The sequence below is a fragment of the Bradyrhizobium sp. 132 genome (assembly GCF_023074185.1).
Classification (GTDB): Bacteria; Pseudomonadota; Alphaproteobacteria; order Rhizobiales; family Xanthobacteraceae; genus Bradyrhizobium.
The window spans coordinates 1-55,309 of the sequence record NZ_JADPKY010000157.1 but is presented as its reverse complement, the minus strand read 5'-3'; the positions used below and the strand labels follow the sequence as shown (position 1 = coordinate 55,309).

59 protein-coding genes, 1 tRNA gene and 1 pseudogene (1 of these 61 cut by a window edge) are annotated in these 55,309 nt (G+C 64.1%); 37 read left to right on the top strand and 24 right to left on the bottom strand.

What is annotated here, in order from left to right; genetic code table 11:
• On the top strand, positions 1-306 hold the 3' portion of the coding sequence (locus tag IVA74_RS33230) for a hypothetical protein (protein WP_247351307.1). It extends 204 nt beyond the left edge of the window; only the last 306 of its 510 coding nucleotides appear in the window; its start codon lies off the left edge, out of view; its stop codon occupies positions 304-306.
• A gap of 19 nt (positions 307-325) precedes the next feature.
• The gene (locus IVA74_RS33225) at positions 326-1,150 is read left to right on the top strand and encodes an alpha/beta hydrolase (RefSeq protein ID WP_247351305.1); all 825 of its coding nucleotides are present in this window, start codon (positions 326-328) and stop codon (positions 1,148-1,150) included.
• 6 nt (positions 1,151-1,156) lie between these two features.
• Here IVA74_RS33225 and IVA74_RS33220 read toward each other — a convergent pair whose 3' ends face one another.
• Positions 1,157-1,810 carry a TetR/AcrR family transcriptional regulator gene (locus IVA74_RS33220; RefSeq protein ID WP_247351304.1) on the bottom strand — a complete coding sequence of 218 codons (654 nt, stop codon included), beginning with the start codon at positions 1,808-1,810 and terminating at the stop codon, positions 1,157-1,159.
• Positions 1,811-1,893: 83 nt separating this feature from the next.
• On the opposite strand from IVA74_RS33220, the gene IVA74_RS33215 reads away from it, so the two are divergent.
• The 13 genes from IVA74_RS33215 to IVA74_RS33155 all read left to right on the top strand — a co-directional run bounded on the left by IVA74_RS33215 (position 1,894) and on the right by IVA74_RS33155 (position 11,803).
• Positions 1,894-2,832, top strand: coding sequence for an SDR family oxidoreductase (locus IVA74_RS33215; RefSeq protein WP_247351303.1), 939 nt, complete (start codon positions 1,894-1,896; stop codon positions 2,830-2,832).
• 26 nt (positions 2,833-2,858) lie between these two features.
• Positions 2,859-3,518 carry an NAD(P)H-binding protein gene (locus IVA74_RS33210; protein ID WP_247351302.1) on the top strand — a complete coding sequence of 220 codons (660 nt, stop codon included), beginning with the start codon at positions 2,859-2,861 and terminating at the stop codon, positions 3,516-3,518.
• An 81-nt stretch (positions 3,519-3,599) separates the two neighbouring features.
• Positions 3,600-4,037, top strand: a complete 438-nt coding sequence (locus tag IVA74_RS33205) for a DUF2948 family protein (protein WP_247351301.1) — start codon at positions 3,600-3,602, stop codon at positions 4,035-4,037.
• 153 nt (positions 4,038-4,190) lie between these two features.
• Complete coding sequence (gene hisD / locus IVA74_RS33200) at positions 4,191-5,486, top strand: histidinol dehydrogenase (protein ID WP_247351300.1); 1,296 nt, start codon at positions 4,191-4,193, stop codon at positions 5,484-5,486.
• Positions 5,483-5,980 (top strand): UPF0262 family protein, encoded by a 498-nt coding sequence (locus tag IVA74_RS33195; RefSeq protein ID WP_247351299.1) that lies wholly within the window; start codon positions 5,483-5,485, stop codon positions 5,978-5,980. The genes hisD and IVA74_RS33195 overlap by 4 nt, the downstream gene beginning before the upstream one ends.
• Positions 5,981-5,985: 5 nt before the next feature.
• Entirely contained in the window at positions 5,986-6,453 is a 468-nt protein-coding gene (locus IVA74_RS33190) for an arsenate reductase ArsC (RefSeq protein ID WP_247351297.1), read from the top strand.
• Between the two features lie 155 nt (positions 6,454-6,608).
• Positions 6,609-7,238 (top strand): Maf-like protein, encoded by a 630-nt coding sequence (locus IVA74_RS33185; protein ID WP_247351296.1) that lies wholly within the window; start codon positions 6,609-6,611, stop codon positions 7,236-7,238.
• A 93-nt stretch (positions 7,239-7,331) separates the two neighbouring features.
• Positions 7,332-7,514, top strand: coding sequence for a DNA gyrase inhibitor YacG (yacG, locus tag IVA74_RS33180; RefSeq protein WP_247351295.1), 183 nt, complete (start codon positions 7,332-7,334; stop codon positions 7,512-7,514).
• A 186-nt stretch (positions 7,515-7,700) separates the two neighbouring features.
• Positions 7,701-7,776: transfer RNA gene (locus IVA74_RS33175), tRNA-Phe, on the top strand.
• Positions 7,777-8,065: 289 nt separating this feature from the next.
• Complete coding sequence (locus IVA74_RS33170; protein WP_247351293.1) at positions 8,066-8,320, top strand: type II toxin-antitoxin system Phd/YefM family antitoxin; 255 nt, start codon at positions 8,066-8,068, stop codon at positions 8,318-8,320.
• Positions 8,308-8,733 carry a PIN domain-containing protein gene (locus IVA74_RS33165; RefSeq protein WP_247351291.1) on the top strand — a complete coding sequence of 142 codons (426 nt, stop codon included), beginning with the start codon at positions 8,308-8,310 and terminating at the stop codon, positions 8,731-8,733. The genes IVA74_RS33170 and IVA74_RS33165 overlap by 13 nt, the downstream gene beginning before the upstream one ends.
• Before the next feature lie 62 nt (positions 8,734-8,795).
• Positions 8,796-11,063 carry a 2OG-Fe(II) oxygenase gene (locus tag IVA74_RS33160; RefSeq protein ID WP_247351289.1) on the top strand — a complete coding sequence of 756 codons (2,268 nt, stop codon included), beginning with the start codon at positions 8,796-8,798 and terminating at the stop codon, positions 11,061-11,063.
• Between the two features lie 41 nt (positions 11,064-11,104).
• On the top strand, positions 11,105-11,803 hold the full coding sequence (locus IVA74_RS33155) for a hypothetical protein (RefSeq protein ID WP_247351287.1): 699 nt from the start codon (positions 11,105-11,107) through the stop codon (positions 11,801-11,803).
• 124 nt (positions 11,804-11,927) lie between these two features.
• On the opposite strand, the gene IVA74_RS33150 is transcribed toward IVA74_RS33155, so the two are convergent.
• The 3 genes from IVA74_RS33150 to IVA74_RS33140 form a co-directional block, all read right to left on the bottom strand.
• Positions 11,928-13,304 (bottom strand): SagB family peptide dehydrogenase, encoded by a 1,377-nt coding sequence (locus tag IVA74_RS33150; RefSeq protein ID WP_247351481.1) that lies wholly within the window; start codon positions 13,302-13,304, stop codon positions 11,928-11,930.
• 93 nt (positions 13,305-13,397) lie between these two features.
• Positions 13,398-15,644 (bottom strand): TOMM precursor leader peptide-binding protein, encoded by a 2,247-nt coding sequence (locus tag IVA74_RS33145; RefSeq protein WP_247351286.1) that lies wholly within the window; start codon positions 15,642-15,644, stop codon positions 13,398-13,400.
• A complete protein-coding gene (locus IVA74_RS33140; RefSeq protein WP_247351285.1) occupies positions 15,641-15,859 on the bottom strand; it encodes a hypothetical protein in 219 nt (72 codons plus the stop codon). The genes IVA74_RS33145 and IVA74_RS33140 overlap by 4 nt, the downstream gene beginning before the upstream one ends.
• 717 nt (positions 15,860-16,576) lie before the next feature.
• Between IVA74_RS33140 and IVA74_RS33135 the strand changes: the two genes are divergently transcribed.
• Both IVA74_RS33135 and IVA74_RS33130 read left to right on the top strand, forming a co-directional pair.
• Positions 16,577-17,446 carry a VOC family protein gene (locus IVA74_RS33135; protein ID WP_247351283.1) on the top strand — a complete coding sequence of 290 codons (870 nt, stop codon included), beginning with the start codon at positions 16,577-16,579 and terminating at the stop codon, positions 17,444-17,446.
• A gap of 201 nt (positions 17,447-17,647) precedes the next feature.
• A complete protein-coding gene (locus IVA74_RS33130) occupies positions 17,648-17,896 on the top strand; it encodes a hypothetical protein (RefSeq protein ID WP_247351282.1) in 249 nt (82 codons plus the stop codon).
• A gap of 7 nt (positions 17,897-17,903) precedes the next feature.
• On the opposite strand, the gene IVA74_RS33125 is transcribed toward IVA74_RS33130, so the two are convergent.
• Positions 17,904-18,044 carry a hypothetical protein gene (locus IVA74_RS33125; RefSeq protein ID WP_247351281.1) on the bottom strand — a complete coding sequence of 47 codons (141 nt, stop codon included), beginning with the start codon at positions 18,042-18,044 and terminating at the stop codon, positions 17,904-17,906.
• Positions 18,045-18,213: 169 nt separating this feature from the next.
• Here IVA74_RS33125 and IVA74_RS33120 point away from each other — a divergent pair.
• The 3 genes and pseudogenes from IVA74_RS33120 to IVA74_RS33110 all read left to right on the top strand — a co-directional run bounded on the left by IVA74_RS33120 (position 18,214) and on the right by IVA74_RS33110 (position 20,888).
• A pseudogene (locus tag IVA74_RS33120) lies at positions 18,214-18,877 on the top strand (heme-binding beta-barrel domain-containing protein).
• Between the two features lie 19 nt (positions 18,878-18,896).
• Positions 18,897-19,607 (top strand): dihydrofolate reductase family protein, encoded by a 711-nt coding sequence (locus IVA74_RS33115; RefSeq protein ID WP_247351280.1) that lies wholly within the window; start codon positions 18,897-18,899, stop codon positions 19,605-19,607.
• Between the two features lie 9 nt (positions 19,608-19,616).
• A complete protein-coding gene (locus IVA74_RS33110; RefSeq protein WP_247351279.1) occupies positions 19,617-20,888 on the top strand; it encodes an NAD(P)/FAD-dependent oxidoreductase in 1,272 nt (423 codons plus the stop codon).
• Positions 20,889-20,946: 58 nt separating this feature from the next.
• Here IVA74_RS33110 and IVA74_RS33105 read toward each other — a convergent pair whose 3' ends face one another.
• From IVA74_RS33105 to IVA74_RS33075, 7 genes are all read right to left on the bottom strand, one after another.
• Positions 20,947-21,261 (bottom strand): hypothetical protein, encoded by a 315-nt coding sequence (locus IVA74_RS33105; RefSeq protein WP_247351278.1) that lies wholly within the window; start codon positions 21,259-21,261, stop codon positions 20,947-20,949.
• 177 nt (positions 21,262-21,438) lie between these two features.
• Positions 21,439-22,008 (bottom strand): cysteine hydrolase family protein, encoded by a 570-nt coding sequence (locus IVA74_RS33100; protein ID WP_247351276.1) that lies wholly within the window; start codon positions 22,006-22,008, stop codon positions 21,439-21,441.
• 144 nt (positions 22,009-22,152) lie between these two features.
• A complete protein-coding gene (locus tag IVA74_RS33095; RefSeq protein ID WP_247351274.1) occupies positions 22,153-22,500 on the bottom strand; it encodes a DUF3088 domain-containing protein in 348 nt (115 codons plus the stop codon).
• A gap of 86 nt (positions 22,501-22,586) precedes the next feature.
• Positions 22,587-23,165 carry a hypothetical protein gene (locus IVA74_RS33090; RefSeq protein ID WP_247351271.1) on the bottom strand — a complete coding sequence of 193 codons (579 nt, stop codon included), beginning with the start codon at positions 23,163-23,165 and terminating at the stop codon, positions 22,587-22,589.
• A 195-nt stretch (positions 23,166-23,360) separates the two neighbouring features.
• Positions 23,361-24,674 carry a tetratricopeptide repeat protein gene (locus IVA74_RS33085; protein ID WP_247351269.1) on the bottom strand — a complete coding sequence of 438 codons (1,314 nt, stop codon included), beginning with the start codon at positions 24,672-24,674 and terminating at the stop codon, positions 23,361-23,363.
• Between the two features lie 15 nt (positions 24,675-24,689).
• The gene (locus tag IVA74_RS33080; protein WP_247351266.1) at positions 24,690-25,700 is read right to left on the bottom strand and encodes an aldo/keto reductase; all 1,011 of its coding nucleotides are present in this window, start codon (positions 25,698-25,700) and stop codon (positions 24,690-24,692) included.
• Between the two features lie 164 nt (positions 25,701-25,864).
• Positions 25,865-26,290 carry a PaaI family thioesterase gene (locus tag IVA74_RS33075; RefSeq protein WP_247351264.1) on the bottom strand — a complete coding sequence of 142 codons (426 nt, stop codon included), beginning with the start codon at positions 26,288-26,290 and terminating at the stop codon, positions 25,865-25,867.
• Positions 26,291-26,361: 71 nt separating this feature from the next.
• On the opposite strand from IVA74_RS33075, the gene IVA74_RS33070 reads away from it, so the two are divergent.
• Complete coding sequence (locus tag IVA74_RS33070) at positions 26,362-26,988, top strand: CoA pyrophosphatase (protein WP_247351261.1); 627 nt, start codon at positions 26,362-26,364, stop codon at positions 26,986-26,988.
• Between the two features lie 71 nt (positions 26,989-27,059).
• Positions 27,060-28,274, top strand: coding sequence for a hypothetical protein (locus IVA74_RS33065; RefSeq protein ID WP_247351259.1), 1,215 nt, complete (start codon positions 27,060-27,062; stop codon positions 28,272-28,274).
• Positions 28,275-28,418: 144 nt separating this feature from the next.
• On the opposite strand, the gene IVA74_RS33060 is transcribed toward IVA74_RS33065, so the two are convergent.
• Positions 28,419-28,736: a hypothetical protein gene (locus IVA74_RS33060; RefSeq protein WP_247351480.1), complete on the bottom strand. Its 318-nt coding sequence runs from the start codon at positions 28,734-28,736 to the stop codon at positions 28,419-28,421.
• 194 nt (positions 28,737-28,930) lie between these two features.
• Between IVA74_RS33060 and IVA74_RS33055 the strand changes: the two genes are divergently transcribed.
• The 5 genes from IVA74_RS33055 to IVA74_RS33035 all read left to right on the top strand — a co-directional run bounded on the left by IVA74_RS33055 (position 28,931) and on the right by IVA74_RS33035 (position 34,221).
• Positions 28,931-29,410, top strand: a complete 480-nt coding sequence (locus tag IVA74_RS33055) for a hypothetical protein (protein WP_247351257.1) — start codon at positions 28,931-28,933, stop codon at positions 29,408-29,410.
• A gap of 361 nt (positions 29,411-29,771) precedes the next feature.
• On the top strand, positions 29,772-30,719 hold the full coding sequence (locus IVA74_RS33050; RefSeq protein ID WP_247351256.1) for a TAXI family TRAP transporter solute-binding subunit: 948 nt from the start codon (positions 29,772-29,774) through the stop codon (positions 30,717-30,719).
• Positions 30,720-30,913: 194 nt separating this feature from the next.
• Positions 30,914-33,022 (top strand): TRAP transporter permease, encoded by a 2,109-nt coding sequence (locus IVA74_RS33045; RefSeq protein WP_247351254.1) that lies wholly within the window; start codon positions 30,914-30,916, stop codon positions 33,020-33,022.
• Positions 32,983-33,402 (top strand): DUF1850 domain-containing protein, encoded by a 420-nt coding sequence (locus tag IVA74_RS33040; protein WP_247351252.1) that lies wholly within the window; start codon positions 32,983-32,985, stop codon positions 33,400-33,402. Before IVA74_RS33045 ends, IVA74_RS33040 begins: the two co-directional genes overlap by 40 nt.
• A gap of 12 nt (positions 33,403-33,414) precedes the next feature.
• Positions 33,415-34,221, top strand: coding sequence for a glucose 1-dehydrogenase (locus tag IVA74_RS33035; protein ID WP_247351250.1), 807 nt, complete (start codon positions 33,415-33,417; stop codon positions 34,219-34,221).
• 48 nt (positions 34,222-34,269) lie between these two features.
• Here IVA74_RS33035 and IVA74_RS33030 read toward each other — a convergent pair whose 3' ends face one another.
• Positions 34,270-35,040 (bottom strand): hypothetical protein, encoded by a 771-nt coding sequence (locus IVA74_RS33030; protein WP_247351248.1) that lies wholly within the window; start codon positions 35,038-35,040, stop codon positions 34,270-34,272.
• An 83-nt stretch (positions 35,041-35,123) separates the two neighbouring features.
• Positions 35,124-36,668 carry a sodium:proton antiporter gene (locus IVA74_RS33025; protein ID WP_247351246.1) on the bottom strand — a complete coding sequence of 515 codons (1,545 nt, stop codon included), beginning with the start codon at positions 36,666-36,668 and terminating at the stop codon, positions 35,124-35,126.
• A 127-nt stretch (positions 36,669-36,795) separates the two neighbouring features.
• Here IVA74_RS33025 and IVA74_RS33020 point away from each other — a divergent pair, with 127 nt between their 5' ends.
• The 4 genes from IVA74_RS33020 to IVA74_RS33005 all read left to right on the top strand — a co-directional run bounded on the left by IVA74_RS33020 (position 36,796) and on the right by IVA74_RS33005 (position 41,506).
• Positions 36,796-37,554 carry a tetratricopeptide repeat protein gene (locus IVA74_RS33020; RefSeq protein WP_247351242.1) on the top strand — a complete coding sequence of 253 codons (759 nt, stop codon included), beginning with the start codon at positions 36,796-36,798 and terminating at the stop codon, positions 37,552-37,554.
• A gap of 132 nt (positions 37,555-37,686) precedes the next feature.
• Positions 37,687-39,072 carry a tetratricopeptide repeat protein gene (locus IVA74_RS33015; RefSeq protein WP_247351240.1) on the top strand — a complete coding sequence of 462 codons (1,386 nt, stop codon included), beginning with the start codon at positions 37,687-37,689 and terminating at the stop codon, positions 39,070-39,072.
• Between the two features lie 142 nt (positions 39,073-39,214).
• Complete coding sequence (locus tag IVA74_RS33010; RefSeq protein WP_247351237.1) at positions 39,215-41,125, top strand: propionyl-CoA synthetase; 1,911 nt, start codon at positions 39,215-39,217, stop codon at positions 41,123-41,125.
• Positions 41,126-41,236: 111 nt separating this feature from the next.
• Entirely contained in the window at positions 41,237-41,506 is a 270-nt protein-coding gene (locus tag IVA74_RS33005; RefSeq protein WP_247351234.1) for a hypothetical protein, read from the top strand.
• Positions 41,507-41,600: 94 nt separating this feature from the next.
• On the opposite strand, the gene IVA74_RS33000 is transcribed toward IVA74_RS33005, so the two are convergent.
• Positions 41,601-42,296 carry a cell cycle transcriptional regulator TrcR gene (locus IVA74_RS33000; protein WP_247351232.1) on the bottom strand — a complete coding sequence of 232 codons (696 nt, stop codon included), beginning with the start codon at positions 42,294-42,296 and terminating at the stop codon, positions 41,601-41,603.
• Between the two features lie 254 nt (positions 42,297-42,550).
• Here IVA74_RS33000 and ispH point away from each other — a divergent pair, with 254 nt between their 5' ends.
• Genes ispH through rnhA form a run of 3 tightly spaced genes read left to right on the top strand, consistent with a single transcriptional unit; the run spans position 42,551 to position 44,970 of the window.
• Complete coding sequence (gene ispH / locus IVA74_RS32995; protein WP_247351230.1) at positions 42,551-43,519, top strand: 4-hydroxy-3-methylbut-2-enyl diphosphate reductase; 969 nt, start codon at positions 42,551-42,553, stop codon at positions 43,517-43,519.
• A gap of 6 nt (positions 43,520-43,525) precedes the next feature.
• Entirely contained in the window at positions 43,526-44,509 is a 984-nt protein-coding gene (locus IVA74_RS32990; protein WP_247351228.1) for a homoserine kinase, read from the top strand.
• A complete protein-coding gene (gene rnhA / locus IVA74_RS32985; RefSeq protein WP_247351227.1) occupies positions 44,506-44,970 on the top strand; it encodes a ribonuclease HI in 465 nt (154 codons plus the stop codon). Before IVA74_RS32990 ends, rnhA begins: the two co-directional genes overlap by 4 nt.
• Before the next feature lie 164 nt (positions 44,971-45,134).
• On the opposite strand, the gene IVA74_RS32980 is transcribed toward rnhA, so the two are convergent.
• From IVA74_RS32980 to IVA74_RS32945, 8 genes are all read right to left on the bottom strand, one after another.
• Positions 45,135-45,620 (bottom strand): peroxiredoxin, encoded by a 486-nt coding sequence (locus IVA74_RS32980; protein WP_247351225.1) that lies wholly within the window; start codon positions 45,618-45,620, stop codon positions 45,135-45,137.
• A gap of 108 nt (positions 45,621-45,728) precedes the next feature.
• The gene (locus IVA74_RS32975) at positions 45,729-46,283 is read right to left on the bottom strand and encodes a DUF924 family protein (protein ID WP_247351221.1); all 555 of its coding nucleotides are present in this window, start codon (positions 46,281-46,283) and stop codon (positions 45,729-45,731) included.
• A 15-nt stretch (positions 46,284-46,298) separates the two neighbouring features.
• The gene (locus tag IVA74_RS32970) at positions 46,299-47,984 is read right to left on the bottom strand and encodes a long-chain fatty acid--CoA ligase (protein ID WP_247351218.1); all 1,686 of its coding nucleotides are present in this window, start codon (positions 47,982-47,984) and stop codon (positions 46,299-46,301) included.
• Positions 47,985-48,172: 188 nt separating this feature from the next.
• Positions 48,173-49,645: a D-alanyl-D-alanine carboxypeptidase family protein gene (locus IVA74_RS32965; RefSeq protein ID WP_247351216.1), complete on the bottom strand. Its 1,473-nt coding sequence runs from the start codon at positions 49,643-49,645 to the stop codon at positions 48,173-48,175.
• 188 nt (positions 49,646-49,833) lie between these two features.
• Positions 49,834-51,630, bottom strand: a complete 1,797-nt coding sequence (locus IVA74_RS32960; RefSeq protein ID WP_247351215.1) for a glucan ABC transporter ATP-binding protein/ permease — start codon at positions 51,628-51,630, stop codon at positions 49,834-49,836.
• Between the two features lie 74 nt (positions 51,631-51,704).
• Positions 51,705-52,016, bottom strand: a complete 312-nt coding sequence (locus IVA74_RS32955) for a HigA family addiction module antitoxin (RefSeq protein WP_247351214.1) — start codon at positions 52,014-52,016, stop codon at positions 51,705-51,707.
• A 34-nt stretch (positions 52,017-52,050) separates the two neighbouring features.
• A complete protein-coding gene (locus IVA74_RS32950) occupies positions 52,051-52,326 on the bottom strand; it encodes a type II toxin-antitoxin system RelE/ParE family toxin (RefSeq protein WP_247351479.1) in 276 nt (91 codons plus the stop codon).
• A gap of 66 nt (positions 52,327-52,392) precedes the next feature.
• Positions 52,393-53,442: an ABC transporter substrate-binding protein gene (locus tag IVA74_RS32945; RefSeq protein WP_247351213.1), complete on the bottom strand. Its 1,050-nt coding sequence runs from the start codon at positions 53,440-53,442 to the stop codon at positions 52,393-52,395.
• 228 nt (positions 53,443-53,670) lie between these two features.
• Here IVA74_RS32945 and IVA74_RS32940 point away from each other — a divergent pair, with 228 nt between their 5' ends.
• The 3 genes from IVA74_RS32940 to IVA74_RS32930 all read left to right on the top strand — a co-directional run bounded on the left by IVA74_RS32940 (position 53,671) and on the right by IVA74_RS32930 (position 55,200).
• Positions 53,671-54,039: a hypothetical protein gene (locus IVA74_RS32940; protein WP_247351212.1), complete on the top strand. Its 369-nt coding sequence runs from the start codon at positions 53,671-53,673 to the stop codon at positions 54,037-54,039.
• A gap of 117 nt (positions 54,040-54,156) precedes the next feature.
• Positions 54,157-54,561: a phosphoribosyl-ATP diphosphatase gene (gene hisE, locus IVA74_RS32935; protein ID WP_247351211.1), complete on the top strand. Its 405-nt coding sequence runs from the start codon at positions 54,157-54,159 to the stop codon at positions 54,559-54,561.
• Positions 54,562-54,597: 36 nt separating this feature from the next.
• Complete coding sequence (locus IVA74_RS32930) at positions 54,598-55,200, top strand: YqaA family protein (RefSeq protein WP_247351210.1); 603 nt, start codon at positions 54,598-54,600, stop codon at positions 55,198-55,200.
• The last annotated feature ends 109 nt before the right edge of the window (positions 55,201-55,309 follow it).

Below are 55,309 nucleotides of genomic sequence, written 5' to 3'. Positions count from 1 at the left end.
ATCATCGGCATCATTTCGCTGGTGCTGCTCGCGATCGCCTGCATCGCGCTGTACGGCATGAAGCTCGCGGGCGTCTGGCGTCCGGTCTACATCGTGACCGCGATGATCTCGCTGTATTTCAACGTCTTCGTGCTGGTGATCCAGTCGTTCCTCAAGGTGCCGGCGCTCGCCGCGCTCGCGCCCGCAGTGCCGCCGGCGCCGCCGGGAGGCCCCGTGTTCGCCGTGGTGCAGGGCATCGTGCTGGTGTTCTTCGTGGTGCTCACCGTCGGCGCCTGGCGCCGCTACAAGCCGATGGCGTTCGTCTGATCATTCAAGGAGCCTAGCAATGCCTACTATCACCACCAAGGACGGCGTCGATATCTTCTACAAGGATTGGGGAAGTGGCCAGCCGATCGTGTTCAGCCATGGCTGGCCGCTATCGGCCGACGATTGGGACACGCAGATGTTGTTCTTCGTCGCGCGCGGCTACCGCGTCATCGCCCATGACCGCCGCGGCCACGGCCGTTCATCGCAGGTCTCCGACGGCCACGACATGGATCATTATGCCGACGATCTCGCGGCGGTGACGGCGCATCTCGACCTGAAGAATGCGATCCACGTCGGCCACTCCACCGGCGGCGGCGAAGTCGTGCACTACATCGCGCGCCACGGCGAGAGCCGGGTGGCGAAGGCCGCGATCCTCTCGGCCGTGCCGCCGTTGATGGTGCAGACCGTGGCCAATCCCGGCGGCCTGCCGAAGAGCGTGTTCGACGGTCTCCAGGCGCAACTCGCCGCCAGCCGCACGCAATTCTATCGCGATCTCCCCGCCGGCCCATTCTACGGCTACAATCGTCCCGGCGCAAAACCGTCGGACGCGGTGATCCATAACTGGTGGCGCCAGGGCATGATGGGCGGCGCGAAGGCGCATTACGACGGCATCGTCGCGTTCTCGCAGACCGACTTCACCGAGGATCTGAAGAAGATCAACGTGCCGGTGCTGGTGATGCACGGCGACGACGACCAGATCGTGCCTTACGCCGATTCCGCGCCGCTGTCGGCCAAGCTTTTGAAGAACGGCACGCTGAAGACCTACAAGGGTTTTCCGCACGGCATGCCGACCACGCACGCCGAGACCATCAACGCGGACCTGCTGGCGTTCTTCAAGGGGTGAGCGGCCTCACTCCAATATCGCCCTGATCGCGTCGAACGTGCGCTTGACGAAAGCTTCCGGCTTCTCCCGCGCACCTTCGCCGATCCAGCTCTCGCCGCCGACGCGCATCGCGCCGGTGGCGATCATGGCGACGAGCCGCGCGTTCAGCTTATCCGATTTGGTTCTGGCGAGCTGTGAAAGCCCCTCGGCCAGGGCGTGCTCGAGCTTCTCGTATTTGAGCTGGTCGCGTGCCCGAAGCGCGGGGTTGTCGCGCTTGAGCCGCGACATTGCCGCCGCTTCGGCCGGGTCGATCCGCTTGAGCGCCGCCGCGATCGCGTTCTCCGCCGCGGTCAGCATGGATTCGCCCGCAGGCCGCGCGACGACCTCCGCGACCAGCGCGGCGGCTGCGCCCTCCTGCCAGGCGGTCACCACGTCCTCCTTCGAGGCGAAATAATGGAAGAAGCTGCGTCGCGACACGTCCGCCGCGGCCGCGATGTCGTCGATGGTCGTGGCCTCGAAGCCGCGCTCCAGGAACAGCGCCATGGCCGCGCGGGCCAGTCGCTCGCGAGTCGCCTGCAGCTTGCGCTCGCGCAGGCCGGGGCCATCGGGGGATTTTACCCCTGCCGGCAACGGCTTGGCGCGCTTGTCGGCTGATTTCCTGGCGACCTTCGAAATCTTCAAATCATTTCACCTCTTGCAAACTTGCACCCAGTGCACATTTAGACCCGTCGCGGGCCTTTTCCCAGCCCCGACGGAGCTATGGCATGACCGACTGGACCACGGCAGACATCCCCTCTCTCAGCGGCAAGACCGCCGTCGTGACCGGGGCGACGGGCGGCCTCGGCTACGAGACGGCGCTGGCGTTGGCGGGCGCCGGTGCCATTGTCATACTCACCGGGCGCAACGACGCAAAGGGCCTGCGCGCGATCGAGGGCATTTGCGGGCGCTTTCCCAATGCGCTGATCGCCTACGAGCATCTCGACCTCGCCAGCCTCGCGTCCGTGGCCGATTTTACCAGGCGCTTCGCCGCCAGCAACGAGCAGCTCGACCTCCTCGTCAACAATGCCGGTGTGATGGCGCTGCCGAAGCGGCAGCAGACGGCGGATGGTTTCGAGATGCAGCTCGGCACCAACTATCTCGGCCATTACGCGCTGACGGCGCGGCTGTTGCCGCAGCTTCGCCGGGCGAAGGCGGCGCGCGTCGTCAATCTCTCGAGCCTTGCGCACCGCTCCGGCGCGATCAATTTTGACGATCTGCAAAGCAGGCACTCCTATCGTCCGTGGCGGGCCTATTGCCAGTCCAAGCTGGCGATGCTGATGTTTTCGCTGGAGTTGCAGCGCCGCAGCCTCGCCGCCGGCTGGGGTCTGACGAGCCTTGCCGCACATCCCGGCTACGCGCGGACCGATCTCATTCCGAACGGGCCGGGTGCGAACACGTTCCAGTCGCGTGTGAGCCGGTGGCTGCAGCCCTTCATCAGCCAGTCTGCCGCGGAAGGCGCGCTGCCGACCTTGTTGGCCGCGACCTCGCCGGCAGCTGAGCCGGGCGGCTATTACGGTCCGAACTGGTTCTACGAATTGAAGGGACCACCCAGGCCGGCGAAGATCATGCCGCAGGCAAAGGATTTTGCCTCGGCAGCCATGCTGTGGGATGTCTCGGCGACGTTGACCAATATATCCTTCGACGAGATCGTAGCCGCCGCATGAGCCGCGACGCTGTAGGAAACGTCCCGATGCAGATCGTCATCTTCGGCGCGACCGGCATGGTCGGGCAGGGCGTTTTGCGCGAATGCCTGGTCGATGCCGGCATTGACCGCGTGGTTGCGATCGGCCGTAGCCCGACCGGCGTGCGCAATGCCAAGCTCACCGAGATCACACGCGGCGATTTCACGGATTATTCGGCGATCGAAACGCAACTGACCGACTTCGACGCCTGCTTCTTCTGCCTCGGAGTCTCTTCGATCGGCATGAGCGAGGAGCGCTATCGTCATCTCACCTACGACCTCACGCTCGCGGCGGCGACGACGCTGGCGCGGCTCAATCCGCAGATGATTTTCACTTACGTCACAGGCGCCGGCACCGATTCCACCGAGCAGGGTTCGCGAATGTGGGCGCGTATCAAGGGCAAGACCGAGAACGATCTGCTCAAGCTGCCGTTCAAGGCGGCCTACATGTTCCGGCCCGGCGCGATCCAGCCCCTGCACGGTGCCCGCTCCAAGACCGCGTGGGTGCAGGCGGTGTATACCGTAACCTGGCCACTCTGGTCGGTGCTGCGCCGGCTCTCGCCGCGGCTCGTCACCTCGACCGAGCAGATGGGCCGCGCCATGATCCGGGTTGCCCGGGAGGGGTATCCGCGCAAGGTGCTGGAGATGGAGGATATCAATAGTCTCTAGTCCGGTGGAGCGTTAGTTCCAGGGAAATTTTGGCGCCCGCGCGCGTTGAGCCCTGTCCGCCCGAAGGAGAAAGCGCCGGCGATGTCTCCCCAGCTCAAATTGATCGCGCTCGACGCCGACGACCTCGCCGTGATCTCGGCCCACGTCCAGGATGCCCGCGTGCAGCCTTCGGACATCATCTGGCGGCAAAGCGAAAAGCGGCTGGTGGTCGGCATGAGCCGGTTGGACTGGGAGCAGATGCTGGACGGCGAGGCCGAGCCGCGCAGGCTGATCGCCGCCCTGCGTTTCGACCGCGTGCTCGCCTGCAAGTCGCGCAACATCGACCTCGCCGCGGCGGACATGATTCTGGACCTCATTGGCATCGAATTTCACGGCCAGGACGCCCCCGGCGGCAGCGCGTTGCTCCTGTTTGCCCAAGGCGGCGCCATCCGCCTCGACGTCGAATGCCTGGAATGCGAGCTGACCGATCTGGGGGCGGATGAGCTAGGGACAGGGCTGGAGGTTGACGGCGAGGGGTGAGGTGGTCGGTATACCAGCCAAATCCGCTGAGGCCCGCGCCGGAACGCCGCCTTCCAAGGGTTGAGCCAAGGGTTGACGCAGCTTTCCCGCCGCGCCATTGAGCAGGGGCCCGGTGAGCCAAACCGCGCCCCCAAGAACCAGTTAGAAGCCAAGATGCCCGTTCGTCTCGACCGCAGCAGCGCCGATTTTGACCAGCGATTCGTGGCCTTCCTCGCCGCAAAGCGCGAGGCCTCGGCCGACGTCGAGGCTGCCGCGCGTGCCATCGTCGACGACGTGGCCAAGCGTGGCGACGCGGCCCTGCTCGAGGCGACGACGAAGTTCGACCGGCTGACGCTGGATGCATCCGGCCTGCGCGTCACCGCCGCCGAGATCGAGGCCGCGGTGAGAGCCTGCGATGCCGCGACGCTGGACGCGCTCAAGCTCGCGCGCGACCGCATCGAGACCTATCACAGTCGCCAGCTTCCGAAGGACGAGCGTTTCACCGATCCGCTCGGCGTCGAGCTCGGCTGGCGCTACACCGCGATCGAATCCGCCGGCCTCTACGTGCCCGGCGGCACCGCGGCCTATCCCTCCTCAGTGCTGATGAATGCGGTGCCGGCAAAGGTCGCCGGCGTGGCGCGTCTCGTCATGGTGGTGCCCTCGCCCGACGGCAAGCTCAATCCGCTGGTGCTGGCGGCAGCAAAGCTCGGCGGCGTCAGCGAGATCTACCGCGTCGGCGGCGCGCAGGCCGTGGCCGCGCTCGCGCATGGCACCGCGACGATCGCGCCGGTCGCAAAAATCGTCGGTCCCGGCAACGCCTATGTCGCCGCGGCAAAACGGCTGGTGTTCGGCAAGGTCGGCATCGATATGATCGCCGGTCCCTCCGAGGTGCTTGTCATCGCAGACGACACCGGCAATGCCGACTGGATCGCTGCCGATCTGCTGGCACAGGCCGAGCACGATGCCAGCGCCCAGTCGATCCTGATCACCGATTCCGCGCGTCTTGCCGCCGATGTCGAGAAGGCGGTCGAGGCGCAGTTGAAGACGCTGCCGCGTGCCGCGATCGCCAGCGCCTCGTGGGCCGATTTCGGTGCCATCATCATGGTGAAGAATCTCAACGCCGCCATTCCGCTTGCCGACGCCATTGCCGCCGAGCATCTCGAGATCATGACGCAAGATCCCGACGCGCTCGCTGCAAAGATCCGCAATGCCGGCGCAGTGTTCCTCGGCGCGCATACGCCGGAGGCGATCGGCGACTATGTCGGCGGCTCCAACCATGTGCTGCCAACGGCGCGCTCGGCGCGATTTTCTTCGGGCCTCTCGGTGCACGATTTCCTCAAGCGCACTTCGATCCTGAAATGCGGCCCGGATCAGCTGCGTGCGCTGGGTCCGGCTGCGATGATTCTCGGTAAGGCGGAAGGGCTAGATGCCCATTCGCGCTCGATCGGATTGCGCCTCAATTTGTCATGACCCAGCCGCCCGAACAGGACGACTCGCAAAATCGCATCGTCGGCGTCACGCTCGACGAGGACTCGATCGGCCGTTCCGGGCCCGACATCGAGCATGAGCGCGCGATCGCGATCTACGATCTGATCGAGCAGAACCTGTTCGCCCCCGAGGGCGCCGACGGGAAGGGGCCGTTCACGCTGCATATCGGCATCACCGGCAGCCGGTTGATGTTCGACATCCGCCGCGAGGACGGCACGCCCGTGGTCGCCCATCTGTTGTCGCTGACGCCGTTCCGCCGGATCGTGAAGGACTATTTCATGATTTGCGACAGCTACTACCAGGCGATCCGCACCGCGACCCCGGACAAGATCGAGGCCATCGACATGGGCCGCCGCGGCATCCATGACGAGGGATCGCGTACGCTGCAGGAGCGCTTGAAGGGCAAGGTGCGGATCGATTTCGAAACCTCGCGCCGGCTGTTCACGCTCATTACTGTTCTGCACTGGAAGGGCTAGGCGCGATGGCGGGTCCGCCACGCGCACGCGATCCGCAATCGGTGCTGTTCGCCTGTGCGATGAACAGCGTGCGCTCGCCGATGGCCGAGAGCCTGCTGCGGCACATGTTTCCGCAAGGGCTCTACGTGAAGTCGGCCGGCGCCAGGCGCGGCGAACTCGATCCGTTCGCGGTGTCGGTGATGGCTGAGCTCGGCCAGGACATCTCCACCCACAAGCCGCAGACCTTCGAGGAGCTGGAGGACTGGGAGGGGCTGAATTTCGACCTCATCATCACGCTGTCGCCGGAGGCGCACCACAAGGCGCTGGAGCTGACCCGCACGCTCGCCGCCGACGTCGAGTATTGGCCGACGCAGGATCCCACCACCATCGAAGGCAGCCGCGACCAGAAGTTGGCTGCCTACCGTGAGGTCTGCGACCAGCTCATGCTGCGCATCCGCCGGCGGTTTTCGAAGGTGGGCGCGGCGAACGGGTAGCATTCCGCGTCCGTAACACCCGCGTCACAGAGCGCAGGCACACGCATCCTGTGCCCGTCGAATCAGTAAAGTCCGGGTTCCCGGGTTGTGAAATCAGCCCCCTTCCGATAGGTTCCGCGCGCAATTCACCCCCTGCTTCATCCCCAAATCACCTGATGCTTGGCCGCCCCAAATTCGTTCTTGCCTCCGGTTCGCCGCGGCGCCTGTCGCTGCTCAACCAGGCCGGCATCGACCCGGACGCACTCCGGCCCGCCGACGTCGACGAGACGCCGAAGCGGGGCGAGCTGCCGCGCGCCTGTGCCAACCGGCTCGCGCGGGCCAAGGCCGATGCGGCGCTCAAATCGGTGCAGCTCGACGACGAGCTGCGCGGCGCCTTCATCCTTTCCGCCGACACCGTGGCGGCGGTCGGCCGTCGCATCCTGCCCAAGGCCAATCTGGTCGACGAGGCCGCGCAGTGCCTGCGGCTGCTGTCGGGCCGCAACCACCGCGTCTACACCGCGATCACCCTGGTGACGCCGCGCGAGGCCTTCCGCCAGCGCCTGGTGGAGACCCGGGTCCGCTTCAAGCGCCTCTCGGAGGACGACATCCAGGCCTATATCGGCTCCGGCGAATGGCGCGGCAAAGCCGGCGGCTACGCCGTGCAGGGCATCGCCGGCTCGTTCGTGGTCAAAATGGTGGGGTCCTACACCAACGTGGTCGGCCTGCCGCTCTACGAGACCACCACGCTGCTCGGCGGCGAAGGTTTCCCGATCCGCTTCGGCTGGCTCAACACCACCGCCGTGTAAGCCGAACAGCCGCTCCTGCCTACGCTTCGGCCGGAGGAACCCCTTTGCCGACACGCTCTTGAACTCCCTCACCCCGTGTAAGCTGCGCACCTTATGGACGATCAGGTGAAAAAGCCCGCTAGCCCCCTCAAAATCTGCCCGATCTGCGGCAAGCCGCAGTCCGAGGCCACCCGTCCGTTCTGCTCCCCGCGCTGCCGCGACGTCGATCTGAATCGCTGGCTGAAGGGCTCCTACGTCATCCCCGGCCGCGACGATGAGACGGATGGTGAAGAATAAGCAAGTAATATCAATCGCCTGCTTCTCTCACCGATGTGCCGCGAGCCAGCCGCGGCAAAGCCGCCCCAGCTTGTGCACAGCCAGGCCGCGCGCCCGCTCGGCCGAAGGCGAAGCGTGGGTGGACAGGCAGCCTTCAGCCCACTATAAACCGCCCGCTCGATGGGCTTTGGCCCCTCTTTGGAGCACGCCCAGGTAGCTCAGTTGGTAGAGCATGCGACTGAAAATCGCAGTGTCGGTGGTTCGATTCCGCCCCTGGGCACCATCAACCTAGCATTCAGATCAAAACAGCGAACTCTGCGGATACCGCTGGAAGACTGGCGATTTCGAACCTCCATCGATTTTTGTCAGCAAAGGGAAGCCCGCATATCGTTCTCCCGTCCAATCATCGAGCTCGTTCCGGTTCGATGCCGTCATGGCGCCGCCCTTCGTCGTCGTCCTCGCGGCCGCAAAAATGCGGTATGGAAAATTCCAGCGAAGGTCCGAGAGGCTCGGGCGGCAGGATGTTGACTGAATCTGTACGGTGCTGTACGGTTCTTTAGGAGAGAAGCGCAGTGAACCCCATCTTGCGTAAAGGCGCGGAAGAAGCCCGCAATCAGCTCCCGGATCTTCTTGAAGCAGCCGAGAAGGGCCGTTCGACGGTCATTACCAGACATGGCCGTCCGGTTGCAGCGTTAGTGCCGATCGAGGCGTATGGCGCTGCCATTCGCCAGCAGTCGCTGATGACCGTCGCAGGATCCGGACATGGGCTATGGGGGAAGAATAGCACCCGTACGCTTCGAAAGCTGCGTGACGAATGGAACCGCTAGATTTTGGAAATCTGCCGGAGGATGCGCTCGTTCTCGTCGATTCGGCGCCCATCATCTACTTTCTCGAGGGACACACGAAATTCGGACCGCGCTTCAAGCCGCTCTTCGAAGCCCATGGAGCTGGGCGTCTGCGCTTCGCCGTAACGACCATCACCGTCGCCGAGGTGCTGACCGGGCCCCTGCAGGCACGTGATGACGCGCTCGCGCAGCGTTACCGTGCGATCCTCGAATCGTGGCAACCGATCGCGCTTGACATCGACATTGCGGAAAGTGCTGCGAGGCTGCGGGCGTCGCTCCGCCTCAAGCTGGCAGACGCTGTTCAAGCGGCCAGCGCATTGGCGATCAACGCGGCCGCCCTGGTGACGCATGACCGTGATTTCACACGCGTGCGTTCGCTGCGTATAATTTCCTGAAGGCCCAGCGCGTCGACGTGTCGATCGTTCACGAAACGCTGTCCAGCTTGCAGGGAGTTGCCATGTCGCCGATCGGTACCGCGTTGCTCAACAGTCTTCGTTCCGTCGAGCGTCCGGGCGACTTTTGTATCGGTGGAATTCGGGAGATCTTCATGCCGGCGATCGATGTCGACGGCGTGGGAAGGATCGCGTTTCCGATTCTGCCCGTACAAGCCGAGCGGCTCGTCGCGATCGCCGAGGAAGCTCCCCATGGGCGCGGCGAGGAGACGGTGGTCGATCGCAAAGTCCGGAGAACTTGGCAGGTCGATCCGGCCAAGGTTCGGATTGGAGGGCGTCACTGGGAGAAGACCCTGGCCGGACTCGTCGCCGACATAGCCCTTGGGCTTGGCGTGAGCGAACCGGTTGCGGCCGACTTCTATAAGCTTCTTGTCTACGACCCCGGCGGCTTCTTCGTCGATCACCGCGATACCGAGAAGGTGCCCGGCATGTTCGCGACGATGGTGCTGGTGCTGCCCTCGGCCCACAGCGGCGGCGAGTTGGTCGTAAAGCATCTCGGCCGGGAGGTGGTGCTCGACCTATGTCCGGAGGAGCCGTCGGAGATCGGCTTCGCGGCCTTCTATGCCGACTGCCTGCATGAAGTGCGTCCCGTGAAGAAGGGATGTCGCCTGACGCTCGTCTATAACCTGCATTTCGCCGGCAAGAGGCGTCAGCTGAAGGCGCCCGATTATCGCGCGGAGCACGGGCGCGTGGTTGAGCTGCTGCGGAGTTGGGCGAGCGCGGAGGACGAGCCCGATAAGCTGATCCTGCCCTTGGAGCACGCCTATACGCCGACGGAACTGTCGTTCGGGGCACTCAAGGGTGCCGATGCGGGTATTGCGTCCGTGCTGGCCAAAGCGGCCGCAGAGGCGGATTGCGATCTCCACCTCGCTCTCGTGTCGATCGAGGAAAGCGGCAGCGCCGAACATACCGGCTACCACGGCCGTCGTCGCTGGAGTCGCGACGAGGAGGAGGATGACGAAGAAGAATTTGAGGCCGCCGAGGTCATTGACCGGGCGCTGATCCTGTCCGAGTGGCGGCGTCCGGATCGCGGCGAGGCCGGGTTCGACGATTTTCCATTTGCCGAGGACGAGCTCTGCCCGCCCGATGCCTTTGAGGATCTGACGCCGGACGAGCAGCATTTTCACGAAGCGACAGGCAACGAAGGCGCGTCCTTCGAGCGTACCTATCGCCGTGCCGGCTTCGTGTTGTGGCCGATCGCGCGGAGGCTCGCGGTGCTCAATCAGGCCGGCCTCCGCATCACGCTGCCGTATCTCGAAGATCTGACGGCGCGCTGGGAGACGAGCAACGCATCGATCCAGTCGCCGTTGTGGCGTGAGGCCGATGAGCTTTCGGGGCACATGCTGCGCTCCTGGTCGCGCTCGTCCTGGCGGGCGGACGACGACGCCGAAGCCGGCCGGATGCTCGATTTGCAGGTCCGGCTGGGGAACGTGGCGCGCATCGATTCGTTTCTCGCCGAGCGATCCGCCGAAGGCCATTACGCTGCGCCCGACAACGCCGCCATCGTGCGCGCCGCCGCGCTTCTTCCGGCCCCGCGCGCAACGGAGCTGCTGGTCCGGATCGTCAGGCATAGCGCTTCGGCCCATCTCAGTGCCTGCGGCGATCTGCTGCAGCGATGCGTCGCGGCGCCGACGGGTGCGACGGGCGACCTGGAGCAGATCGGCGCAGCCTTGATAGAGGCCTTGCCGGGCGATCCGACCAAGAGCGAGCGGGTAGACACCTGGACCCGGCCAACGCCGGTGAAGCCGGGCTTCGTCGTCGATCTTGTGACGGCGACGAGCCGGATCGACGCGGGGCTCGCGGCGCGAGCGATCGAGCACCTGCTGGCTTGGCCGAAGACATACAAACCAGACGACGTGCTGGTCCCCGCCGCTCGCGCGTTTGCCAAGCTGGTGGAGAGCAGGGTTTGGCCGGCGGTGCGGCGGCTCCGCGAGGCGTCTCTCGACCATTTGCGCAGGCGCATCGCCCTGCCGCTGGAGGCACCACGGGATTGGACCAGGACCAACCCGCTCAAATGCACATGTGACGAGTGCCGCCGACTGGGCGCGTTCCTGGCCGCGCCGGATCAACAGCAATGGCGCCTGAAGGCGATCCAGGATCGAAGGACCCATGTCGAGCAAAGCGTTCGGAGTACGGCGTGTGACCTTGACCTCACGACGGAAAGGCGCGGCAGCCCCCACACGCTGATCGCGACCAAGAACCAGGCCAGCTACGAGCGGCGTGCCAAGCAGCGACGAGAGGACCTGGCGCATGCGTCGGCGCTGGACGGATAAAGTTTGCTTTCCACCCCGGCATAGCGAGTTCGACTTAAAAAATGAGCCGGAAGAATCGGGTTCCACTTGCTGATCGTGTCGCCAGAGCGGCTGAAACGGCGCTTGCCGCCCGGCTCGTTGTGAGCAGCATCGACATTCTCCTTGAGCTCGGTTGGCTTGATCCAGAAGCGGTGGAGCGCTGGCGCCGCGGCCAGATCGGCTGCCTGGAGGAGGTTGTCCGAACCAATCCGCCGCGAATCTCGGAAGCTATGCGGCTATTCCGGTCGTGGGCGGTGGCCAAGGGATTATCTGCCAGCGAGATGGTGTATGTTGCCCGTACGGTGGGACGCCAGAGGCTGCGTTTCAGCCGAAGCGGAAATCCTGCGATCGAAGCGTCATACCGAACACATTGGGTGTCACCGGAGCTTTCCGAGAAGAAGCGTGAGCGCCTGGCGGAAAAGGCAAGCCGCGCGCCGGAACTGGTGGTCGTCCAGCCATTGAACGCGGAGTGGCGATGCCATCGGTGCGGCGGCACCGGCGATCTGTTGATAATGGAGAATCCTGGCCCGGCGTGCCTGCGCTGCGTTGGCCTCGGCGATCTCGAGTTTCTGCCGGCGGGCGATGCCTTGCTGACGCGGCGCGTGAAAGCGAACAGCACTCGACATGCCGTGGTCGTGCGCTTCAGCACGACCCGTGGCCGTTACGAACGACAAGGTTTGCTGGTCGAGCCGCAGGCCTTGGCAGATGCGCGGCGGACCTAGCCTCCAGTCCGGCCTCTTTCGAATAGAATTGAATTTCAATTATATATGAGTTCGTAGTTTTGTTCTGAATGGCGCACCATTTTTGCGCACGGTCCAAACGGCAACATCCAAAAAATATCGTCCTCTAGCCTAGGCTCGCTGGCTTCCTGCCGCGTCCGAGCGCGAACTGACCGACAGGGCCCTCGACGTGGAATTCGAGCCCCGTCATCTTTGCAAACAGATCGATATTGCCAGTGCCGATGGCGCAGCCGCCGAGGCCCATATCGGTTGCTGCCAGGTAGAACGTCTGGATCATGCAGCCGACGTCCTTCAGGATCAGCGAATACGCGATCGCGCTGTATTTCCAGGAGATCCGCCCGAACCGCGCGGCGATCGTGATCAGGATTTGCGGCGGACCGGATGCGCCCATGGCAAACTCGGCGGCCATTGAAAGCGCCTGGAGTTGCTGGGCGGAGGCGTCGATCGCGACCAGTGCGTGGCCACCGGCGTCGTAGTGATAAAGTCCGCGCGCAAGCCCCTCGCAGTTCGAGACCGTCAGGTACAACTCCAGCTCGTAGGCGCTGCCTGCCGCCGGATACGGCCTTGAGCTGTAGGCGACCTCAAGGCCACCGTTGACATCTGCGCCGCTCTTCCATTTCGACAGCACGCGGGCGGTCGTGTCGAGAAACTGCGCGAGCTCGGTGAGTGTGATCGGATGCTGGTCGTCGAAATCCCGTGTTGAATGGCGCTCGCGCAACAGCTTAGCAAAGGAAGACGCCGGGTCTGGCGTGGCGAATTTGCCGAGGGAGATTTTCTTGCCGGGCCAGGGCGGGCGCACCGCGGGCAACGGCGGAACGATCCCCGCATGGGCGTACGCGCCGCCGACCGGATCGGTATGCCGGCCCTCCGTGCTCCGCGTGTGAAACACGAGATCGTGGAAGTCCCAGAGAACGAGATTGCGGTTGCCTTCGTTCGCTCGAAGGCCGTCTCTGTCCTTCGTATCGAGCTTGATCAGCATCTCGCTGTCGAGCAGCAGTCCGAGCAGATCGAGGTTCAGGGAAGGCACCTGCTTGCGAAGCTTGCTGATCTTCTGCGGCTGCGACAGGGCAGCCAGCGTGGCGGCGACGACGGGATCGCAAATCCGGAACAGCGCGCCGGCGCGCGGCGATTCCAGCACCATCTCGTTGCCGCGCCGGCGCAGATAGGCAAAGCGCGACAACACGATCGTATCGCTGCTCGATAGCTTCGCGCGTTGCGGCCAGTATTCGGCGACCTGTGGCTCGATGACCACCAAATCTTGCGCGTCACGGGGAGAGAACAGGCGATAGTCGAGCAGCCCATGCTGCGCCAGTCGCCGCACCAGAACATGAACTTGTCCCGAGAGGACACTCTTGCCGGCAAGGGAGGCGAGCGGCAGGCCGGAGGCGAGATGCCCCGCGCGAGCGATCGCCGCGGCGTTGAATTGTCCCAGACCGACCGAATAATCGCCCGAGACCGCGGCAATGCTTCCGTCGGCCTGCATTTGAAGGGAGAAACGGCCGTTCAGTCGGGCGGCGATGATCGGTGTGATCTTCCTCGTCGGCTTTTTCCGGGGAACGTGCAACGAGGCCAGCCTTCAGGTGTGTGGCAGGAACGGAGTCAGTTCGCTTTCCAGTCGCGGGCGATCCAGCAGCCCAAGCTTCACCGGGACATCGTAAAGCCGGCCGGGCCCGAAGCGGCGATAGAAATGCCGCAAGCCCGGAACGAGCACCCTGACGACGGGGACCTCGACGTCGGGTCGCGTCTGGTCGAGCACGAGGAAATCGTATCCTGCGCCGGCGGCAATCTCGACGCAGGCATTGACCTGGTGGCGCGTATTGGCGTGAACCTCGAGGTCAGGTGCCGGCGGGATGATCGGATTGTCGCTCGGGATCAGGAACGGATAATCGTCCAGCCGCAGCGGCGTGACACCGTCAAGCGACGGTTTCTCGCCGCTTCCGCCGCTCATCATGCCAATCGACATGAACTGGGTCAGCTCGGTGAGCGAACGCAGCAAGGCGATGCGGCGGTCGAAATGCGAGCCGGACCCGAACTCGATATTCTCGTGTCCGTTCTGCATCCAGTGCATGATCGCAACGTAGGAGGGAATGCCGAGATCGCTGGTGATGTCGAGCACCCAGAGCCGTCGCCCCGCGTCGGCAAACTGGCTCTGGAGATCCCGCACATAGGAATCCTCGAATTGCGTAAGGTCCACTTCGGCGCGCCGGACGCGGTTGTACCACCAGATCGCGTAGGCATCGCGTTCGACCAGTTCGAGGAAGCCTTGAACGATGGCCTCCTCGCGGGTGTTGCCGGCCGCGCATCCGTTGGAATCCGTGTGGAAGCCGCCATAGAAGAAATACAAAAGGCCCGTCGGAAGATATTTGAAACGCTTGTCGCGTAACGACCAGACCGGCGACCATTCGGTCCTGGTCGAGGGATCGAACGGTTCTGGAACCGGATGTGAATCGTCCGGCTGCGGGGCATGCCTGTCTTGAAACTGCATGTCGCTGAAGAACTGGACGTCGTTGGGAAGAAGAGCGTCACCCGGAGCGAAATCGGCAAAGCGGCGCTTTGTCCTGATCTCGTCGCCCTGGAAAATGCCCGAGTAGCGCTCGATCGCTTCCATCAGCGCGCTGGCCTCGCCCTGCTCGGCCGTGGAGCCCTTGCCGAAGCTGCCGCCGCTCAGGCCGGACCTGAGCTGGTCGACGTTCCAGGCCGGCGCAGAGAAATTGTGGTGGGCGAAAAAATTGGTGTTCATCGGCAGATCGGCCTCGATCCGCTCGAGCCGCGACACCACGCCGGTCAGCGGACTGACGTGTTTGCGGTACCGTGCCACGGTGGCTCGCGACGTCACGGTGCGGTGTCCGCCGCTGGTCATGACGAGCTTTCTGCCCTCGGCAATCTCGATCGGCACTGCTGCCCGTCGTGGATTCTTGAGCTTCTTGCTGCCGCAGGTCGAGCATTGCGGGCGTTTCGCGACGTAGTGCTTGACGATCGCAGCCCCGGTCAGGTCGAAGCTCGCGATATGATCGCTGAGATCAGTGCGAAATCCGGAGGCGATCGCCTTCGCGATTTCAACCGCAGCGAAGTGGATCCCGGTTTGTCCTACGGTGTCGCTGACCAGGGGCGATATTGCGACCGCTTGCGCCACTCCGCGGTCGAGAAACCCCTTGATCTCGCGATTGCGGATCATGCGATCGTGCAGGCAGGTCCAGCAGGCGCTCTCGCCCGGCATGAACACAGGTCCCACCAGCGGAAACACGCCGGACGGCTGGACCAGCAGCCAGGGCGTCCCGGCGGTCACGCGTTCGCCGTTCAACTCGGCGAGCCGCCGCTCGAGGTAATCGTTCACAAGCGTGATGATAAGTCGGGGCGACCGCTTGGCGATTCGAACCCCGAGCTTGCTCAACGCCGCGCTCAGTTCGCTCGCGCCTTTGACATCGATCGATTCCACCCGTACAGGCCAATTGCGCAGATTCTCTTCGGCGACCTCGGGAGGCAGGCCGAGGCTTGCCCAATATCCATTAACGGCGCCTGCAAATGCGTGCGATGCTCCGCTGATGACGGACTTGCGCTCCAGCAACCGCCTGATGGCTTCCTCGATCTCGGCAACGGGAAAACTCTTCGAAAGCAGGCGGATGATTTCCGGCGCAGTCTTGCCGTTTTTTCCAATCGCGCTCGCCACAGCGCAATACAGATCGCCGTGCAGGAAGAACTTGCGGTTCTCGGAATAGAGACAGACCACATTGGGAGGAAGCAGATAGGCGGTGAAGTTCGGTGCGAATCGCAAGATGTCCTTGCGGGTTTGCTTCGTAGCGCTGCTCTTTCGCTTGACTGTCATCGGGTCAGCACGCCGATCCTGTTCCCGTCATCCCGATTGCCGGCGCGCGACGAACGCTTGGCCTGGCCCGACTTGTGCACCGAGCTCGACCACCGGCCTTCTTCTTCGGATAAGTTGGAACACACTCGCTCGCCATCGGCAAGCTGACCAGCCGGGCGCAGCGAACGCTGTAACAAAAACAGCAAATTGGCCGGGTCGTTTGCGAGCCCGGCCAATGAAATCGCGACCTGTCGACACACAGTCAGGGAGTGCTGCTTTCTAGCACCAGCGGCAGCGGCCCCATGACGCACAGCACCCTGTGCATGCCACTGGTACGCCGATCACGCCAACGCCGCAGCCACCGCATCCGACGCCGCAGCGACAGGCTCTGCAGCCTGCGCAACCTCTGCAGCCACCGCAACCTCTGGCCGCACAGCCACGGCAACCGCCGCAGCCACGACAGCCACCGCATCCGCGCGCGAGCAGCACTCCGCTTAAGCTTCTCTCATCGGTGGCGAGATGGAAGGTGGCGAGGTTGACGTCGGCGAGTTCTTCCTCGTTGAGCGTGGTGAACTGGCCGGGCGCGAAGTTCGGTCTTTGTTGAGGCTCGCTTGGCGGCACCGCGGACGCCATCGCGCTTCCCGCCAGCGAAAAAGTCAGTCCGGCGAATCCGAGCGCCGGGACCGCGGCTTTGGTCATTCGCCTCTTTTTCGAAGCTTGCTTCGTTCGTCGCATGGCCGCATCCTCCATGGTTGGAAGAACGATCTTGTGCAATGATGCTACGCCGAGCAATCAAAGCGGGCAAGATTCACGTGAACACGAAATGTAGTGGCGCTCGTTCAGATCGCATTCATCTTCATGAACGACATCGCGGTAAGTTCCTGTCGATGACACCGGGCTGCGGCGCATGATGCAGTGCGCAATGGTCTGCCCGCTCGAACGGGGAAGCTAGCTTGGTCGATCTACCCGGACGCTTCGTTTGGTACGAGCTTCTGACGACGGACATGCCGTCGGCGGCTGCTTTTTACGCGGAGGTCGTCGGCTGGGCCGTGAAAGATGCGTCGAGCGCGGAATTGGCTTACTCGCTGCTGACTGCGGGCGAAGCTCCGGTCGTCGGGCTTATGGATCTCCCCGAAGAGGGGGTGCGAATGGGAGCTACGCCGAGATGGCTCGGCTACGTCGCCGTCGATGACATGGATGCGAGGACCGCGCAGATCCGCCGGCTTGGAGGCGCGATCCTGGTATCGCCGACCGACAGCAACATCGGCCGCATTGCAGTGGTCGCCGATCCGCAAGGAGCGACCTTTGCGCTGGTCACCGGGCTGACATATGGCCAATCGCAACCGAGCGGGCCGGACCAGCCCAGGCGCGTCGGCTGGCACGAGTTGCTGGCCGAAGACCGAAGCAAGGTCTTTCCGTTTTACGGCGAGCTTCTCGGCTGGCAACGGGCCTCCGCCGACGCCGGCCCGGCAAGCGTGTACGAGTTGTTTTCGGCGGCCGGGCAGACGATCGGAGGCATGCTCACCAAGCTTCCGAGCGTATCGCAGGCGTGTTGGCTCCATTACTTCAATGTCGAGGACGTCGGCGCGGCGGCCCGGCGGATCAATGCTGGCGGGGGTCGGGTTCTCCAGGAACCAATCGAGTTGCCCGATGGTTGCTGGATCGTGCGATGTGTCGATCCCCAAGGCGCCCTGTTTGCGCTGCAGGGGGCGTGGGATCAGAAGGGTATCAAGCGATCCTCCGCCCCGGAAGTCAGCTGGTCTGCCAAGTGGGGTGGCATTGCTACACAGGGCAGGATGGTGCTTCCCAAGACGAAACGCTAAGCCGAGACGTTTCGAGGGTCAACGACCGTTCCGCCGCCAACGCGGAGGATCGACAGGAGCGTCCGTTCAGCAGTTCGTCATGCGCAGCCCCGAGCTTAATTCCGGAACCAGATCGTGCCCGCCCATTGCTGGCACTCTGCTTGCTCAGTCAGGACCAAACTCCGGCCTTGGTAGAGAGGCCGTTTCAGGTTGAGGCAAGCGATGCAAGATATGTCCCGTTCTGGTGCTGCCGGCGAACTCCGGCTCGATGGGTTGATCGCCGATTTGTGGTGGCGCGTTCGACTCATCAACACCGACATTCTCGAGGAAGAAGCCCGAGCGCGCGTGTTCGACGTGCATCAGCCGGAATATCCGCTTCTCGCACTGAACCTTCGCGCCCGGCGCGACAATTTGGTCTCGACGATCGGCGTGCTCGAGCAGCGTGCGAGATCAACGTCGGAAGCTGCTTGAGGGGCGTTCACACCGGAAACTTCAGCGGCGTCAGCGCCGGCGAGCAAATACCAGCTGCCGGCGGCGCAACGGGCGCGCCGAACACAAAATCTTGGGAAGCGTCGGCATCGTCCGGGATCACCGGAATCAACCTGAGGTCCGCGACCACCGTTACTAGACGTCCTGGCGGCGGAGCCGAACTCAGGAGGTTCGGCTCCGCATCGCGTCATGTATCGTCTGCGCGTGGCGCTTGTGTCCATTCGCGATTGTGAGGCTTGAGCACGAGCCACGCCCGCGCTCTCATGCTATTCCTGCCTCGCAACGACGCGAGGACATCCATGCTGCCCCTTCCCGCCGACATCTTCACCGAGCCCGCGGACGTCTCGCCCGACGGTCTTGCCAATCTCGGTCCGCTCCGCCGTCTCGCCGGCGTCTGGCAGGCTGACAAGGGTATCGACATCAATCCGAAGGCGGAGGGGCCGGAGCGGCGGACCTTCATCGAGCATATCCGGATGGACCCGATCGATCCGCAGGCTAACGGGCCGCAGCTGCTTTACGGGCTGCGCTATCACATCCACATCAACACGCCCGAGGAAGACATCACCTTCCATGACCAGGTCGGCTACTGGTTGTGGGAGCCCGCGACCGGGCTGATCATGCAGACGCTGGCGATCCCGCGCGGGCAGGTGCTGCTGGCGTCGGGCAAGGCCGGGCCGGACGACAAAGAGATCTCCGTTACAGCGAAGCGCGGCGACACCGCTTACGGGATTTGCTCGACCAGACTTTCTGGAACAAGCGTTCCGCACTGATGCTTACCGCTGCGACATCACCTTCAACGGCGACGGCAGCTGGACCTATCTGATCCAGACCGAGTTGTTCGTGCGCGGCGCGCCGTTCAACCATCGCGACACCAACACACTAAAACTCGTCGCGCCGCCAAAGCTCAATCCCCTCGCGGTGATCGTGAACGATCGGGCCAACGGGAATGGGCCGGCCGCCTGAATTCCGACCGGAGATTCGCATGAAGCCCTACGTGATCTGTCTGATGCATTCCAGCCTGGATGGCCGCACGCATCCCAGCCGCTGGCGCCCGAAGGCGGCAGGGACGGACTGGTTCGAGAAGATCCATGACGAGCTCGGCGGCGATGCCTGGGTGATCGGCCGCGTCACCGGCTCGGAGTTCGCCAAGGGCAAGCCCTATCCCACGACGACGGACGCGAAACTTCCGCGCGAAAACTGGTTCGCGCGACGCGACGCGAAAACCTATGGCGTCGTGCTCGATGCGCAGGGCAAGATCGGCTGGGGCCGCTCCGATATCGGCGGCGATCCGATCGTCGTGGTGCTGACCGAGAGCGTCTCCGATTCCCATCTCGCCGGGCTCCGCCGCGAGCGCGTGTCCTATATCTTTGCCGGCAAGTCCGAGATCGACCTCGCGCTGACGCTGGACATTCTCAATCGCGAGCTGGGCGTGAAGCGCTTGCTGGTCGAGGGCGGCGGCGTCGCCAATGGCGCATTCCTGCGTGCCGGCGTTATCGACGAATTCAATCTGATCCTGAGCCCTGCGATCGATGGCGCGAAGGGCGCACCCTTCGTGTTCGATTCGACCGACGCGGACAGCGAGCAGCGCGCGCCACTGACAGCGATGACGCTGGAAAGCACGCGGGCGCTGGGCGGCGGCGTGCTGCTGCTGCGCTATCTCATCCAGAACGACCCACAGGCAGCGGGCACGTAAAGCATCGGCATGCCGGGACAATCAGAGCACATCGTCATCGTCGGCGCCGGCGCGGCCGGCCTGACGGCGGCCCGCGAGCTGGCGCGCACCGGCAGGACGGTGACGATCCTGGAGGCGCGCGAGCGCTGCGGCGGTCGCATCCATCCGCTGTCGACTTCGGAGTTCGGTTATCCCGCCGATGGCGGCGCCGAATTCGTCCACGGTGAGGCGCCGGTTACGCGCGCGTTGTTGCGTGAGGCCGGGCTATCCCTTCAGGGGATCGAAGGCGAGCGGTGGAGCTTTGACGGCGCAGACATCATGCGTGAGGATCGCCACGATCCGCATGAAGCGGAGCTGCAAGCCGTGCTTCGGGAGTTGAACGACGACCTCACCGTCGCCGAATTCCTGCGCCGGCATTTTGCCGGGGATGATTATGCGCCGATGCGCCATTCGATCGAGCGAATGGTCGAAGGCTACGACGCGGCCGACCCCGAGCGCGCCTCCACGCTGGCGCTGCGCGAGGAGTGGATGCACGGCGGGCACTCTCCGCAGGCGCGCATCGATGGCGGCTATGGTGCGCTGATTGACTTCCTGGTGGCGGAGTGCCGCAGGCTTGGCGTGATTTTTCGCTTCGGTTGCGTGGTGTTGGCGATCGAGGAGGCCGGCGGCACGATGGCGGTCCGCTGCGCCGGCGGCGACGTGCAGGGCTGCGATCGTGTGATCCTCACTGTTCCGTTGCCGTTGTTGCGCGACATCGCGCTTCCGGAGAGCGCACGCGGGAAAGCCGCGGCTGCCGACGAGATCGGCTTCGGCAACGTGATCAAAATCCTGCTGCGCTTCTCACGGCCATGGTGGCGCGAGCGCAAGCAGGAGCTCGCGAACATGACCTTCCTCCTCTCGGACGAGACGATCCCGGTGTGGTGGACGCGATATCCGGACCTGCATCCCGTGCTCACCGGCTGGTTCGGCGGCCCGCGCACGGCAGCGCTGTCGCATCTCGATCCGCAAGCGCTGATCGATGCCGGGCTCGATTCGCTGGCGGCCATTTTCAAGCAGCCGCGCGAAGAGATCGCGCGCGAGCTCGTGGCGTCCGCTGCGACCAACTGGGCGCACGATCCCTACGCTTGCGGCGCCTATTCCTGGGCGACGCCGCGAACGCGCGAGGCGCAAACGATCCTTGCGCGCGCCGACAGCCCGGTGCTGTTCTCCGGCGAGGCGCTCTATCGCGGAGCCGACATGGGCACAGTCGAAGCGGCGCTGGCGAGCGGTCTGGAGACGGCGCGTATGATCTTGCGGGGATAGCTGACGAGCAAGAAAAAGGCCCGCATCCCGCGGGCCCCTCGTCTTACCGGCCTGCGTCTTACCAGCGGCTGCCGCCGAAGCTGAACGTCACGCCGGGACCGCCGCGGCCGTAAGCTCCGTACGGTCCTCCGCCGTAATAGCCGTGATGCCGCGGGTAATAGCCGTAGCTGCGGTAGTGCGGACGATGATAGCCACGATGGTGGTGAGGACGCCAATGCTGGCGATGGCCATAGTGGTGCCTGTGCTGCGCGCTGATATCGGTCGATTGGCCTTGCGCGTTCTGCTTCGCACTTGAATTGTTGGCCGCGTTTGCCGCCGTCCCGCCGGCAAGCGCCGCGGCAGCGACGGCCATCGCGACAAAGAGATACTTCATGTCATCACTCCAGTTGAATGTCGTGTGACAACAGATGGGCAGGCTGCGCGTTCCAGTCAGTGCGGGCGTCGAAACGACGCAGTTCATCGACGCAGTTCATGGATGTATGATTCGCGCGACTGTGTGCGTTTCGTGAGATTTATTGTCGCATCACCGGCGTAGATCGCAACTCTGCCATCAGTCTGCCGCGAATGACGCAACCACGTCATCGGTAGTGACGATGCGTGCGAATTCGCCGTTGAGATTCGACAGCGTCATCGCATGGATCTCCTCGGCGGAATGCTTGTCGCCATCCGGCCCGACCCGCTCGAACGTCCAGGTCGCATCGCGCACCAGATGCGCGTCGAAGCCGAGATTTCCGGCCATCCGCGTCGTCGTCTCGACGCAATGATTGGTGGTGGCGCCGCAGATAACGAGCGTGCCGATGCTGCCTGCGCGCAAGCGCTTTTCCAGATCGGTGCCGATGAAGGCGCTGTTGACGCGCTTGACGATCACCGTCTCGCCCGGCTGCTCGCGCGCCTCGTCCTTGACGGCGTAGCCGGAGTTTTGGGGAAGAAACGACGATGTCGGCCTGGTGCCCTCATGACGGATGTGGAAAATCGGCGCACCGCCGGTTCTGAACGCCTTCAGGAGATCGGCAATGCGCGCCACCGCATCCGGATTGTTGCGCCGCTTGCCCGCTGCTTCCCATTCGTCGAACGCACGCTGGACGTCGACGACGATGAGGGCGGGGAGGGGGTGAGGCATCAGGAGTGGCTTTCGGACTTGCTTGCTGCACCGACTATGCGAGGCGAAGAAGACAACGCGCAATGTCAATCTTCCCTCGTTTTACGACGGCAGGTCCGTAGCCCGGATTTCGCTGCGCTCCTTCGGGCTACGCGCCCACACCCATCACGGATGCGGATCGGGAAAACCGTGGCGGTCGGAGAGTGCGGCGAGGATTGCGTCTTTGTCGGCAATGAACGCGCGGCCCTGATGGCTGCCGGTTTGGTGCGGCGAGGTCGCTCCGTCAGCCAGCACGAGCAGCGGCAGCGACTGGTTCTCCTCGCCGACCAGCGCGATCACTGGCTGCCGCGGGCGCGGCCACGCGATGCGTTCGACGTCGAGCTTCTCCGCGAGCTGCCGAAACGAAACCAGCACGCCCTCGATCAGCGCGCAATGCCAGCAATAGAAGCGGTGTCCCGGAAAGGCCGGATCCTCGAAACCGGGGCGCAGCAGAAACAGGCGGTCGCGCGTCATGGGTCGCTCCGAAGCATGGCCGCGATCATACACAAATGACTGATGTCCGGGGTATGCGCTCCGGTTTTCGTCAGGACAGGATGCCGCTACTTGAACGGATCCTGGATCGACGGCGCCGACTGCCTGATACGACGCACGCTCACCGGCGTGCCGTCGGAGACGAACAGCAGCTCGTAGCGACGCCCTTCGCTGTCGGTGGCCGAGCAGGTCACGTCTGTCACCTTCTTGGCGGCGAAATTTCCGGTCTGCCGGCAAACTCCGGTGGAGGTCTGCTCGGCCGGCACCGGCAGCCCGTCGACCTTGGGACGGTCCTTGGAGTTGAGCAGCATGCGGTCGATCGGCAGCTCGTAGGAATTGTCGTCGGCGCGCTTGCCGTTCTCGCCGGAGAACGACACGACGTGGTTGCCATCGGAGGGATCGTCGACTGCGACCGCGAAATTGACCCGGCCGCTGCCGCCATGGGCGTAGGCCACCGTCTTGCAGGCGAAGGTGCGGCCGGCGACCTTCAACGTCTTGCAGTGGCCTGACATCAGCGCCAACAGGTCGATAAAAGCGGTCTGCTGTCCGAGCGGGTTCTTGACGGCGATCGGCGCGAAAGATTCGGCAAGACAAGGGCTTGCCAAGGCGAGAAGGGCGGCAGCGAGCACTGGGCGGCAGAGGCGCATCGGAAGGCTCACATGCCTGGGAACCACGGAAAAGTTCCGTCCAATAACCAGCGAACCGCAAATTGGTTGCGATCCCGTTTGTTCTGCCGAACCCGCCTGGAATACCACCGCGTCACCCCAACGGCGATTTGCCCTGTCGCCAACCCATTCCCAGCTGGCACTTTCCGTCAGCCGGGTGTTTTTTTCGTGGCAAGGCTACCCCATCGCCGCCTGCCAGCACGCATCGCGCAAGGATGGGCGGCGGTGCAGGCGGGCATCGAGCAGGGCGCGGGCGCGGGGCAGCTCGCCGCTGCGCATCAAAGCGACAATAAAGGTGTCCTCGATCAGCTCGCGCTGGGCATGGCTGCCGCCAAGGCGCACGACCTCGCTGAGAACCGGCGCGAGCATTTGCACGCATGCCGCGTAATTCTCGTCCGCGAAGGCTGCCAGGGCGCGGCAGACCGCCGGCACCACGGGACCCGCCGGCAGCTTGCCCTCAGTGAGCCGCTGCTCGATCACGGCAAGGCGCGCGGCGAGCGCCTCGCGATTTTGCGTCGCAGCCGCGAACAGCGCCATGTGGATGTCGGCGAAGGGCAGGCTCGATTTCGGAAACAGTTTTTGCGCGTTGTCATCGCCTTCGACCCACAGCGCTCTCGGCACCGCGTGGCCGTAAGCCGACAGGCGCCAGAGCAGGGACGCGGCGTCGGTGAGGACGTTGAGCGGCGGCGCCTGTGTGGCCTGCGGCTGCAGCACATCGGCATAGATCGCAAGCGCCCGCGCGGCATCGCCATGCTCCAGCGCGCCGAGCGCCTGATGCCAGCGGATATGGCCGTGCAAAATTCCGGCGCGGTCGTAAGAGGGGATCCAGTCGTCGACGAGCCGATCGGCCGCCGCGATCGAACCGTCCTCGAACATCGCATGCAGCACGGCGTGCGCGGCATGGGCATTCTGCCGGCGCAGGTCGAAGCCGCGCTCGGTAACGCCGCGGCCGCGCGCGATGTCGCCGTTCTCGGTCATCGCCCAGCCGTACATCGTGAGGAACCACCAGTCCTCGCCATAGTGATGGGCGACGCGCTCGCACAGCTCTTGCCGCGCGCGGTCGTGATCGGCCATGCCGGAGAAGGCGAACAGGCCGAACGCGCCGAGCGGCAGCGACAGCACCAATGCGTCGCGCGGCCACGCCTCGACGTGCTTCATCGTCGCCGCGATCGCCTCGGGCAGCCGGGCCTCGATTGCCAGCGCCAGCGTCTCGACATGCGAACGCTCGCGTTCCGTGCCGTGTTTCGCAACGAGCCCGCGCGCGAGCGCCGCCCTGCCTCGCGCGAGATCGCCCTGCTGGTAGAAGGCATGGACGCGGGCGCGGGCGATATGGGGAAGCGCGAAGTCCGGATCGGCCGCAATCGCGTGCTCCAACGCTTCCGCCGTGCCGGTCCAGCCCGCCAGCATGAGATCGATGCCCTCGCGATAAGCGCTTGCCGCTTCATGCGAGGTGGTGGAGAGCGGCAGGCCGTAGCGGTCGTCAAGCGCCATCGTCGTCTCCGCGATTTAAGCCGTCCGCGCGCGGCGGCCCTCGATCGGATAGGCGGGGTCGTTGTAGCCCGGCGTCGAGGGATGGCCCGGCGTCACCAGACGGTCGATCAGCGCCTCATCATCCGCAGTGAAGCGGTAGTCGAGCGCGCTGATGTAACCGTCCCATTGCTCCTCGGTGCGGGGGCCGGCGACGATCGAGGAGACGAAGGCGGAGTTCAGCACCCAGGCGACCGCAAACTGGCCGGCGGTGATGCCCTTCTTCTCGGCATGGGTCTTGATCTCCTGCGCGAGCTGAAGCGATTCCGGCCGCCATTCCGTTTGCATCATGCGGGTGTCGTTACGGCCCGCGCGCGTCTCCTTGTCGGGAGTTGCATCGGGCTTGTATTTGCCGGTCAGCACGCCGCGCGCCAGTGGGCTGTAGGGCACGATGCCGAGGCCGTAATAGGAACAGGCCGGGAAGTGCTCGACCTCTGGCATGCGGTTCATGGCGTTGTAATAGGGCTGGCTCACCGCGGGCCGGTCGATGCCGAGCCGGTCGCAGATGTTGCAGATTTCGGCGACACGCCAGGCGCGGTAGTTCGAGACGCCGAAATAGCGCACCTTGCCTGCGCGGATCAGGTCACCCATCGCGCGCACCGTCTCTTCCAGCGGCGTCGCATGCTCTTCCTTGTGCAGATAGTAGATGTCGATGTGATCGGTGCCGAGCCGCTTCAGGCTTTCATCAGCTGCCTGCAACACCCAGCGCCGCGACAGGCCGACACGGTTTGGATCGGTGCCCATGGGGTTGGCGAGCTTTGTCGCAAGCACCCAGGCATGGCGGTTGTTGCCGATCGCGCGCCCCACGATCTCTTCGGATGCACCCTTCGAATAGGCGTCCGCGGTGTCGATGAAGTTGATGCCGGCCTCGTGTGCTTTCGCGATGATGCGCTTTGAGGCAGCTTCATCGGTCGGCCCGCCGAACATCATGGTGCCCAAACAGATCGGCGACACTTTGAGGCCGCTGCGGCCGAGCTGGCGGTATTGCATGGGCTGGCTCCTCAGTGCTTCATTGGCCAACAGCATATCCACCTAGCTCCGTCATTGCGAGCGCAGCGAAGCAATCCAGAGATGCATCCGCAGAAAGAATCTGGATTGCTTCGCTGCGCTCGCAATGACGGAGTTGGGCAGCGGTGGCGGCCTGATCAATCGACCTACCCCGGCCCCTTCAAAATCTTGAACACGCCATTTGCCATCACCACGCAACGGCCATCCACCGTCACCTCGGTGCTCATGAAGACGAGACTGCGCGTCGAGCGTACCACGCGTGGGCGGGAAATCAGGATGTCGCCGATCTGGCCGGCTTCGACGAAATGGGTGTCGAGCTGTACCGTCGCCATGAACTCCTTGCCGGAGACGTAGCGGGCGGTCATGCCGCAGGTGCGGTCCGCGAACGTCATCATCACGCCGCCCTGGACCATGCCGCGGCGGTTGTGGTGCTTGTCCTCGGTCGCAAGGGCGAATTCGTATTGGCCGTCGACCTTGCGCTCCCACAGGGGACCGATCAGGTGCATGAAGCCCGTGGTCTCCAGGATGGTCCAGCCGTCTGACTTGAGCCTTGCGGCCGTCTTGTTGGTCATGTGGTCGTCCATTCCTGCGCGGGCCTTGCGATCTCATTTCATCGGGGCCGGACGTGGTGTAGTCAAGCATCATGAGACCGTTCGACGATGCCACACGACGGAATATCGCGGCCGCCTGCGCTGCCTTCACGCGGCTGCCGGAGGATGAAGCGCCGGCGGCGTTGAAGCGTGCCGCAGTGGTGGTTGCGCTGACCGCGGCCAGCGAGAGCGATGACACGGCGTTACTGCTCACGCTGCGTGCATCGCATCTGCGCGCTCATCGCGGCCAATGGGCCTTGCCCGGCGGACGCTGCGATGCTGGCGAGACGCCGATCGAAGCGGCGCTACGCGAACTCGACGAGGAGCTTGGCCTCCGTCTCACCAGTGCAGAGGTGCTCGGCACGCTGGACGATTATCCGACCCGCTCCGGCTATCTGATCACGCCTGTCGTGGTCTGGGCCGCCGACAGTGTTGCGATCGAACCAAATCCGGACGAGGTGGCTTCGGTTCACCGCATCGCTCTCGCGACGATCGAGCGCGACGACGCCTTCGATTTCGTCGCGATCCCCGAGAGCACGCGCCGTGTGATCCGCTTCCATCATCAGACGAGCCTGATCCACGCACCGACGGCGGCGCTGATCTACCAGTTCCGCGAAGTACTGGCGGGACGGCACACCCGCGTCACCGAGCTGGAACAGCCGGTATTCGCCTGGAAGTGATGCAAGAGACGAAAAAAGAGGTAAACGGCGCGTTAACGTGACGGTTACCGGCTAGCTGCTAAGAAGGCGGCATGCATCGATCGATTCGAAATGCCGTGAGGCTGGTTCCACTCGCGTTCGTCCTGCTCGCGCCCGCCGCGCGCGGTAGCGAATCCGACGCGCTGCCGCCGGCCGTCAGCAATGCCAGAGCCCAGCTCTTGTCGCAGTTCTTTGCGCAGGGTGGAGCGTCGCCGGCGGTGCTCGAGTATCGCCGCAAGCTGCAGGAATATCAGGCAGCACGCGGCGCCTTCGATGAGGAGGCCGGCGCCTATTGGAGCCAGATCTCCGAGAAGCGTCGTGGCCGCAACGCCAAGCGGCGCAGTGGACAGCAGGTCGCGCTAGAGGACTACGTGCTGGAGCATCCGCCGCTCTATAACGGGCCGAAGCGACCGGTGAATCCGGAGCCGGAGGAAACCCCGGACCGTCCCACCAGAAAGCCGATACCCGTCGTCGCCGATCTCTTGCGCGCGGCGCAGGAGCTCTACCAGTTCACGCCGCAACGGCCGTCCAGCGAAGTCGAGTTCAAGCGCGTCTATGCACGCTACGCGCTGGCCTCGGGGCTGACGCGCGAGCAGACGGTGCGGGTCTATGCGTTCGAAACCGGCGGAACCGGCAATTACGACGTGCAGGCGGGCATCGAGCATGGCGGCAAGCGCGCGATCTCGACCGCGATGGGATACAACCAGTTGCTGACCACAAACAGCGTCGAGCTGCTGGCCGAGCAGGGCCATGAACTCATCCGCGCGCTTTCCGACAAGGTAGCGCGGACCTCGGGACCGGCGCGCCAGTCGCTCGAGCACAAGCTCATGGTTCTGAAGAAAATGGTGGCGCATGCCAAGTCGGTGCCCGACACCTGGTCGGAGCATGAGAAGATCGGCAACACCGCGCAAGGCTGGGCCATGCATGCCATGGTGCTCGACATCGATATCGGGCCGATGCTGCAGACCCACAAGCTGCTCACCTCCGTGCTGTTCGCGCGCACCAAGGGGTACAGCCGTCCGCTCACTGCCGCCGAGCTCGAGATGATGAACCTCACCGGCGACGGCACCGGCCTCGACATGGTGACGATGCCGCAGGCGATGCGCGAGCAGGTGCCGACCTCGAACTTCTTCCAGCGCGGCGGCTACGAGCGCAACCCGGTCGCGATCCGCCACAACACGGTGGCGAAGCTGCTGGCGGTGACGGATACGCGGATGGACAGCAACAGCAACAATGCCGGCGCGCGGGAGCTGGCGGGGGCGTTTTAGCTGGCGTCAGAACAGGTCGATGTCATGCCCCGGCTCGATCGGGGCATCCAGTACGCCGCGGCTTCTCCGTATCCCCATCACGGCCTCTGGAATACTGGATCACCCGCTTTCGCCGGCGATGACACTGAGTGTAACGCGCCGCCCCTACTGATCCGCCCCGAACTTGAACTTGCCGTCGCCTTCCAGATAAGGGCCGCTGCGCATGTAGAGCTGGCCGTTGTGGCCGATGAAGAACAGCGTGCCCTTCGGCACCTTCTTGGCACCCTTCAGAAGTTCGCCGGCATTGCTGGTGCCCATCTTGTAGGAGAAGGTCTTGCCTTCCTTGTCATAAGCATAGCCCGTGTCGGGCTTCAGCTCCCACGGCGTGGCCGCGGTCTGCGCCGATGTGGGAGCCGCGAACGTGCCGAGCACTGCTACGAGTGCAGCCGAAACAAGTGCAAATGTCTTCTTTGGAAATATCATCATCCATCCTCCCCGCCATTGGGGTTGCCCGTCTTGAACAAATCACGAACGGCATTTACAGGTCAACCTGCGTAAGTGCCGCAGCGCATCACGTCTTGCCCAGCAGTTGTGATTTTCCCATCGTCCCCGCGCGACTATGTTCCGCTTTCCGTCTAGAACGCAATTCGACAAAATATTGGGTAGGGATGATTCGGATGCACCATGTCATTAAAGCCTGCTGGGCCGCCGCGCTGCTGCTGACGGCGCTGGCGCCGGCCGCCCGGGCCGATGACTACCAGCTCAGCCACAACCAGCGGATTTCGTGCAGCCGCGGCCTGGCCCCGGGCAAGCTCAACACCGCGACCTGCAAGTCCTACACCTACCTCTTCAATACCAAGACTTCGGAATATTTCCGCTGCCAGGTCTCGCTGGCGCTGACCCGTGACAACAAGGAAGTCATCAACGTCCAGACCGACGGCGGCTGCACCAAGAAGCCGCGCGTCTTCGAGACCGACGGCCATTACGATTTCGACGCGACCGAGACCGAGCCGCCTAACACCAATTCGTTCTTCGGCCCCGGCGGCTACTCGGTCTGGGCCGCCGACGTCAGCGCGCAGAAGGTCCGCGGCTGCATCATCATCTCCTCCGGCCTCGGCTCCGACATCTCCAAATGCCTGGACATGACCTTCCAATGAGGGTTTGCCAGTAAGGGCTTGCCAGTGAAGGCTTGCCAGTGACGGTGCGTTCCCTCCTCGCTTGCGAGGGAGGTTGGGGAGAGGGGGTATCCGCAATGGGATAACCCCCAGAGGAGAAAGCCCTCACCCGGCGCTTCGCGCCGACCTCTCCCGCACGCGGGAGAGGTTGCACCGAGCCTGCTGCGTGAGTGATTGATCCCACGTAAGCGTGTCTGGCTGCGCCACCTCGCCGCACCTGCCCGGTTCCCCAAAAATCAAGCCAGGACAGCCATTTACCGCAGTCCTGTTTTGACTTTTGGATGGGTTGACCCGCTCCCCTCATCCGGCCAACTTCCCGGCCGGTTTGGGGAGTGGAAAGATCATGAAACGAACGATTTTCGGCGTGGCCGCGGCTCTTGCTCTGGCGGCGTCGGCACCTTGCGCGCAGGCGCAATCCTTCATCAATGTGCTGACCGGGGGTACCTCCGGCGTCTACTACCCGCTCGGGGTTGCGATCGGGAAGATCTACGGCGACAAGATTCCGAACGTGAAGACGCAGGTGCAGGCCACCAAGGCGTCGGTCGAGAACCTGATCCTGCTCCAGCAGGGCCGCGGCGAGCTGGCCTTCACGCTCGGCGACTCGCTGAAAGCGGCCTGGGACGGCGAGGAGGAGGCGGGCTTCAAGACCAAGCTCGACAAGCTCAGGACCATCGGCGCGATCTATCCGAACTACATCCAGATCGTCGCGACTGCCGAGAGCGGCATCAAGACGCTGGCGGACCTCAAGGGCAAGAGCCTGTCGGTCGGCGCGCCGAAATCGGGCACGGAGCTCAATTCGCGCGCGATCCTGGCGGCGGCCGGCATGAGCTACAAGGATCTCGGCAAGGTCGAGTATCTGCCGTTTGCCGAATCCGTCGATCTCATGAAGAACCGCCAGCTCGGCGCGACGCTGCAATCGGCCGGCCTCGGCGTGGCCTCGCTGAAGGATCTCTCGACCTCGAGCCCGATCACGGTGGTGTCGGTGCCGAAGGAGACCGTCGACAAGATCGGCCTGCCCTTCATCGCGGCGACCATTCCCGCCAACACCTACACCGGGCAGGACAAGGACGTGCCGACCGCGGCCGTGGTCAACTATCTCGTCACCAGCTCGGCGGTGTCGGACGATCTCGCCTATCAGATGACAAAGCTGGTCTACGAGTCGTTGCCCGAACTCGCCAATGCGCATGCGGCCGGCAAGGAGATCAAGCTCGAGACGGCGGCCAGCGGCAGCCCGGTTCCGCTGCATCCCGGCGCGATCCGCTATTACAAGGAAAAAGGGCTGATCAAGTAAGGTCGGCCCTCATTATCGGACGTCATGGCCGGGGCAAAAGCGCGAAGCGCGTCTTCGCGCAGATGTCCCGGCCGTCCACGTTCTAAGGCCAGGCGAGAAAGATCGTGGATGCCCGGGACAAGCCCAGGCAATAACGTATTCAGGATGCAGCGCGAATGCTGTAGGAACGCCCGATCGGGGGCGGGGACATATCGATGTTGCAGGCAGAGGGCACCGCGGCGCCCATCAAGGTCGAGTTCGACAATTTCGAGCACGGTTTCCCGGAAGGCTTTGGCCCTGGCTGGTGGGGCACACTCGCCTATTGGATCGGCATCGCGTTCGCCACGTTCCAGCTCTATGTCGCCGCCTTCAATTATCTCCCGAGCCAGGTGGTGCGCGGCGTCCATGTCGGTTTCCTCGTTCTTCTCACCTTCGGCCTGATCGCAAACTTCACCGCGAAGAGCGCCGCCGGACGCGCGCTCGGCTGGGTGATCGGCGGCGCGGGTTTCTTCTGCGGTCTCTACCAGTGGATTTTTTACGCGGACTTGATTGCGCGCGACGGCGATCCGACCCGCCTCGATCTCGCCGTCGGCACGCTGCTTGCGGTGCTGATTTTCGAGGGCACGCGACGCCTGATGGGGCCGGCGCTACCGCTGATGTGCGGCGCCTGTCTCGTCTATTGGTTCTTCGGGCAATATCTGCCGTCGCCGCTCAACCATCGCGGCTATGATTTCGACCAGATCGTCACGCATCTGTCGTTCGGCACCGAAGGTTTTTACGGCGTGCCGATCTACGTCTCGGCGACCTACATCTTCCTGTTCATCCTGTTCGGCTCGTTCCTGGAGCGCGCCGGCATGATCCAGCTCTTCACCGACGTCTCGCTCGGCCTGTTCGGCCGTACCCGCGGGGGACCTGCCAAGGTCGCGGTGTTCGCCTCGGGCATGATGGGCACGATCTCCGGCTCCGGCGTCGCCAACGTCGTCACCGTCGGCCAGTTCACGATTCCGCTGATGATCAGGTTCGGCTATCGCCGCGCGTTCGCGGCCGGCGTCGAGGCGACAGCCTCGATGGGCGGGCAGATCATGCCGCCGGTGATGGGCGCGGTCGCCTTCATCATGGCGGAGACGCTCGGCGTCCAATATTCGGAGATCGTGAAAGCGGCGGCGATTCCCGCAATGCTCTATTTCGCCTCCGCCTTCTGGATGGTGCATCTGGAAGCCGGCAAGCACGGCCTCACCGGCATGAAGAAGTCGGAGACCCCGAGCGCCTGGAAGGCGCTGGTGAAGGGTTGGTACCTCGTGCTGCCGCTCGCAGCCCTCGTCTACATGCTGTTCGAAGGCTTTACGCCGCTCTATGCCGGTAGCATGGGCCTCGCGCTCACAGTGGGGCTGATCCTTGGCGCCGCCATCACGACGGGCGCGTCTTCGATGGCGATCCGCAGCATCTTCTGGATCGGGCTCGCGCTCGTTGTTGCCGCGCTGTCGCGTGACGGCCTTCAGATCGTGCCGGTCGCAGGCGTCGTCGTCGCGTTGATCGTGATCACTGCGTTCGTGCGCGGCGGATTTTCCGCCCTGCGCGCCTGCCGCGATGCGCTGGCTGAAAGCGCGAAATCCGCCATCACCGTCGGCATGGCCTGCGCCATCGTCGGCGTCATCATCGGCATGATGTCGCAGACCGGCGTCGGCACCATCTTCGGCGGCTGGGTGATCGGCCTCGGCGAGAAGAGCCTGTTCCTGGCGCTGATCATGACCATGCTGCTGTCGATCCTGCTCGGCACCGGCATCCCGACCATCCCGACCTACATCATTACGGCAGCGCTCGCGGCGCCCGCGCTGGCGAAACTCGGCGTTCCCCTGATCGCGAGCCACATGTTCGCGTTCTACTACGGCATCATGGCCGACCTCTCGCCGCCGGTGGCGCTTGCGGCGTTAGCCGCGGCACCGATCGCGAAGGAGAATCCGGACAAGATCGGCTGGGAGGCGATGCGCATCGCGCTCGCCGGCTATGTCATCCCGTTCGTCTTCGTCTACTCGCCGGCGCTGATGCTGCAGGCCGGCGATCCCATGGCGGCCAGGCTCGGCTTCTACGGCGCGGTGGCGCTGGCGACCTTGAAGGCGCTGGTGGCGATCGCGCTGTTCGGCATGGTCGCGATCGGCTTCCTGTTCACGCGCCTGACGTTCCTCGAACGTTTGGTCGCGCTCGGTGCTGCGCTCTGCCTGCTCGGCGACTTCCCGTTCAGCGACACCGCGGGCTTCCTGCTCTCCGCGGCGATCGTGCTGTGGCAGTGGCGGCAGCGTCCGCCGGCGCCGGTCGAGGCGATGTGAGCCTCTGCTTCGCCACAGCCTCAGGCGTGAAGGCGCTGGCGCTGTCCGCCTTCACGCTGGTGTGGACACATTCGATCGCGAAGGTCGATTGGCAGGAAGACTGGCGCGTCACCCCGGCGGGGCTCGAACTGGTGCAGGCGCGGGTGAAGGGCACCGGACCCGGCATGGAGCCGCCGCCCGAGGCGCGGCTCGTCGACGGCTGGTTTCAATGGAGGCCTGCGCGCGCGCCGATGCCGGAGGTCGTGCTGGGCAATTCCGGCGCGGCTGGCGAATGGCGGCTTTGCCATGACGGTAAGTGCCAGACGTTGTCGGAGATTGTCGGGCATCCGATCGGTGCTAACGTCACGAAGATGAGCATCTGCGAAGAACAAGGGAAATAAGGGAGACACGCGATGGACCGGCTCAAGGGCAAGGTTGCGATGGTGGTGGGCGCCGGCTCGATCGGGCCGGGCTGGGGCAACGGCAAGGCCACCGCGGTCACCTTTGCGCGCGAGGGCGCGCAGGTGTGTTGCGTCGATCGCAACGGTGCGGCCGCTGAAGAGACCGCGAAGATCATCACGGACGAAGGCGGCAAGGCGACCGCGTTCACGGCCGACGTCTCGCGCGCCAGCGAGATCGAGTCGATGGTTGCGGCATGCCTCAAGGCACACGGCCGCATCGACGTGCTCGACAACAATGTCGGCATCGCCGAGATGGGCAGCGTCGTCGAGGTGACCGAGGAGAGCTGGGACCGCGTCTTCACCGTGAACCTCAAGAGCGCCTATCTCGCCATGAAGCACGTCATCCCCGTGATGGTGAAGCAGGGCGGCGGCTCGATCATCAACATCTCCTCGATCGCATCGATCCGCCATGTCGGGATTTCTTATGTCAGCTACAACGTCAGCAAAGCGGCGATGAACCAGTTGACGCGATCCACCGCGATCGAGTTCGCGAAGAACCATGTGCGCGTGAATGCAATCCTGCCCGGTCTGATGAAGACGCCGATGGTGGAACATTCCGCAGGTCTTGCGAACAGCTACGCCAAGGGCGATGTCGAGGCGATGTGGCGCGCCCGCGATGCGCAGGTGCCGATGGGCCACATGGGCGAGGCCTGGGACGTCGCGAATGCGGCGCTGTTCCTGGCGTCGGACGAAGCGAAATATGTGACGGGGATCGAGCTGGTGGTGGACGGCGGGATCACGTGCAAGGCGGGGGCGTAGCTCCCTTCCTCGTCGCCCTGGCTTGCGCCAGGACGACAGCCCGGGCCCTTACTGCGCCAGCGCCAGAATCCCGCCGGCAAACGAATGCCAAGCCGCAGTCTCGCTGATCGGCCAGTTCAGCACCTTCACCGCCAGCATCGCGAGCGTACCGTAGATGTACACCGGATGCACCCGGCCTTCGGTGCGCCAGTCGCGTACCATGGCGACGACGAGCAGCAGCGAAGCGACCACGGCCGGCGCGATGGTAACGGGCACTGGCGGCGGCCCGGGCGGTCCCGGAGGTGCAAGGAAGGTGAGAAACCAGCGCGCGATCGCCGCATCGAGGATGGAGACCGCGGCTAGCAGCATCAGGCGTTTGTGAATCTCGGGCTTTCGCGTGTTCATGATCGCAAGCATGAACACCACTGCGAAGAACGCGATCCCGCTCATCGGCACGATCGAGAAGGCGATGCCGGCCTCTTTCTGTCCGAGCGCGGCGGAATGCTGCATCACATGCACCGATGCGAGGAAGCCGAAGATCGTCATCGCGGTCGCGAGCGAAACGCCGGCGATGCCGATCGCGCGGTGATTGAGCACGCGGCCTGAGGCCGCGAGCCAGGCCTGGATCACGAAATAGAGAGACCAGGTGAAGAACAAGAGACCGTGAAAATGAATCACGGGGCTTGCGGACAATGTCCGTTGCGCGAGCGGCACAAAATAGGTCGGTGCGAAGCCGAGAAAAGCGGTGGCCGCGCAGGCCAGTGCCATGTGGAGATAAAAATATCGTGCGGGCGACGCATCTCGCGCGCGCACACGACGGTCGTCGATTAGGGTCGTCATCTGGAATGAGTCTGAAGAGGCGCGGTTTGGTTCAAGCCCCTGGCCACCTGTGCAGGCGGGGCGGATGTCAGGGGCGACAGGATTTAACCCCCCGCGCTCAATTCTGCGCGATCGAGCTCTTCCTCGATCCGATGAAATGCATCGTCGCCGATTACTTCGGTGGCGCGGAGGTCGAAGATCGACTTTCGCGCGGCCGCGATACCCCGGCGGCGCAGGGGATCGGCGGGCAATTCGCCGTTGGCGACACCGCCGTTCGGATCGTCGTCCGTCTGCATCAGGATGGCGCGATATTCGAGCCGCAGGATTTCAGCCTCCTCCGACGGATCGTCCTCGATCGCGTCGAGCGCCGCGCGATAGGCGACGGCGCGGGCGCGCGCGACCTCGATGCCGACGGGATCGTCGTCCTTGAGGTCGAACGCCAGGATCAGCGGCCGCAGCGTCAGGCCCTGCACGACCAGCGTGCCGAGCACGACCGCAAACGCCGAAAAGACGATGAAGTCGCGATAGGGAAAGTTTTCCGGCAGGGCAAAGGCGGTCGCGAGCGTGACGAGACCGCGCATGCCGCACCAGGAGACGATGAGGCCGCCCTTGGGCGAGGCGACCTGCTTCGGATCCTTCGGGTGATAGACCCCGTGCGCGATCAGTGCGCGCAGCGTCGTGCGGTAGAATGTGATCCAAGCGACCCGCACCAGCACCACCGTGAGCAGGATCCAGGCCGCGGCCACGCAATACTCCCAGCGCACGTCCGCATTGAGCCGCGTCCAGATCGGCCGCATCTGCATGCCGATCAGCATGAAGGCGAGCACGTTGAGCACGAACACCATGGTCTCCCACACCGCATAGGACGGCACCCGCAGCCGCGCCGGCATGCGTGCCCCCGCCGTGCGCGCGATGGTGATGCCGTAGACCACGATGGTGAGGATGCCGGAGAGGCCGAGATGCTCGGCGGCAATCCAGACCATGAAGGTGGTGGCGAACTGCACGATGATCGCGCTCGGCGCTTCCTTTACCCGTTCCATGAACAGCGGGATGATGCGGCCTGCGACCAATCCCGCGATGACGCTGCCGACCAGCGCCAGCGCCATGGTCGGCGCGACCTGGCTCCATGCCAGATGCTCCGTGGCGACGGCGCCGACCGCGATGCGATAGATCAAGAGCGCGGTCGCGTCGTTGAGCAGGCTCTCGCCTTCCAGAACCTTGACCATCCGATAGGGCAACTTCACCTGGCTCAGGATTGCGACCGCGGCGGCTGCATCCGGCGGGGCCACGATGGCGCCGAGCGCAACCGCGGCGGCCCAGGGGATGTCCGGCATCAGCCGGTGCGCGACGTAGGCCACGCCGGCCGTGGTCAGGCCGACGGCGGCGACGACCAGGGTGGAGACCGGAACCCAATTGTTGCGCAGATCGCGCAGCGAGGTGTCGAAGGCGGCATCGAGCAGGACCGGTGCGACAAAAAGAGCCAATGCCAGGTCGGGCTCCAGCGTCCAGGACGGGCTCGACGGCACAAAGGCGATCAGCGCGCCACCGATCGCGAGAAAGGTCGGGTAGGGGACCTTGATCCGCCGCGCCAGCGCCGATAATGCAACGGCGCCGAGCAGAAGCACGATGATCCATTCGAATGTCGACACGTTGATCCCCGAACCCGATTGAGCGGCGCCACAAGCTAGCACCAATCCGGCCGTATGGTGGATAGTGCGGCCCCGAGGCAAGACCTTAACCCGGACCTTAACTCAGGCCTTTCCGATTGTGACGAGCATGCGTTTTCTCATTCAATGGTCCGGCGCCGGGTTGCTCTTTGCGCTCTCGTTCGCCGCGGCTCATGCCGCGACCGGCGGCGAACCGGCCGCGGTCCCGCAGGTCGACGTCGCGCCGTGCCTTGCTGCTGCAGCGGCCGACGACATCGACAAGGCCGCCACGGCCTGCGCCGCCGTGATCGACAACGAGAAGGCGGCAAAAGGCGATCTGATCAAGGCGCTGATCGCGCGCGGCGCGCTGTTTGCCCGGCATGACCAGATCGACCGCGCGATCGCCGACGACAGCCGCGCTCTTCTGCTCGATTCCGGCCTCGCCGATATCTTCAACGCGCGAGGCGAGCTCTGGCTGAGGAAGGGCGACAAGCCCAAGGCGGTGCAGGATTTCGGCGCGGCCTTGAAGATCGATCCGAACCACGAGAAGGCCAAGGTCAATCACAAGGCGATGGCGCGCGAGATCGAGCGGATCGGCGCGCAGATGGCGGTCGCAGGCAAGCCCAGCTTCAGTTGCAAGGGTGCGCGCCGTCCCGTCGAGAAGTCGATCTGCGCCAACCGCGAGCTCGCCGATCTCGACCGCGAGGTTTTTGCCTCCAATGCCCGTGTGCTCCGCGAGGCCCGCAACGCGGGCGAAGCGAAGGCGCTTCAGCGCGAGCAGGACGATTTCATCGCCCGCCGCAATGCCGGATATGGCCGGCCCGGCTACGATCTGAAGAAGGCGATGCAGGAGCGGCTGCTGCGGCTGAACGGGGTGGATGGCTATTGAGGCTCCTCGTCTGCCGCCTCAAGAGCGGGGCGAGGGAGGGAGGGGTCGGTGCGCCCCTGACACGCCCGATTTGAACCGATTCTTTGGCCGCCGCGACAATGGTGAAAGCCTGATGTCTCGGAGCCCTATGCCATGTGCGGCACGCATCTTTCCGCGCAAATATTCTCGTTTGCAAAAATCTCGCTTCGCTCCTTCCTGCTCAGCGCGGCAATGAGCGTCGTCCTCGTCGCTCCTGCCTTGGCCGGCGTCGATTGCGTGATGGGGAGCAAGGCCGCTCCGGCCGAGCTGATCCCGGCATGCAGCGCCATCATCGACCAGGCCTCAAATCCATCCTCCGATCGCGCCGCGGCATTGCTGGTGCGCGCCGACGCCAATGCGCGGACCTCGGGCGGCGTCACGCAGGCGCTGAGGGATATCGACCGCGCCATCGCGCTCGAGGGCCGAAATGCAAAAGCCTGGCGCCTGCGCGGCGATCTCCTGCTCGAGGCCGGCGGCGATCTCAACCGCGCCGCGGCGGATCTCAGCAAGGCCATCGAGCTCGATCCGCAGGATGCGGAGTCTTACGAGCTGCGCGGCGTGGTCTACACCAACCAGCGCCGGCTCGACCGCGCGCTTACCGATTACGATCAGGCGATCAAGCTGAAGCCTGACAATGCGCAGACCTGGTCCGACCGCGGCGTGACCTACTATCTCGGCGGCGACAACGACAAGGCGATTCGCGATCTCAGCCAGGCGCTGCGGCTCGATCCGAACCGGCCGCGCAGCTACACCAATCGTGGCGCCGCCTACAAGAAGCTCGGCCAGCTCGACAAGGCGGTTGCCGACGACGGCGAGGCAATCAGGCTCGATCCGAAGGTGCCCGAATATTATGACAATCGCGGCCTGTCGCTGGCCGCGATGGGCGAGTACGACAAGGCGATTGCCGATTACGATCAGGCGCTGCGGCTGGCACCGCGGCCGAATTTCTTCACCAACCGCGGCGACTCTTACCATCTCAAGGGCGAGCTTGGTGCTGCGCTCAGCGATTACGAGGCCGCGCTGAAACTCGACCCGAATTTCGCGCAGACCTACAACAACCGCGCCGTGCTCTACAAGAAGATGGGCGAGCGCAAGAAGGCGCTGGCCGATTACGAGACCGCGCTACGGCTCGATCCCGGCAACGACAATGCCGCCAGCGGCCGCCGAACCATGATCGCGGAAATCGCGAAATTCGGCGTCGAGTCGCTGCGGCCGCTCGCGGCGAATTCCGGCAATGGCCCGTCGTTCGATTGTGCCACGGCGAAGCGCGAGGTCGAGAAGATGATCTGCGCCGATCCACAGTTGGGCGTGCTCGACCGCCAGATTGCCGAGACCTACGAACGCGTATTGAAGTCGGCCGGCTCCCGCTCGGCCGGCGACCTCCGCCGCACCCAGCGCGATTTCCTCGCCACCCGCAATACGAGCTTCCGCCGGCCGGGCTATGACCTGAGAAAGGTCATGCAGGAGCGGTTACAGCGGCTGAATGCGATGGATAGCTGAGCACCGTTCTTTCAGCTTGAACCACGGCCCGTTCCCGGGAAAATACCCCCCAAACAAGCCCGGTACTTGATCCCCGTCATGGCGGGACGTTTGTCCCGCCAAAGGTCAAGGCCAGGCGAATAAAGGGAACGGGAGCGCAAGCATGAATGTCCAGGGGAAAAGCAGCTATCACGACGTCTATGCGCGCTCGCTGGCCGACCCTGAGGGCTTTTGGGCCGACGCGGCGAAGGAGATCGACTGGATCGAGCCGCCGAAGGCGATCTTCGATGCTTCGCAGGGCGTCTACGGCCGCTGGTTCAGCGGCGGCGTCGTCAACACCTGCTACAACGCGCTCGACCGCCATGTCGAACGGGGCCGCGCCGACCAGGTCGCGCTGATCCATGATTCGCCGCTGGCGGGCAGCGTCACCAAATTCACCTACGCCGAGCTGCTGGCCGAGGTGCAGGCGCTCGCCGCCATCATGCAGGATTTTGGTGTCGCCAAGGGCGATCGCGTCATCCTTTATATGCCGATGGTGCCGGAGGCCGTGGTCGCGATGCTCGCCTGCGCGCGCATCGGCGCGGTGCACTCCGTGGTGTTCGGCGGCTTTGCCGCGAAAGAGCTCGCCACACGCATCGACGATGCGCAGCCAAAGCTGATCCTGTCGGCGAGTTGCGGCATCGAGCCCGGTCGCATCGTGCAGTACAAGCCGCTGCTCGACGAGGCGATCAGGCTTGCGGGCGCAAAGCCGAAGGCCTGCATCGTGCTGCAACGTCCGCAGCTCATCTGCGACCTCACGCCCGGCCGCGACTATGACTGGGCGGGCCTGCGCCGCAAGGCGATGAACGACGGCAAGAAGGCGCCGTGCGTGCCTGTCGCCGCCACCGATCCGCTCTACATCCTTTATACGTCAGGCACGACCGGCATTCCCAAGGGCGTCGTGCGCGACAATGGCGGCCATCTCGTCGCGCTAAAATGGTCCATGTTCAACCTCTATGGCGTCAAGCCGGGCGAGGTCTGGTGGTGCGGCTCCGACATCGGCTGGGTGGTCGGCCACAGCTACATCGTCTACGGCCCGCTGCTGCACGGCGCGACCTCGATCATGTACGAGGGCAAGCCGGTCGGCACGCCCGATGCGGGGGCATTCTGGCGCGTGATCAGCGAGCACAAGGCGGTCGCCTTTTTCACCGCGCCGACCGCGTTCCGCGCGATCCGGAAAGATGATCCGGAAGGAAAATTCATCCGGCAATACGACCTTTCGACATTCCGCACGCTGTTCCTCGCCGGCGAGCGCGCCGATCCGCCGACGGTGGAATGGGCGGAGCAGCAGTTGAAAGTGCCTGTCATCGACCATTGGTGGCAGACGGAGACGGGCTGGTGCATCGCCGGCAATCCGGTGGGGCTCGGCATGCTGCCGGTGAAGCACGGCTCGCCGACGGTCCCGATGCCGGGCTATCAGGTCGACGTGGTCGACGAGGCCGCAAAGCCGGTCGGCCCCAACACCATGGGATCGATCGTCATCAAGCTGCCGATGCCGCCGGCCTGCCTGCCGACGCTGTGGAATCAGGACGAACGATTCAAGGAAGCCTATCTCACCGAATTTCCCGGCTACTACAAAACATCGGATGCCGGCTACAAGGACCAGGACGGCTATGTCTTCGTCATGGGCCGCACCGACGACATCATCAACGTCGCCGGACATCGGCTCTCGACCGGCGGCATGGAGGAGATTTTGGCTTCGCATGCCGATGTCGCCGAATGCGCCGTGCTTGGCGTCAAGGATGCGATCAAGGGCGAGGTACCCTGCGGCTTCCTGGTGCTCAAGGCTGGCGTGAAGCGGGCTCCCGCCGAGATCGAGAAAGAGATCGTCGCGCTGGTGCGCGACAAGCTCGGTCCCGTCGCCGCGTTCAAGCTCGCCATCATTGTCGGCCGCTTGCCCAAGACGCGCTCGGGCAAGATTTTGCGCGGCACCATCAAGAAGATCGCTGATGGCGAGACCTGGACGATGCCAGCGACGATCGAGGACCCCAAGGTGCTCGACGAGATCGGGGAGGCGCTGAAGGGGAGGGTATGAGCTCCGTCGTCATTACGGGTTCGGTCCTGCGGACCGCTCCGGAATGACGGTGCAAACGACTTACAATCTCCTCATTCCGCGCTAAACAAGGCCGGCCAATAAGGATCTCGGATGCCACTCGCCGCCACGCCGCGCCTGCTTGCAGCTGTCCTGCTCGCCATCGCCCTCTCCGCCTGCTCCGCGCGCTACCAGACGCCGGTGGCGATGGGCGGCGACGATGACGACGCGGTCTGCCAGAGCCGTGGCAATGCGCTGGGCTCGCCCGAATACGTGGCCTGCCGCAAGGACCGCGACGTCCAGCGCAGCGCCGCGACCACCCGGGCCGACCGTCGCCAGCGCGACCTCGGCGAATACATGCTGAACCATCCGGACCGGCCGTAGAGGCTGCTTCCACCTGTTCCGTCCTTGCGTCACATAAAAAACGCGGCGGGTTTTCCCGCCGCGTTTGCATTCGATGACGACTGAAGACGAAGGATTACTCCTCATCTTCCTCCTGCTTCTTGCCGCCAAGCGTCTTGAGCTTGGCGAACACGGCGTCGACGTTGAGGTCGTCGCTGGATTTCTCCGCCGGCTCGAACTCGTCCTTCTTGGTGGTCTCGGAGGCCGGCAGCAGGGTTGCGCCGCCATAGGCTGCGTCGATCGGCTTTTCCTTGGCGGCGCGCGCGACCTCGAAATCGAGTTCGATCTGCGAGCAGAGACCGAGGGTCACGGGGTCGATGGGGGTCAGCGACGAGGTATTCCAGTGGGTGCGGTCGCGGACGCTGGCGATCGTGCTCTTGGTGGTGCCAACCAGGCGCATGATCTGGGCGTCCTTGAGTTCGGCATGGTTGCGCAGCAGCCAGAGAATGGCGCTCGGGCGCTCGTGGCGGCGCGAGACCGGGGTGTATCGCGGACCCTTGCGCTTGGGCTGCGGTGGCAGCACCACCTTGCTCTCCTGGAGGCGGAGCCGGTAGTCCGGGCTTCTCTCGCCCTTCTCGATCTCCTCGCGGGTCAGCTGGCCGTTGGAGAGGGGATCCATGCCCTTGATGCCCTGCGCCGCGTCGCCGTCGGCGATCGCGCGCACCTCAAGGGGGTGCATTTTGGTGAAATCGGCGACCTGGTCGAAGGTCAGCGCGGTGTTGTCGAGCAGCCAAACGGCGGTCGCCTTGGGCATCAGCGGTGCGTTGCTCATGGCAAATCTCCTTTGTGCTTCGCCCACCCCTTTTGGAGGCGAAACCGGTGGTCATCAGCGATGACTGGGAATTCGGGCTATATAAGCCCGGAGGGGGTAGTCACGCAATGGTTCTGCTATAGATAGTGCCTTGACAGCGCCCGAAAGGGGGCCCAATTCCCTCTGAAGTCGCTGTAAGCTCGTTCCCAAGCCCTATTCATCCATCGACCGCTTCCCGCCCATTTGGCGAGGTGATTCGGTCCCGAGATCGCTCAATGTCAGCCAAACCAGACCTTAAGATCGTGCTTTGTTCTCCCCGTGGCTTCTGTGCCGGGGTGGTCCGGGCGATCGACACCGTGGAACGGGCGCTCGATAAATACGGCGCCCCCGTCTATGTTCGCCACGAGATTGTGCACAATAAATACGTCGTCGACGGGTTGAAGAAGAAGGGCGCGATCTTCGTCGAGGAGCTTGCCGAGATCCCGGAAAACACCACCGCGCCGGTGGTGTTCTCGGCCCATGGCGTACCGAAATCGGTTCCGGCCGACGCCACGTCGCGCAATCTGTTTTCGCTGGATGCGACCTGCCCGCTGGTGACCAAGGTGCACCGCGAGGCCGCGATCCATTTCAAGCGCGGCCGCGAAATCTTCCTGATCGGCCATTCCCATCACCCTGAGGTGGTCGGTACGCTCGGCCAGCTCCCCGTCGGCGCCGTCACCCTGATCGAGACCGCCGAGGACGCCAAGACCATTGCGCCGAAGGATCCGAACAACCTCGCCTTCGTGACTCAGACCACGCTGTCGATCGACGACACCGCGGAGATCGTCGCACTCCTGAAGGAGCGCTTCCCGAACATCAACGGGCCGCACAAGGAAGACATCTGCTACGCCACCACCAACCGCCAGCTCGCGGTGAAGAAGGTGGCGCCGGTGGTCGATGCCCTGATCGTGGTCGGTGCGCCGAACTCGTCGAACTCGCAGCGCCTGCGCGAAGTCGCGGAACGCGAGGGCTGCCCGATCGCGGTGCTGGCGCAGCGCGCCGCCGACCTCGACTGGAAGCGCTTCGAGAACATCACCAGCCTCGGCATCACCGCGGGCGCCTCGGCACCGGAAGTGATCGTCGAGGAGATCATGGACGCGTTCGCCGAGCGCTTCACGCTGCATGTGGAGACGGTCTCGGCCGCGGAAGAGAACGAGTTCTTCCCGCTGCCGCGTCAGGTGCGCCCCGAAGCCGCCGCCGAGTAGATCTTCATGGCGGTCTACACCGACGTTGCCGCCGACGAGCTTGCGGACTTCCTGAACCAATACGATCTCGGCGAATTGCTCTCCTACAAGGGCATCGCCGAGGGCGTCGAAAATTCAAACTTCCTGCTGCATACGACCCAGGGCTCGTTCATCCTCACGCTCTATGAGAAGCGCGTAGCGAAGAACGATTTGCCGTTCTTTCTCGCGCTGATGACGCATCTCGCCGAGCACGGCATCAACTGCCCGCTGCCGGTGAAGGGCAGAGACGGCGAGGCGCTGCGCGAGCTGTCGGGCCGGCCGGCCGCGATCATCACCTTTCTCGAAGGCGTCTGGCCGCGCAAGCCGAGCGCGACCCATTGCGCGGGCGTCGGCGGGGCGCTGGCCAAGATGCATCTTGCCGGCGCCAATTTCGCGATCAAGCGTCCGAATGCGCTCTCGGTCTCGGGCTGGCGGCCGCTGTTCGATGCGGCGTCACGCCGGACCGACGAGGTGCAGCCCGGCTTGCGCGCGTTCCTCGCCGCTGAGCTCGACTACCTCGAGAGCGGGGTCTGGCCGAAGCCTTTGCCCGAAGGCGTGATCCACGCCGACCTCTTCAACGACAACGTCTTCTTCATTGGCGACCAGCTCTCGGGGATCATCGACTTCACCTTCGCCTGCAACGATATGCTGGCCTATGACGTCGCGATCTGCCTCAACGCCTGGTGTTTCGAGCCGGATCATTCCTTCAACGTCACCAAGGCGCGCGCCTTCCTCAATGCCTATGGCCGCGTGCGAAAGCTCTCCGAGGCGGAAGAGGCAGCACTGCCGCTGCTCGCGCGCGGCGCCGCGATCCGCTTCCTGCTGACGCGGCTGGTCGACTGGCTCAACGTTCCGCCCGGCGCACTGGTTCGGCCAAAGGATCCGCTCGAATATGTCCGCAAGCTGCGCTTCCACCAGAGTGTTTCCACCGTGCGCGACTATGGGCTGATGCCGTCAGGACTGGTCGCGTGAGCGAGATTCCAGTTGTCACGATCTATACCGACGGCGCCTGCTCGGGAAATCCCGGGCCCGGCGGCTGGGGCGCGATCCTCAAGTTCGGCGACAAGGAAAAGGAGCTGAACGGCGGCGAGCGTCACACCACCAACAACCAGATGGAGTTGATGGCGGCGATCTCCGCGTTGGAAGCACTGAAGAAACCGTGCACCGTCGATCTCTACACCGACAGCCAATATGTCCGTCAGGGCATCACCGGCTGGATCCATGGCTGGAAGCGCAATGGTTGGCGCACCGCTGACAAGAAGCCGGTGAAGAATGTCGAGCTATGGCAGCGCCTCGATGCCGCGCTGAAGGCGCATGACGTGCGCTGGCACTGGGTCAAGGGCCACGCCGGGCATCCCGAGAACGAACGCGCCGATCAGCTCGCGCGCGACGGGATCGTGAAGGCGCGGTTGCAGCAGCGGGTGGCGGAGTAGCGCGAGGCGTCGTCGCCTCATTCTCAACTGTCATCGCCCGGCCTTGACCGGGCGATCCAGTATTCCAGAGACGCTTATCATTCAGCCGAGAGGTCTCGGCGTACTGGATCGCCCGCTTTCGCGGGCGATGACAGTTGTGGTTAAGGCTAAAAGCGCTGGCCGCCTTACAGCTGCCCGAGCAGCGTATCGCCGCCGGACACCTCGACCTTGCCGGGCATCGCCTCGAGGTTCAGCTTCTTGACCACGCCGTCCTCGACCAGCATCGAATAGCGCTTGGAGCGGATGCCGAGACCGTTGCCGGAGGCGTCGAGCTCCATGCCGATCGCCTTGGCGAAGTCGGCATTGCCGTCGGCGAGGAAGATGGCCTCGTCGCGCTGGTCGGTGTCGCGCTTCCAGGCGTTCATGACGAAGGCGTCGTTGACGGAGACGATGGCGATGGTCTCGACGCCCTTGTCCTTCATGGCGTAGGCGTTGAGGAAGATGCTCGGCAGATGCATCTTGTGGCAGGTGCCGGTATAGGCGCCGGGCACTGCGAACAGCGCCACTTTCTTGCCCTTGAAGATATCGTCGGTGGTCTTCACCTGCGGACCTTCCGCCGTCATCACGCGGAATTTCGCCTCGGGCAGCTTGTCGCCAGTCTGGATGGTCATCGTGAAGTCTCCCTGAAAATCGGTCCCGCTTTTTAGACCGTGCGGCGGCGCTGCACAATGTTGCAGGTTGGGAGGCGGCGAGGGGCGCGGTCCTTCACCGTTATGTCATCAGCCGGCAAAACCGCCGCCGTCGAGGAAGGCCTGTTCGTCCTCGGTGGTCTCGCGTCCCAGGAGCCGGTTGCGGTGGGGGAAGCGGCCGAACCGCTGGATGATGTCGGCGTGCTCCCGCGCGTATTTCAGGTTCTCGGCGTTGTCGGTGTTCTGAAACAGCGCGACGCAATGCAACTGGTCGGATAGGTGCTCGGAATGCATGAAGGGCAAATAGAGGAATTCGAGCAGGATGGGATCGATCCTGCGATCTGTGCCCCTCTCGATTGCGCGGCGGGCGACGTTGCGCGCCAGCGCGTCGCTGGCAAAGGCTTCCGGCGTGCCGCGGAACATGTTGCGGGGAAACTGGTCGAGCGCAATGACGAGCGCCAGCGCGCCCTCGTCGCTGTCTTCCCAGGAGGCCAGCTCGCCGGCGATCGCCCTCTTCCATAGCAGAAGAAAGCGACGCCTGACCTCCGCGTCGAAAGCGTCGCTGTGCTTGTACCAGCGCTCGCGACCGGCCTCCCGCCAGAACGCGAGAATGCCGGCCGGCGTGATGTCGCCTACGTCAGTCATGAATCCAGGGAGCGGCTACGCCGCCTCCGCCTTCTTCTCGTCGCGCAATTGCCGGCGCAGGATCTTGCCGACATTGGTCTTCGGCAGGTCGGTTCGGAATTCGATCTGCTTGGGCACCTTGTAGCCGGTGAGCTGCTCCTGGCAGAACTTGATCACGGCTTCGGCCGTGAGGTTCGGATCCTTCTTGACCAGGAACGCTTTCACCGCCTCGCCCGACTTGGAATCGGGAATGCCGATCACGGCGCATTCGAGCACGCCCGGATGGCTCGCGATCACTTCCTCGATCTCGTTGGGATAGACGTTGAAGCCGGAGACCAGGATCATGTCCTTCTTGCGGTCGACGATCTTGGTGTAGCCGGTCTCGTCCATCACGCCGATGTCGCCGGTGCGGAAATAGCCGTCGGCGGTCATCACCTTCGCGGTCTCGTCCGGCCTGTTCCAGTAGCCCGACATCACCTGCGGGCCCTTGGCGCAGATCTCGCCGGGCTGGCCGAGCGGCAGCTCGTTGCCGTCGTCGTCGCGGATCGAAATCCAGGTCGAGGGCACGGGAATGCCGATCGATCCCGAGAACTCGGTCGTGGTCGCGGGATTGCAGGTCAGCGTCGGCGATGTCTCCGACAGGCCGTAGCCTTCGGCGATGAAGCAGCCGGTCACCTCCTTCCACTGCTCGGCCACGGGGCGCTGCACCGCCATGCCGCCGCCGTTGGAAATCTTCAGCTTGGAAAAGTCGAGCTTCTTGAAATCGGGATGGTGCATCAATCCGTTGTAGAGCGTGTTCACAGCCGGGAAGCTGTTGACCTGGTATTTTGCCAGCTCCTTGACGAAGCCTGCGATGTCGCGCGGATTGGGGATCAGCAGATTACAGCCGCCGGCGCGCACCGCGAGCAGGTAGCAGGCCGTCAGCGCGAAGATGTGGTAGAGTGGCAGCGCGCAAACGATCATGAGCTGATCGACATGCGGGGGTGCGACTATCGCCGGCTGAAGCCAGGCGTCGTTCTGCAACACGTTGGCGACGATGTTGCGGTGGAGCAGGGTGGCGCCCTTGGAGACGCCGGTGGTGCCGCCCGTATATTGCAGGAAGGCGACGTCGCCGGGCGACAGTTTCGGTTTGTTGAAGGTCGCGCCGCGGCCAGCCGATAACGCATCGTTGAACGACACCGCGCCCGGCAGCGACCAGGCCGGCACCATCTTCTTGACGCGGCGGACGACGAGATTGACGATCACGCCCTTGAAGCCGAGCAGGTCGCCCATGCTGGCGACGATGACGTGCTTCACTTGCGTCTTCGCGATCACCTGCTCGACGGTATGGGCAAAATTCTCCAGCACGATAATGGCTTCGGCGCCGGAATCCTTGAGCTGGTGCTCGAGCTCGCGCGGTGTGTAGAGCGGGTTGACGTTGACCACGGCGAAACCGGCGCGCAGCACCGCGGCGGTCGCGACCGGATATTGCAGCACGTTCGGCATCATGAGGGCGACGCGAGCACCGCGCTGGAGCCCACGGCCTTGCAGATATGCGGCCAGCGCGACCGACATCTGATCGAGGTCGCGATAGCTGATCGACTTGTCCATGCAGATGAACGCCTTGCGGTCGGCGAACTTCGAAAAGCTCTCCTCCAACAGGTCGACCAGCGATGAGTATTGCGTCGGCTCGATATCAGCAGGCACGCCGGGCGGATATTGCTTGAGCCAGATGCGCTCCATCGAAAACTCCCCTCATTTACCAGAGCCCGTTGTGTCTCGGGCTTGCCTCATTGCCGCCAGTATCGAGCTTGCCGGAACGGGTGGCAAGTCGTCGTGACTTAGGGCAAAGGCCAGGGAGTGGCTACCGGAATCCTGCCAAACCGCGCGGCCGCAGTGCAAAGTGGGCGTGGTCTCAGCTCGGAGCGCCGCTAACTGTTGTTGGCCGGCTTGGCGGCGGGCTTGGTCGCTGCCTTTGGCTTGGCGGGCTTGGGTGCCTGATCGCCGCTTGCCGCAGGTTTTGCCGCCGCATCGGACTTTGCTGAATCCGACTTGGCCGCAGCGTGCTTGGTCCCGGCCGGCTTGGCAGCGCTCTTGCCGTCGGCTGGCTTGGCAACCGGCTTCGCCGCCGCTGTCTTGGCCTCGGTCTTGGCGTCCGTCTTGGCATCCTTCGGCTTGTCGGCCGCGTCAGGCTTCTTGGCGACGCGCGACTTCTTGCCACGCGACTTTGGGGTGGCCTGCTGGTCGGCATCGGCCGCGACCGCGGCGATCAGGGCGGTACCGGTGCGGGTCGGGCCGGTATAGACCAGCACGGGCTCCGCGGCCGCCGCGGCCGTGGCCATCAGCTCGGAGGCCTTCATCAAGGGAGGTTGAAGCCCAGCGGTGAAGAACGTCACCTGGGCTTCGCCGCCGGTGGCGGAGGCCGATCCGCTCGTGCCGCCATTGGTGGCGATCAGTGCGTCGTCGTCGTCGCTGGCGGGCCGCTTGCGATGGCCGCCGCACATGTCCTCGCGCAGGTTCGGCGGCGAGGCGTCGACCGGCACCAGCTTTTCGACGGTGCCGAGCGAGGGGCGGAGCCAGGTGAGATTGTCTTGCGAGAAGCCGCGCTCGAGCAGCTGGGCTGCCTTCACCGCGCGCGCGGTGCCGGAATTGGCGCCGAGCACCACCGCAATCAGTCTCCGGCCATTGCGTGTCGCCGACGCAACGAGGTTGTAGCCCGAGGCGCAGATGAAGCCGGTCTTGAAACCATCGGCACCGGGATAGCGGCCGATCAGCTTGTTGAAATTGCCGGTGACGCGCTTGCCGAAGCGGATCGCCGGGATGTGCACGAAGTATTCGTATTCCGGCAGGTCGCGCAGGAACGAGCGCGCGAGAATGCCGAGATCGCGCGCCGACGTGATCTGGCCGTCGGCGGGCAGACCGTTCGGATTGACGTAGCTCGTCTGCGTCATGCCGAGTCTTTGTGCGGTGTCGTTCATCATCGCGGAGAAGCCGTCGATCGAGCCGCCGACGCCTTCGGCGAGCACAACGGCCATGTCGTTCGCCGACTTCACCATCATCATCTTCAGCGCATTGTCGACGGTGAGCTGTGTTCCCGGACGGAATCCCATCTTCGAGGGCGATTGCGAGGCCGCTGTCGGCGACACCGTAATCAGCGTGTCGAGCGTGAGCTTGCCGTCCTTGACCGCCTTCAGCGTGACATAGGCGGTCATGATCTTGGTGACGGAAGCCGGATACCATGGAATGGTCGCGTTTTCCGCCTGCAACACCTTGCCGGTGTCGGCCTCGATCAGCAGCAATGCTTCGGCGCTCGCCGCGCGCGGCGCGAGCGATGCGGCGCATGCGAGTGTCGCAGCGAACAGGTTGAACAGGGATTTACGAAGCAGCGGGCGAAGAGCGTGCACTATCCGATTCCGGTCCTTGGAGACCCGCCGGTTCCGGTCGGCTCTCGTGATCTGATGTTCGGTTCTGAATCCAGCGCCGCCGCTTGCGGCGTCGCAAACCTATACCGGCTGGTGCGTCGGGAATAGGGGCATCAGCGGGGTATTCCGCAATGAAATAGGCCGAATTTCGACGGTCCCATGAAGACTTGCTAAGGCGACTGGGCGGCAGTCGCGGCAGCCTCAGCAGCTGTCACGCTGGCCCGTGCGTTCTCCCGAACCATGAACTGGGCCCTGGCGAGCTCGGCGAAATGGCCGCCTTTGGCCACGAGTTCATCGAAAGTTCCGCTTTCGATCACACGCCCGTTCTCGAACACCAGGATCCGCGTGGCATTGCGGATGGTGGAGAGACGGTGGGCGATCACGAAGGTGGTGCGTCCCTTCATCACTTCGTCGAGAGCGGCATTCACCTTGGCCTCGGTGACGGCGTCGAGCGCGCTGGTCGCCTCGTCCAGGATCAGAAGTGGCGGATCTTTCAGCAGTGCGCGGGCGATCGACAGTCGCTGGCGCTCGCCGCCGGACAGCATGCGGCCGCGCTCGCCGGCATTGGTCTCGAAGCCGCCGCTGCGCTCGATGAATTCGAGCGCCTGTGCGCGCCCTGCCGCCTTGCGCATCTCCGCCTCAGTGGCGTCCGGCTTGCCGACGCGCAGATTCTCCGCGATCGAGCGATTGAACAGCAGCGCCTCTTGAAAGACCACGCCGATGTTCCGCCGCAGCGATGTCAGCGTCACCCCGCGCACGTCCATGCCGTCGATCCTAATGAAGCCGGACTGCGGATCGAAGGCGCGATGCAGCAGCGCAATCGCCGTCGACTTGCCGGCGCCGGTCGCGCCGACCAGCGCAATGGTCTGGCCTGGCAGAGCGGTGAAGGAGAGATCCTCGATCGCCGGCCGTTTGCCGTCATAGGAGAAGGTGACGTCGTTGAATTCGACGAGGCCGGAGAGCCGACCCGCGTCGATCGCATCGGGTCGGTCGTGCACCGCGGGCACGGCATCGAGCACGTTGAAAAACTCGCGCAGGCGCGGGGCTTCCATGAATACGTTGTTGATGAAGCTCACGACCTGCTCGAGCTTCTGGATCAGAAGCGTCGCGAAGCTCACGAACATCACGATTTCGCCGACCGAGGTCAGCCCCTGGTCGTGCAGCGAGATGCCCAGTGTGAAGATCGCGAGCACGGTGATGGTGGTGGAGGCGCGCGTGATGACGGTGACGAGCGCCCACCACGACAGCACCGGCATTTGCGCCGCGAGTAACTGGTCGGCGACGGAGCGCAAGCCCTTCACCTCGGATTCGACGCGCACGAAACTCTGCACCAGCGCGACGTTGCCGAGGGCGTCGGAAGCCCGCGCGGAGAGCTCGCTATAGTGCTCCTCCACCTCCATCTGCATGCCGAAGGTTCTGCGCACCACGAAGGTCGTCAGCGCCGTGAAGACGATGCAAAGCACGAACAGCAGGATCGCGAGCCGCCAGTTCAGGTACAATGATAGCGGCAGCAGCACCACGACCGACAGGATCGCGGCAAAGTGCTCGCGGAAGAAGCCGAGCCAGAGCCGCCACAGCGCATCGGTGCCGTTGAGCATCACCTTCATCAGCCGGCCCGAATGTGTGCCGGAATGGAAGGTCAGCGGCAATTGCAGGATGTGCTCGAAATAGTCGGTCAGCACCGCCTGGCGCTGGCGGTGCGAGAGCCGGTCGGCCTGCAAGGCCACGAGCGCGCTGCAGGCGATGGTGAACAGCCCGAATGCCACCCAGGCCATCAGAAACGGCCAGGCCGAGTCCGATCCGGCAACCGTCTTGCCGGAGAGCACGTCGACGATCCGGCCGAACAGCACGGGTTCTGCGAACTGCGAGGCGGCAAGCAGGAGATTGGCAAACGCCAGCAGCCAGCCGAGCCCTGCTTCCTTGCCGAGCAGTTCGAGAACGCGGGTGTAGAGACGGAGGATGGGCATGCGATACGCTGAACCGTGGGAAGGTCGTCAGTCAACCAGTTGAACGGCTGCAAGACTACATTGGTGTGGACGGCTCAGGCCACCTTCAACGTGGGGATATGGCTGACGTCCACCGTCTGTTCCGCGTGCCACGTGTCGTGGGCAACCTGCAGCCGGACCCAGATCCCGGCGCCGCCTCCAAACAGCTTCCCGACACGGACCGCTACCTCCGGCGACAGGGGCTTCTTCTCTTCCATGATGTCGTGAAGATGCTGCCGCGAGATGCCTAACAGGCGCGCGATCTCAACCTTGGTCTTGCCTGAGGCCGGCAGCATGTCCTCGCGAAGCACCGCGCCGGGATGAACGGGACAGCGGCGGGGATTTCGCTTGGCAGGATATTCGACCATGGCAGCTCCACGCCGAGTCAATCTCGGCTCGGTGTTAGCGATATTGCTCGAAATCGACCCGATAGGCATCACCGTTTTCAGATTCGAAAGTGATGCACCACGGACCATTCACATGGACCGTGTACCTGACCGGCTTCCCGTGCAGACGATGAAAGTCGAAGCCGAGCACATCCATGTCCTCGGGAAGCGTGGCGCTATCGAGTTGATCGAGCCGTCGCAGAACTCTGGCATGCATCTTTGAATCGATCTTCGCAGTCTTTCTCTTAGACCAGAGATCGCCAAAAGCCTTGTTCCGGAAGGACTTTATCAAGGTGCTGCCAAAACCGATGCAGTTTCTTATGTAAGCTAATTGCTTACACAAGCCAAGATCGGATGTTCAGTTGATCAACCGCCCTGCAACCGGCGGCAGGAACCGGTCGTCGAAGATATCGCCGGCAACCGGCTTCTTGCGGAATTTGAAATCCTGCGCGATCTGGTCGATCGAGCGGTCCATGCGCGCGGGATCGATGCCGCCGAGGCCGTTGCGACGGACTTCGTCGGTCTGGATATTGTCGACGAGGACGGTGCGCAGGCGCGCCAATTCGAGATTGCGGTCGCCGTCGTCGATGCGGCTCGCGGCTTCGTCCGCCGCACGCGCCGGCTCTTTCACGGTCGCGTTGATGCCTGCGATCAATGCGCGGACGAATCCCTTCACGGCGTCCGGCTTGGCCGCGGCGAAAGCCGGGTTGACCACGACGGCAAAGCCATAAGCCTCGCAGCCATAGTCGGCATAGCGAAGCACGACGAGATCGCCGCCGGGTACGCCGCGATCGCGCAGGTTCACTGCCGAGAGATAGCTGAAGCCGGCGACGGCATCGACCTGTCCCGCGGAGAGGATCGGCTCGCGCACGGCGGCGCTGATCCTGTGGAATTTCATGTGCGCCGTGTTGATGCCGTTCTGCTGCGCCAGCGCCGGCCACAGCCGCATCGACAGGTCGCTATCGGCGACGCCGACGGTCTTGCCGTCGAGATCGGGCGGCAGATGGATGCCGCGGCTCCTGCGGGCGACGATCGCGTAGGGCGCATGGTTGAACAGCACGAACACCGCCTTGACCGGTGCCGCATCGTCCTTGTCGCGGAAGCGGATCAGCTCATTGATGTCGACCAGCGCGAGCTCGCTTTCGCCCTTGGCGACGCGCGCGAGCGCCTCCGGCGATCCGGCCGTGCTGCTGAAGGAGACGTTGAGACGTTCGGCGCCGAAGCTGCCGTCCTTTGCAGCCAGGAAGAACGGAGCCATGCTTGCATCGATCGGACGGTCGAAGGCGAAGTGGATCGCAATAGAGGGCGCGGCGGTCTCAGCCGCCGTGACATCGCGTGCAGTCAGCGCGGCAAGCGAGATTGCAAGGGCTTGCAGGCAGCGAAGGGCGGTCGTCTTGAATCTGAACATCAGTCGCGCCGGTCTCGCCTTGTTGTGATCTCGTGACGCTCGCAGCGCCGGCTGGCGGAGCAGTCTCTGCGCGCCAACATGAACGGCGGATGAGCGGCGGTTGCGTCACGATCACGCAACCCCGTTCAGCTTGTGTTGGGGTTGGGGAACCCAACATGGGATGTGGGTGTTTGAAAGACATGAGCCTGTCGTCAGGCACCATTCGAGGTCCCAAGGAGGGTCCAGGACATGTTTGACAGCTTTTCGAAGTTTGCCGGCCGCAAGGTCGCTATTGCCACCGCCGCGGTGCTGGCGTTGACCGCGGTCGCCCCGACCGCCTCATACGCCGGCGGCCGCCACTGGCATGGCGGCGGCGGTGCGGCCCTTGCCGGCGCGGCCATTGCCGGCGCCATCGGCACCGGGCTTGCGATCGCCGCGAGCCGTGACGCCTACGCCTATGATGCCCCGGCCTATTACGGTGGCGGGCCGGCCTACTATGATGACGGCCCGGTCTATTACGGCGGTGACTCGTATATTGGTCCGCGCCCGTTCCACCGTTGCGGCGGTCCCTATCAGTCCGCGCAGGGTGGCCAAGGCTACGCCTCGACCTGTTACTAAGCCCGGCTACGAAGAATTGACGACAACAGGCCGTCGCGCTTGCCGCGACGGCCTGTTTGGCCGTTTATTGTCAGACGTTAACGCGCCCGCCATTGGTTTAGAGTAGTTTTCAGGACCATGAGTGATTCGCTTGAGCGGCTATATCTGGCTGTACTCGCGGCCAAGGACCTTGATCCGGCAACATCGCGTACAGCCCGGCTGTTTCAGCGTGGGCCCTCCAAAATGGCGAAAAAACTGGCCGAAGAGGCCATCGAGGTCGTCATCGATGCGGTCAATGGCGACAGCGAAGCCGTGATCCGGGAAAGCGCCGATCTGCTCTACAATCTCACTGTGCTCTGGGCCTCGGCCGGCGTGCGTCCCGAGGACGTCTGGCGCGAAATGACCCGGCGGGAAGACATGCTCGGCATCGCCGAGAAGCTGCCGAAATCGGCGATGAAGCTGCCCAAAGTTGCGTCACCGCGCGTGGCCGCCAGGCGGCCAATTGTCGCGATCGAGGGTCGCGTGGCGCGGAAGCGCCACTAGAAACGTCACAAAACTGGCGATGGACAAATCCGTCCGATGGTGCTTCATCGCGGCGCCATGCTGAAACGTATCTACGATTGGTGCATCGACGCCGCTCACAAGCCTTACGCGCTCTGGATCCTGGGTGCCGTGGCTTTCGCAGAAAGCTCCTTCTTTCCCGTCCCGCCGGACGTGATGCTGATTCCGATGTCGCTGGCGCGTCCGCAGCGCGCCTGGATCTATGCGGCGATCTGCACCGCGACGTCGGTGCTGGGCGGCCTGCTCGGCTATGCCATCGGCGCGCTGCTGTTCGACTCGGTCGGTCACTGGCTGATCCAGGTCTATGGCCTCGGCGACAAGGTCGATGCCTTTCGCGCCTCCTATGCCGAGTGGGGCGCGGTGATCATCCTGCTCAAGGGACTGACGCCGATCCCCTACAAGCTCGTCACGATCACCTCGGGCTTTGCCGGCTACAATCTCGTCCTGTTCATGATCTGCTCGATCGTCGCGCGCGGCGGTCGTTTTTTCATCGTCGCGATCCTGCTCAATCGCTATGGCGATTGGATCCGGGTCAGGATCGAGAAGCATCTCGGTCTCTGGGTGGCGATCGGCGCCGCCGTGCTGGTGCTCGGCTTTGTGATCGCGATCAAGTTGATCTAACCCAAATTGATCTAGGGTCTGTTGGGATTCATCTGGAGTTTATCGCGGCCGCGGCCAGATAGATCATTGAAGTGAAGCTCTGGTCGGTCTTGTCGGCGCGCATTGCGAT

Coding starts and splice junctions, on each gene's coding strand:
- IVA74_RS33225 (WP_247351305.1), top strand. CDS start 326: ATGCCTACTATCACCACCAAGGACGGCGTCGATATCTTCTACAAGGAT.
- IVA74_RS33215 (WP_247351303.1), top strand. CDS start 1,894: ATGACCGACTGGACCACGGCAGACATCCCCTCTCTCAGCGGCAAGACC.
- IVA74_RS33210 (WP_247351302.1), top strand. CDS start 2,859: ATGCAGATCGTCATCTTCGGCGCGACCGGCATGGTCGGGCAGGGCGTT.
- IVA74_RS33205 (WP_247351301.1), top strand. CDS start 3,600: ATGTCTCCCCAGCTCAAATTGATCGCGCTCGACGCCGACGACCTCGCC.
- hisD (WP_247351300.1), top strand. CDS start 4,191: ATGCCCGTTCGTCTCGACCGCAGCAGCGCCGATTTTGACCAGCGATTC.
- IVA74_RS33195 (WP_247351299.1), top strand. CDS start 5,483: ATGACCCAGCCGCCCGAACAGGACGACTCGCAAAATCGCATCGTCGGC.
- IVA74_RS33190 (WP_247351297.1), top strand. CDS start 5,986: ATGGCGGGTCCGCCACGCGCACGCGATCCGCAATCGGTGCTGTTCGCC.
- IVA74_RS33185 (WP_247351296.1), top strand. CDS start 6,609: ATGCTTGGCCGCCCCAAATTCGTTCTTGCCTCCGGTTCGCCGCGGCGC.
- yacG (WP_247351295.1), top strand. CDS start 7,332: ATGGACGATCAGGTGAAAAAGCCCGCTAGCCCCCTCAAAATCTGCCCG.
- IVA74_RS33165 (WP_247351291.1), top strand. CDS start 8,308: ATGGAACCGCTAGATTTTGGAAATCTGCCGGAGGATGCGCTCGTTCTC.
- IVA74_RS33160 (WP_247351289.1), top strand. CDS start 8,796: ATGTCGCCGATCGGTACCGCGTTGCTCAACAGTCTTCGTTCCGTCGAG.
- IVA74_RS33155 (WP_247351287.1), top strand. CDS start 11,105: ATGAGCCGGAAGAATCGGGTTCCACTTGCTGATCGTGTCGCCAGAGCG.
- IVA74_RS33150 (WP_247351481.1), bottom strand. CDS start 13,304: ATGCAGGCCGACGGAAGCATTGCCGCGGTCTCGGGCGATTATTCGGTC.
- IVA74_RS33145 (WP_247351286.1), bottom strand. CDS start 15,644: ATGACAGTCAAGCGAAAGAGCAGCGCTACGAAGCAAACCCGCAAGGAC.
- IVA74_RS33130 (WP_247351282.1), top strand. CDS start 17,648: ATGCAAGATATGTCCCGTTCTGGTGCTGCCGGCGAACTCCGGCTCGAT.
- IVA74_RS33115 (WP_247351280.1), top strand. CDS start 18,897: ATGAAGCCCTACGTGATCTGTCTGATGCATTCCAGCCTGGATGGCCGC.
- IVA74_RS33110 (WP_247351279.1), top strand. CDS start 19,617: ATGCCGGGACAATCAGAGCACATCGTCATCGTCGGCGCCGGCGCGGCC.
- IVA74_RS33105 (WP_247351278.1), bottom strand. CDS start 21,261: ATGAAGTATCTCTTTGTCGCGATGGCCGTCGCTGCCGCGGCGCTTGCC.
- IVA74_RS33100 (WP_247351276.1), bottom strand. CDS start 22,008: ATGCCTCACCCCCTCCCCGCCCTCATCGTCGTCGACGTCCAGCGTGCG.
- IVA74_RS33095 (WP_247351274.1), bottom strand. CDS start 22,500: ATGACGCGCGACCGCCTGTTTCTGCTGCGCCCCGGTTTCGAGGATCCG.
- IVA74_RS33090 (WP_247351271.1), bottom strand. CDS start 23,165: ATGCGCCTCTGCCGCCCAGTGCTCGCTGCCGCCCTTCTCGCCTTGGCA.
- IVA74_RS33085 (WP_247351269.1), bottom strand. CDS start 24,674: ATGGCGCTTGACGACCGCTACGGCCTGCCGCTCTCCACCACCTCGCAT.
- IVA74_RS33080 (WP_247351266.1), bottom strand. CDS start 25,700: ATGCAATACCGCCAGCTCGGCCGCAGCGGCCTCAAAGTGTCGCCGATC.
- IVA74_RS33075 (WP_247351264.1), bottom strand. CDS start 26,290: ATGACCAACAAGACGGCCGCAAGGCTCAAGTCAGACGGCTGGACCATC.
- IVA74_RS33070 (WP_247351261.1), top strand. CDS start 26,362: ATGAGACCGTTCGACGATGCCACACGACGGAATATCGCGGCCGCCTGC.
- IVA74_RS33065 (WP_247351259.1), top strand. CDS start 27,060: ATGCATCGATCGATTCGAAATGCCGTGAGGCTGGTTCCACTCGCGTTC.
- IVA74_RS33060 (WP_247351480.1), bottom strand. CDS start 28,736: ATGATATTTCCAAAGAAGACATTTGCACTTGTTTCGGCTGCACTCGTA.
- IVA74_RS33055 (WP_247351257.1), top strand. CDS start 28,931: ATGCACCATGTCATTAAAGCCTGCTGGGCCGCCGCGCTGCTGCTGACG.
- IVA74_RS33050 (WP_247351256.1), top strand. CDS start 29,772: ATGAAACGAACGATTTTCGGCGTGGCCGCGGCTCTTGCTCTGGCGGCG.
- IVA74_RS33045 (WP_247351254.1), top strand. CDS start 30,914: ATGTTGCAGGCAGAGGGCACCGCGGCGCCCATCAAGGTCGAGTTCGAC.
- IVA74_RS33035 (WP_247351250.1), top strand. CDS start 33,415: ATGGACCGGCTCAAGGGCAAGGTTGCGATGGTGGTGGGCGCCGGCTCG.
- IVA74_RS33030 (WP_247351248.1), bottom strand. CDS start 35,040: ATGACGACCCTAATCGACGACCGTCGTGTGCGCGCGCGAGATGCGTCG.
- IVA74_RS33020 (WP_247351242.1), top strand. CDS start 36,796: ATGCGTTTTCTCATTCAATGGTCCGGCGCCGGGTTGCTCTTTGCGCTC.
- IVA74_RS33015 (WP_247351240.1), top strand. CDS start 37,687: ATGTGCGGCACGCATCTTTCCGCGCAAATATTCTCGTTTGCAAAAATC.
- IVA74_RS33010 (WP_247351237.1), top strand. CDS start 39,215: ATGAATGTCCAGGGGAAAAGCAGCTATCACGACGTCTATGCGCGCTCG.
- IVA74_RS33005 (WP_247351234.1), top strand. CDS start 41,237: ATGCCACTCGCCGCCACGCCGCGCCTGCTTGCAGCTGTCCTGCTCGCC.
- IVA74_RS33000 (WP_247351232.1), bottom strand. CDS start 42,296: ATGAGCAACGCACCGCTGATGCCCAAGGCGACCGCCGTTTGGCTGCTC.
- ispH (WP_247351230.1), top strand. CDS start 42,551: ATGTCAGCCAAACCAGACCTTAAGATCGTGCTTTGTTCTCCCCGTGGC.
- IVA74_RS32990 (WP_247351228.1), top strand. CDS start 43,526: ATGGCGGTCTACACCGACGTTGCCGCCGACGAGCTTGCGGACTTCCTG.
- IVA74_RS32980 (WP_247351225.1), bottom strand. CDS start 45,620: ATGACCATCCAGACTGGCGACAAGCTGCCCGAGGCGAAATTCCGCGTG.
- IVA74_RS32975 (WP_247351221.1), bottom strand. CDS start 46,283: ATGACTGACGTAGGCGACATCACGCCGGCCGGCATTCTCGCGTTCTGG.
- IVA74_RS32970 (WP_247351218.1), bottom strand. CDS start 47,984: ATGGAGCGCATCTGGCTCAAGCAATATCCGCCCGGCGTGCCTGCTGAT.
- IVA74_RS32960 (WP_247351215.1), bottom strand. CDS start 51,630: ATGCCCATCCTCCGTCTCTACACCCGCGTTCTCGAACTGCTCGGCAAG.
- IVA74_RS32955 (WP_247351214.1), bottom strand. CDS start 52,016: ATGGTCGAATATCCTGCCAAGCGAAATCCCCGCCGCTGTCCCGTTCAT.
- IVA74_RS32945 (WP_247351213.1), bottom strand. CDS start 53,442: ATGTTCAGATTCAAGACGACCGCCCTTCGCTGCCTGCAAGCCCTTGCA.
- IVA74_RS32940 (WP_247351212.1), top strand. CDS start 53,671: ATGTTTGACAGCTTTTCGAAGTTTGCCGGCCGCAAGGTCGCTATTGCC.
- hisE (WP_247351211.1), top strand. CDS start 54,157: ATGAGTGATTCGCTTGAGCGGCTATATCTGGCTGTACTCGCGGCCAAG.
- IVA74_RS32930 (WP_247351210.1), top strand. CDS start 54,598: ATGGTGCTTCATCGCGGCGCCATGCTGAAACGTATCTACGATTGGTGC.